The following is a 44,136-nucleotide window of genomic DNA, read 5'->3' on the forward strand; positions in this document are numbered from 1 at the left end:
CAATTACGCAAAATAATTCGGTACTATTAAACATCGGGACTAGAGTTTTAAGTTTTGTGTGGTAACTCAACTGATGGCTCTAGTCCTCTTATTTTTCAAGTCAATTTTTTATCCGCGATTCGGGTTAAATATAAAAAGATCAGTTAATTTCTGCAGTTATCTAAACAGCTCCTCATAAGCCAGATCAGGTCTAATTCCTGAAATTATGTATAAATTGAACCATATGGGATTTATTCATATCAGCGAATAAGCAAAGACAGCTGACAGCCGACACCCTCAAAATTCATGATCTATTTTTGCAATCTGACGCAATTTCCCTTAAAATATGCAACTTGCTGTAGTGATGCACGGCAGTCAATGTATTGAATTCTCATTACTTTGATTTTTATCAAGATATATAAGCATCTCGGAGAAATCGAATGGCTTTAACAAACGCAGATCGCGCAGAGATCATTGCTAAATTTGCTCGCGCTGAAAACGACACTGGTTCACCAGAAGTTCAAGTAGCTCTTTTAACTGCTCAAATCAATGACTTACAAGGTCACTTTAAAGAGCACAAACACGACCACCATAGCCGTCGCGGTCTGATCCGTATGGTTAACCAACGTCGTAAGCTTCTTGACTACCTAAATGGTAAAGACCACGGTCGTTATGTTGCATTGATCGGTGCTTTAGGTTTACGTCGTTAATTCGATTTAAACTTTATTTTCGGGTTTATTGCATGCCTTATGCTTTACAGCTGAAAACTAAAGTCGGTTTAGCCTTTGGCTAGATCAGGGGAAGGGGCGAATGTTCGCTCCTTCTTTGTGTTTAAAAATAGTGTTTATTTCTGGTGAGGTCGGCTTCTAAGCTTTGTCATTTACCCGTCCATTTGGACGTGAATGCCAAACCTTAGGGGTCTCCACTAGAATAAAATCAGGAAAAAATAAAACATGTCGATGTTTAATATTGTTCGTAAAGAATTCCAATTTGGCCAACATCAGGTTGTCCTAGAAACAGGTCGTGTTGCGCGTCAGGCCAATACCGTATTGATTACCATGGGCGGCGTAACTGTATTAGTTGCTGTTGTTGCTCAACCAACTGCTAAAGCAGGTCAAGACTTTTTCCCACTGACTGTTAACTATCAAGAAAAACAATATGCAGCTGGCCGTATTCCTGGTGGTTACGGTAAACGTGAAGGCCGTGCATCTGAAGCTGAAACGCTGATTTCACGTCTGATCGACCGTCCAATCCGTCCATTGTTCCCAGAAGGTTACTATAACGAAATCCAGGTGACTGCGACTGTTGTATCTTCTGACAAGACTATGGAAGCTGACATTGCAGCAATGCTGGGTACTTCTGCAGCACTTGCGATTGCAGGTACACCATTCCGTGGTCCAATCGGTGCGGCACGTGTGGGTCTGATCAACGGTGAATACGTTCTAAACCCAAGCTTTGAACAATTGAAAGAAAGTGATCTTGATCTTGTCGTTGCAGGTACGGAATCTGCAGTACTGATGGTTGAATCAGAAGCGAAAGAACTTTCAGAAGACCAAATGCTGGGTGCAGTATTGTTCGGTCATGATGAAATGCAAATCGCGATCCAAGCAATCAAAGAATTCGCGACCGCAGCTGGTGCGAAAGAATCAACTTGGATTGCTCCTGAGAAAAACGAAGACCTTCGTGCAAAACTGAAAGAAGCATTCGAAGCGAAAATCTCTGAAGCATATACCATTGCGGTGAAACAAGACCGTTATGCAGCACTTGATGCACTTCAAGCAGAAGCGCTAGCTCAGTTCGTTCCAGAAGGTGACGAAACTGGTCTTGCTGATGATGTAAACGAATTATTTGAAGATCTTAAATACCGCACCGTACGTGACAACATCCTGTCTGGTAAACCACGTATTGACGGTCGTGATACTAAAACTGTTCGTGCCCTTGACGTACAAGTTGGCGTATTAGACCGTGCTCACGGTTCTGCATTATTCACACGTGGTGAAACTCAGGCATTGGTCACTACTACTCTGGGTAATACTCGTGATGCGTTGATGGTAGATACCTTGGCTGGTACTAAAACTGACAACTTCATGCTTCACTACAACTTCCCTGCATATTCTGTAGGTGAAACAGGTCGTGAGTCTGGTCCTAAACGTCGTGAAATCGGTCATGGCCGTCTGGCTCGTCGTGGTGTTCAAGCCGTGCTTCCAGCAGCTGACCGCTTCCCGTACGTAATCCGTATCGTATCTGACATCACTGAATCTAATGGTTCATCTTCAATGGCATCTGTATGTGGTGCTTCTCTATCCTTGATGGATGCCGGTGTTCCACTTAAAGCACCAGTTGCGGGTATCGCAATGGGTCTAGTGAAAGAAGGCGAACGTTTCGCAGTACTTTCTGACATCCTGGGTGATGAAGACCATCTTGGTGATATGGACTTTAAAGTAGCGGGTTCTGCTAACGGTATTACTGCGCTGCAAATGGACATCAAGATCGAAGGTATTACTGAAGAGATCATGGAAGTTGCATTGAACCAGGCTTATGCAGGTCGTATGCACATCCTGAACGCGATGAATCAAGTAATTTCACGTGCTCGTCCAGAAATTTCTATGCACGCGCCGACTTTTCAAGTGATCAACATCAACCCTGACAAGATCCGTGACGTGATTGGTAAAGGTGGTGCGACTATCCGTCAAATCACTGAAGAAACTAAAGCTGCGATTGACATCGAAGATAACGGTACAGTACGCGTATTTGGTGAAACTAAAGCTGCTGCACAGGCTGCGATTGCAAAAATCCAGGCACTGACTGCTGAAGTTGAGCCAGGCACAATCTACACAGGTAAAGTGATTCGTATCGTTGAATTCGGTGCATTCGTGAACATCCTGCCAGGTACTGACGGTCTGCTTCATATTTCTCAAATCTCTAACGAACGTATTGCCAACGTGGCTGACGTATTGAAAGAAGGTCAGGAAGTGAAAGTACAAGTTGCTGACGTTGACAACCGTGGTCGTATTAAATTGACCATGAAAGACATCGAACAAGCATAATTCGATTACTTTTAAGTCTGAAAAAGCCTGCATCATGCGGGCTTTTTTATTTGGACAGATTCTTTATTTAAGAACCGAAATCATTTAATAATCACATTGTAGATAAAACGGATGATTAAACCTTATATTGAAACATTCTTGGTTGAGAAAGCTGTTCTCATTTAGGTAAGCGGATCGGCTTCAGAGTTTTTCAGCATGCGATAAATCTCGTCTTTCAGTTTTAGTTTTTTGCGTTTAATCGCATCGATATCATCATTGATATGATTGACTGGATCGAGTTCAAGCTGGCTAATCTGTTTGTCCAATTCACTATGTTCCTCAAACAGTCGGGCAAAGTACGGATTTTCCTCACGTAATTGCACAATTAAATCACGGTATTCTGGGAACATATATTTGATCTTTTTATTGCAGTCTTTGGTTTTCATAGGGATATTTATCACTCAAAAAATAAAAGAAAAAAAGCAAAATATGCCCTAGTCCGCATTGATCTAACTCAAGCAGACCGGACATTAAAACGCATTACTTGAAATGCAGATGTTTCACCTCACGACGTAATTCCTGCACTTCATCAATGAGATCCAGCATCATGGCAACGGCACTAAAGGAAGCATCAAAATCACGCTGCAAACGGTAAGCCCGTTGTGCTCGAGTAATATCTTCCCCGAGGAAGGTACCAGGATGCGTTTTAGAACGGTTCGGCAAAATTCCATGTTCAATGAGTTGCATCACCCATTCCGGACTTTGGCCACATGCTTCAGAAAAGTGGAACAAATCAAAGGTACGATCATCCATGATTTCAGAGGGGATATAACCGTTGGAAAAGTTTTCTCTATATTGAATTGTAGTCATAGCTCTACTCCTTAAACAGCCAGGCTTGAGACATTCAGAAAGGAAGGTCGTCCTGAAGTAGGGGAATGCCATAATATTTTATGGCCGCTGCGCTGTGCCCTAACGGTATGAGATGCTAGTTGAACCAGCATCCTGCCTAGAAGAGGAACTCCTATCCTATGGAAATCCTGCTTGAACCTGAACAGCTCAGTCTGAGCAGGGAAACAAAGATCTAGGCGGGCATCTGTTTTTATAGTTTTATCTGTCATTTGCAAACCATCCGCTGTTTGCAACACACATTTACCCATGCCTATGAATTGAGGAATACATGTCGCATGAATACTCCGTTTCAGAGTCCTTAGCAGATTGAATTGCAGCTGAAGATAGATCATTGTGTGAATAAAAAATAACCGTCTTCAATTCATTATTATGAGTTTGCGCTAAGGGAAACAGTTTTTATTTGTACTTAATTGTTTCAAATCATAACCATTAAAAAAGCCCCTGAAACAGGGGCATGGAAAACTGACAAAAATTAGTATTTTATCCAGGTCACACTGCGTCCGATAACCGAAACGCCTACATAACCACGCAGGGTCAGGCGTTTGCCATTGGCGCTTAAACGTGCTTTACCTTTGTAAACTTTACCGCTGATTGGATCAAGTATCTTGCCATCATGGAATTCGCGAGGTTTTTTGGGGTCTGCCTTAAAATCCCAGATAAATGGCAAGCCAATAAATGGTTTATTCTTAAGCTGTCCTGGACATTTGCTACAGATTCCCAGTCTTTCTGCACCTGGCAGGCTACGGGTTTCTACGATAATTCCCTCATAGCTGCCATCTGGTTTTTTACGGATTTCGACATCAGCACGAGAATAACCGGATTGATCATCGATAGTCTTCCATTTCCCCAGTAGTGGATCTTCAGAAGCAAAGCTTAAACCTGCTGCTGTTGCCAATGTGATCCCCATCATTAAGCGACTTAAAATTTTCTTCATAACATGCCTGTTGATCAATGATTATTCGTATTAGATTTATTACTCTAATTTATTCATAAAATGTAACGAAATCAATAGCACAAAATGTGATGAGATTGGCATAAAATTAATGAATTCATGTGAATTATCACATGACCTAAAATAAAAAAGCTCCTAAGGAGCTTTTATTAATACTCTGAATTCGAAACTAGTTTTTAATCCAGGTCATATTGCGTCCGACCGGTGCACCTTCAGCACGACTATGAATGGCAAGATGCCTGCCATTATTTTTCAGGCGGGCACGAGCCTGATAAAGCTGACCAGAAACTGGGTCGAGCAGAGTGCCGTTAATAAATTCATTGCTATGCTCGGGATGACTACTCAGTCCCTTAAGCATCGTCAGTCCAATGAGCGGCTGATCCTTCAATGCGCCTTTGCATAGGGTGCAAGTCTGCTGTCGAGCTGCCCCTGGAATCTCACGAACATGCACAATTTTGGCAATATAGTGATTCTGAGCATCCTTACTAATCACCACATCTGCCAGGGAATAACCAGTACGGTCATCAATGGTTTTCCAGTGGCCAAGTAATGGGTCACTGTTGGCGAAAGCAGATAGACTGATGGTGCTTGCTGCTGTAAGAATGATAGAACAAAGCAGTTTGAATCTCATTGCCACATTACCCCATGCTATTGAAAATATATTTAACTTCTTAAAGGCATAAAAAAATTATGGGATTAATATAGCGTGAAAAATACACTAAATACCAGTCAATAATCACATTAAATTAAGAAAAATGAATATGAGTTAAAAATTACGTTCATTCAGCATGATGAGAATGAGTAAGTATTTACGTGATAAGGAATGGGATAAAGATAATGATTTTAAGCTGTCCAAGCCTTTGATCTGGCCAGACAGCTTACAGATGAGAATTTATAAAAACATGAGATTTACTCGACTTTCACCCAAGACACTGTACGTCCGAGCATGGGTGTACCTACATAGCCACGAAGCGTTAGCACATTGCCTCGGGAATTCAGCGTTGCCTTACTTTTATAGATATTGCCGGTTAGTGGATCGAGAATTGAACCATTAACGAATTCATTTTTCTTTTCTGGATTTGGTTTTAGACCTGATAAGACAGATAGACCCAGAATAGGTACGTCTTTCAGTGCCCCCTTACATTTAGAGCAATGGGTATGTGCGAGACGATTTGGAATGGCATGGATACGAACGACTTTCCCCTGATAAGTACCATCATTGAGTTTACTGATTTCAACATCAGCACGCGCATAGCCCGTTTTGTCATCAATGGCTTTCCATGTCCCCATGATTTCGGCTGCATAGCTGAAGCTCTGCGCAGCACATAACATCACACCCATTAAATATCGAAATTTCATTTAAAATCTTCCACTTATTTTTTTTGATTTTTTACTTTGAAAATACCGTTGATCTTCTGATTCTATCGGTGTGCAAATTTTAATCATGAGGCAAGCTTGAAATTAAGTACATTTGTCTTTTTTTTATGAGGAATTTTGGTCAATATTTTATGAAAATATAAAATGAAAAAAGCACTCAATATTGAGTGCTTTTTTTGAGTCGAGCAGGGGCTGTTATTAACTGAGGTGTTCACCAAACAGGCTCAAAGCTTCTTCAGCCGTAAAAATATAACGGCTATTACAGAACTGACAGTCCATCTCAATTGGATTCTGGAATTCTAAAGTTTCACGAACCGATTCTACACCAATCTGCTGTAAGGCAATCGCACAACGTTCTTTAGAACAGGTACAGCCAAACTGCAAATGTTCTACTTCTGGTAAGCGCACTTCTTCTTCGTTATATAAACGATAGAGAATTTCATTGGCCTCCAGAGTGACCAGTTCTTCTGTTTTTAATGTTTCAGTCAGCATGGTCAGACGTGGCCATAAGTCTTCATCGACACGGCGTTGTTCTTCTTCACTGTTACGCGGTAGCAATTGAATCAGCAAACCACCTGCACGGTTGTTGTCACTGGCCAGCACGATACGTGTAGGAATCTGGGCAGACAGGTCATAATATTGCATCAGACAGCCAGCCAGATTTTCCTGATCAAGCGGAACAATACCCTGATAACGTTCACCAAATTCAGGCTCGATATTGATAAACAGCACTGGATTAGTCAGTGATTTTAAAACTGTGCTGCTATCTTCTGCTGCCTGAAAGTGTGGATCTTCTTCGTAATCCGCCAGTGCACGTACTTCACCGCGATGGTTACATTCAGCCATTGCCCATTTAAATGTGCCTGAAGCCTGAATTTGTAGGCTGATACGCCCTTTAATTTTCAGGGTGCTGGCCAATAGTGCAGTGGCGCTCAGCATTTCACCTAACAGGATTTTTACTGCAGGCGCATAGTCACGCTGGGCCAAAATTGTTTGTAAAGCTTCTTCAAGATGCACCACTTCACCACGAACAGGGCTATCTTCAATAAAAAAGCGTTGGCGTAAATCAGACATAAAATTCTCCATAACCCTGCTTTAATGGTGGCATTATTGTAAAACACAAGTTATGCCAGATCATCTCTTATGGCATCAATTCCTGAAGCGTTGTTGTCCTGTTGCGTGTCCGTATCCTGTTCTGGTGCTTTTTTTAGCTGATCCTGAGCAAGAAGATGCTCCAGTTCTGCCAGTGTATTCCTTGAGCCTGCGAAATTAAACGGACTCTCCGTATCCGGATGAAATTGACGATTGAGCAGTTTCTGATCATGAGTATGAAACTCATGGATCTTTTGTTGCGCCTGTTCTTCAGACAGTCCGCTCAGCTGAACTAGCAGACACTGACTTAGTTCTAGTGCAGAAGCATAGGTTTCTCGCCAGATTTGTTCCACGCCCAGCTCCTGAAGTAAATGGACATGATGCCGGTTACGTGCCCGTACCCATAAAGACATGTCAGGATAATTTAAGCGCAGATGTCGGACGGTCAGCAGTGAATCTTCAATATCATCAATGGCGACAATCACATGCTGAACCGTATCCAGATGTGCCTGAGCTAAAGCCTCTGGCTCAGTCGCATTGGCCTGATAGAAGGTAATACCGTAAGAGGTCAGCAATTCAGTTGCTTCGATATTGCTGTCCATTACACTGAATTTTTGCTGCTGTTGCAGCAAAATACGGGCAATGATCTGGCCAAAACGGCCAAAACCGATTAATAAAATTGGTGTGGTATTTGGTGGAAGGCTTTCAATGTCAAAGGTCGCTGCCAAATGATTTTGCCGATCCAGTCGTGGCAGAATCTGGTTATGCAATAACCAGTAAAATGCCGGTGTGAGTAGCATGGATAAACTTGCCATCCACATCAATGGGGAGAGCAGGGTTGGAGTAACGATCTGCTGCGAAAGCGCAATGATGAGTGCCAGAAAAGCGAACTCACCACTTTGTGCCACACTGGCGGCCAGTAGCGTACTGTTGCGCCAACTATGCTGATAATAACGTGCCAATCCTAAGGTAATCGCAAATTTAATCAGGATCAGCGAAAGTGTTCCGGCAATAATCAATACGGGTTGCGTCAGCACATCGGCAAACTGCAATGACATGCCCAGACTGATAAAAGCCAACCCAATCAATAAACCGCTAAAAGGCTGCAGACTCTTTTCAATCGAAATCCGGAAATCAGAATCTGCCAGTAACATACCGGAAAATAATGCTGCCAGGTACAGATTCAGTCCCAGCGTATCCATCAGGACTAGTAAGCCCAAGAAAATGACAATGGTAACAATGCTATGCAATTCATGACGACCACTTTTGGCAATCCAGCGATAGAGCGGCTGCATGAAATAGCGGTTACATAGAAATAAGCCAGTAAAGGTAGCCATCATGGCAGCAAAATAAGCTATGCCATGTTCTGTTGAACTGACCCCAGCAAAAAGCGGAATCGCTGCAATGATAGGAATTGCAATCAGTGCATGAATCAGGGTGTTGGCATAAGCGGATTGACCATAACTGGTCGCCAGTTGTTGCTGATTATTTAAAAACTGGGTCACCAACGTCATGGCAGAGAGGCTGCCGGCCAGTCCGATGACAATGCTGGAAACCAGATGCTGATCGAGAAAGAACCAGGCCAGCAGGCTCAAAATCAGGGCCGTGCTCAGTACCTGTAAAATGGCCATAAACCACAGGGGTTGCCCAAGCTGAAGAATTCGTTGTGGTCTGAGTTGCAGACCAATCCAGAACATTAGGGCCAACAGGCTGATTTGAATAAAAGTCTGCATCACCTCAGGAGCAGAGATCAGCGCTAAGGCACTCGACCCAATGATTAAACCTGTCAGTAAATAGCCCAGCACTGTTGGCAGTCTGAGTTTATGGCTCAGTGGCACCATGAACAGTGCAATCGCCAGAACCAGCGCTATTTGTAACAGTATCGACATTTTTCCGCCTTAAATTTTATTTTCATCCAGTCTTAAAGTTGAGCCTTTATCAAATGAAGATGGTCTCAATATTTTAGCTGAGTTCTTGTGGATCGATATCCAGTGTCAGCTTCATATTGGATGGCTTATCCTGTAACAGGTTTTGCCACCAGCTACGGACATAATAATGCAAACGGGCACGGTCTGCGGACAATAGCACCATATGGGATTGATAGCGTCCGGCTTTGCGTTCCATCGGGGCAGGAATGGGACCCCAGATGTCCAGCACCAGATCGGGATATTGCCTGAGCAGGGCAGCATGTTTCTGTAAGAATTCGGTATTTTGTGCCTGATCTTTGGATTCACAGCGAATCAGCACGGCATAACGAAAAGGAGGCATCTGGGCGATTTGCCGTTCGGTCAAAGTCTGCTTGGCAAAAGCGCGGTAATTTTCAGTGACTAAGGTATTCAGCAGCGCATGATCAGGTCTTAGGGTCTGTAAATATACATCCCCTTTATGTTCCCCACGTCCTGCACGACCTGCGACCTGTACGATCAATTGTGCTGTACGTTCTGTGGCCCGGAAATCAACGCTAAGAAGACCAGAATCGATATCCAAAATTGCAACCAGCGTGACATAAGGAAAATGATGGCCTTTGGCGAGCATCTGCGTGCCGAGCAGAATCGCAGGCTCACTTTTCTGAATCTTGTCATAGATCTTTTGCCAACTACCGACCCGGCTGGTTGAGTCGCGATCGACCCGGATCACTTCAAAATCTGGAAAAAGCTCATTCAGATGTTCTTCAACTTTTCCAGTCCCCATGCCTAAAGTGGCCAACTCCTGATGCTGGCATTGCGGACACTGTTCAGGCATACGATGAATGGTGCCGCAATGATGACAATGCAGATGTTGATAAGGTTGCCGGTGCACAGTGAAATTGGCATCACAGTTCGGACACTGCGCCTGCCAGCCACAACTGCCACAAATCAGTACGGGCGCATAACCACGACGATTCAGGAAAATGAGTACCTGTTCTTTTTTAGCCAGGCGCTTTTTGATTTCTTCAATCAGATGCAGGCTGATGCCATGCTGCTTTGGCGCTACTTTTAAATCCAGAATATGGATTTTCGGCATTAGCGCTGTACCCGCGCGTTGATTCAGTTCCAGTACCTGCATTTTACCTTGCTGCACCAGTGCATAACTGTCAATGCTGGGTGTTGCCGAACCCAAGAGGACTGGACATTGCTGTAAATGTCCCCGGTACAATGCCACATCACGGGCATGATAGCGAAAGCCTTCCTGCTGTTTAAAAGACAGGTCATGCTCTTCATCCAGAATGATCAAACCCAGATTCGGCATCGGTGTATAAATCGCAGAACGGGTGCCAAGCACAATGGAAGCTTTACCGGTTTCAGCGGCTTGCCAGGCTTGTAAGCGTTTACTGTCATTCAGGCCAGAGTGAAGCAGGGCAATATGACAATGGAAACGGGACTGAAAGCGGCTAATCGTTTGTGGCGTCAGTCCGATTTCAGGTACTAGTACCAGTACCTGCTTGCCCTGTTTAAGTACTTGTTCCATGATCTGAAGATAGACTTCAGTTTTGCCGCTGCCAGTCAGGCCATCAAGTAAAAAGGCCTGATATTGCTTGCGGTATTTCAGCACTTGCTGAATCGCATGCTTTTGTTCCGGATTGGCCGTTAATGGCATCTGGGCCAGTTGTACAGGTTGCGGGCTAAAATCCTGTGCTTCCAGTACACATTCGCAAATCCCTTTTTTTTCGAGCGCTTTTAAAGTCGCTGTTTCTATTCCGGCCAGATTTAAGAGATTCTCAGTTGTTCCCACCGGATGTAGTTTTAGAATCCGATAGGCTTCCTGTTGCCTCTCGGAACGGCGAACCTTGGCTTCAGCCTCATGATCCAGCAATTTCCAGTTTCGGGCCAGCAGGTTATAAGGTTTGCCCTGACGCAATAAGGTCGGCAAGGCAGTCTGGATCACTTCCCCGATAGGAAACTGGTAATACTGTGCTGACCAGGTCAATACACTTAAAACCTGGGAATTGATAATGGCACGGTCATCTAAAAGCTCGGTAATTGCTTTCAGTTTGAAACTGGGATCAATCGGAGCATCTAGCGGTAATTTTTCAGTAATCACGCCGACCAGATTTTGCCGGCCAAAAGAAACCGCGACTCGGGCACCCACTTCTGCCTGCTGATATTGTTCCTGACTCAAGCTATAGTCAAAACAGTCAAACAGATGCACCGGCACTGCAACACGAACACGATAAATAGGGGCAGTAACGGGAACAGAATTTGGCATAGTAACAGAGTGGGTCCTGATGAAATTTCGTCGTGCTCAAAGTTCAGTTATGTTAGAGTGAGCAGATAATTTATATTGAAGAATATGAATGATTTTGATGGTCTGACGCAACAGCGTTAAGCAAAATTTTGGAAAATTAGAGCATTACAATGCCTGCATATCAGTTTACTGCGCTTGACGCTTCAGGGAAGCAGCAAAAAGGCGTGCTTGAGGGGGATTCAGCACGACAAATCCGGCAACAGCTTCGGGATCAGGCGCTGATTCCGGTCTCTGTAGATCCGGTTGAGAAAAAAGACCAGCACTACCGTCGCAAATGGTTTGAAAAAAGCATTACTGCTTATGATTTGGCTCTTATGACCCGACAACTCTCGGTACTGGTCGCTGCCGCAATTCCGCTGGAAGAAGCCATTCGCGCCGTCGGCAAGCAGAGCGAAAAAGTTCATGTGCAAAATCTGCTGATGTCAGTACGTTCTAAAGTGCTGGAAGGACATAGCTTGGCTCAGGCGCTACAACAGTCTGGACGTTTTCCAGAGCTGTATATTGCCACCATTGCGGCTGGTGAACGTTCTGGTCACTTGGACCTGATTCTGGATCAGTTAGCTGACTATACCGAAAACCGTTTTGCTATGCAGAAAAAGATTCAAGGGGCGATGATCTATCCGATTATTTTGCTCTTGATGTCTTTTGCAATTGTGATGGGCCTGATGACCTATGTAGTACCGGATATCGTCAAGACCTTTGATCAAAGTAAAGATGCCTTGCCTTGGATTACAGTGACTTTAATGAAAGCCAGCGATTTTATCCGGATCGCGTGGCCATTTTTATTGATAGGGAGTGCGGTAGGTATTTTTCTTCTGGTACGGTTTTTAAGAACAACGGCTGGGCATTATGCTTTTGATCGTCTGACTCTGAAACTACCTTTATTCGGAAAATTATCACGTGGCATTAATGCTGCCCGTTTTGCCAGTACTCTATCGATTCTGACTCAGTCTGGTGTGCCATTGGTGGATGCCTTACGCATCGGGGCAGCGGTAAGTAATAACTGGGTGATCCGGGATTCGGTTAATTTGGCTGCTGAAAAAGTCACTGAAGGCGGGAACCTGGCTACCCAGCTGGAACGTAGTGGTTATTTCCCCCCGATGATGGTACAAATGATCAAAAGTGGTGAAGCCTCGGGGGAGCTGGATCGTATGCTGGAACGGGCATCGACCATGCAGGATCGGGAAGTGACCACACTGATTTCGACATTACTTGCGCTTCTGGAGCCGCTGATGCTGGTACTCATGGCCAGTATTGTGCTGGTAATTGTGATCGCGGTGATGCTGCCAATCGTCAATATGAATAATATGATTTAAATAACATGTGTAACGTCTACGAAGAATTGAAAGTGCCTGAAACTTTCTAAAGATGAATGAGAGATATTGAATGAAAAGGAATCCAAATCAAGCCAAAGCCCCTTCAACTACAGCTGTTAAACCTACCGTACGTGTGAGCCAGTTACGTGCCCATCGTGCCTCAGGTTTTACCCTGATTGAAGTAATGGTGGTTATTGTTATTCTCGGTGTGCTTGCGGCCCTAATTGTTCCAAATGTAATGGGACGCGGTGAAAAGGCTAAAGTGGATACCACAGTCATCAAATTGCAAAGTATTGCGGGTTCACTGGATCAATATAAGCTGGACAATGGCAAATATCCAAGCATGCAGGAAGGTGGTCTGGATGCGCTGGTAAATCAGCCGGCAACAGCGAAGAACTGGCTCCCAGGCGGCTATGTGAAAGGTGGTTATCCAAAAGACAGCTGGGATAATGACCTGCAATACGTGATTCCGGGAACTAACGGCCGTGCCTTCGACTTGTATTCTTTTGGTGCTGATGGACAGGCGGGTGGCGAAGGAACTGATGCTGATATTTATTACCAACCTTAACTGATAATTATTATAAATTAGTAGGTTATTGAATATATCACTTCACTTGATTGATTGTTTCAATATTGGGTGAAGTGATAATAACTCTCAATCATAAAATATAATATAAATAACTGAATTTAATGCTATTACTATAATATTGATGATTTGATAGTTATAATAAGAATTATTCCCATATTTATCTATTACAATTATCGTAAAATGTGAATAAATATAGACTTTCTATTTACAAAAAATAGCTCATAATATTCTTAATGGCCCTTTTTTAGCCAAAGGAGAATGGTATGAAAGCATTAATATTGTCGGATGAAATAAACCAGTTTCATTGGTCGATGCTGAAATCTGTTCTTTTGGTTTTAAGCATTCTTCCAGCCAGCCAAGGAATTTTGCATTTATGGCAGACCACTGAAGGCAGCAGCCAGATTATGGTGGGTTTCTTTGCCATTAGCATGATGAGTACCTTATTCGTACTATGCTTCTGGTCAGCATTAAAAGCATCTGTCGTGCAGTTTAAACAAGAACAGGCTTCTGCATTTGAAAACGGTATTGTACAGATCTATCGTTATATTCCAATGTTGTCACTGGCGAGCATGTTATCTTATCTGGTGATCCAGTTTTAATAACATTCTTAATAAATATATAGATAAAAAACGAGGCATGAACCTCGGTTTTTTATCGCCCCTCTCTTTTTAAAAGAGGGGCTTTTGAGAGAACTATCTTCTAGACTTAAAGCTGATATCCACTTTACGTGGGCGGAAGCGCCAACCTAGTAATAAGAGCAATACGGAGAAAATCAGCACTGGCCAGTCGCTGAGTTTCATGTAGAGCGTTTCACCCTGCATGGCGGGTAGCTCACCGCGGAGTATAGCTTCTTTATCCATAGGTGCACGTTTCACAATATGGCCATTGTGGTCGATGAACGCAGTTACCCCAGTATTGGTAGCACGAATAAACCAGCGACCATTTTCCTTGGCCCGCATTTGTACCATCTGTAAATGTTGCTGTGGACCGGCAGTGCCAGTAAACCAAGCATCATTAGATACGGTCACCAGAAAATCGCTTTGGCTGGCATTACGACGAGTCAGGTTTGGATAAGCCACTTCATAGCAAATCGCTGCACCTAAAGGATGGTTTTTCACATTTAATGGTTTCTGGATATCCGCACCACGCGAGAAACCACTCACCGAAGGGTCGTTTTGCAGAGCTGGCAGTACCCAGCTGAGTGCGCCAGAAAGTGGAATATATTCCCCAAAAGGCACCAGACGCTGCTTCTTATACAAACCACTCGACTCATTACCGGTCGCCATGATGCTATTGTAATATTTTGGCGTGCCTGCTTCCTGTGACTCAGCCAGATCCCAGAACGGAATACCTGTGACCCAAGCTGTTCCAGATTTTTCTGCCTGAACTTTCATGGCATCCAAGAAAGGTTCGATGTCGGTCTGGAACATCGGAATCGAAGATTCTGGCCAGACAATTAGGTCACGTCCCCATTCAGTCTTGCTCAGATTGGCATAGATCAGCAGAGTTTTTACCTGATATTCAGTTAACCATTTCAGGTCCTGAGGAATATTGCCCTGGATCAGAGAAACGGTGAGCGGCTTTTCATTTTTTTCTTGCACGAAAGTCAGTTGTGCAGCACCCCAGGCACCCAATAACAAGAGTGCAGAAGGCACGATCCAGAAGACCCGTTTACTTAAGATTTCAACCAGCGCACAGGCCAGAACAATCACTACAAAGGACACCCCAAATACACCAAATAAAGGCGCATAGGCATCCAGATAAAGCTCAGTAAAAGCGTAACCTGCAAATAACCATGGGAAACCGGTAAATACCCAGGTTTTGGCCCATTCAAAGATCACCCAAAGTGGTGCGAAGGTAAGAGGTGTTTCTGGGAAAAATCGACGATAAATGAAAGTCTGAAGCGCAGTAAACAGTCCCATGACAATCGCCATGATCAGGATCATGATTACGCTCAGGAAAGAACTGGTATCGCCATACACATGAATAGAGGTATAGAGCCAGAATGCACCCACAAACCACAATCCAATCCCATAAGCCCAGCCAATGCCAAAGGCCTGTTTCGCACTACGACCACGGACGCAAGCATACAATAAAGCAGGAGACAGAATCGCCAGCCACCAGTAATGATAAGGTGCCAGTGCCAGGCTAAAAATAGCGCCGGCAAATAAGGCAATCAATACAGGATAAATTAAGGCTAGCTGCTTTTGCTGCTGGGCTGGATTTAATAGCTTATCGAAATATGCTCTCATTGGCGCACAGCTCGAATTAAACGAATAGAACGTGAATCTGCCTCAAGAATGGTAAATTGCCAGTTTTCCAGTTCAATCGTCTGACCTTCCAAATCATTTACCAGACCAATTTCTTGTAATAACAAACCGCCCATGGTTTCAACTTCATCATCGGAGAAATTGGCATCTAGCATATTGTTAAAATGCTCGATTGGCGTCAGCGCTTGTACTACCCAGGTATTGGCTGTCTTCGGGTCTTGATCCGGAACAATATATTGTGCTTCTTCATCCGCAATATCATGTTCGTCTTCAATTTCACCCACAATTTCTTCGAGAATATCTTCTAGGGTCACCAGACCTGAAGTTGTACCGTACTCATCAATCACTACCGCAATATGAGTCTGGGTATTTTTCAGCATACGTAGAACCTGATCCGAACGTGCACTTTCCGGCACAAACAGCGGCTGACGCATCAAGGCACGAATATCGACTTTGGAAGAAGGCTCGGTCAGGAAAGGAAGCAGATCTTTGGCCAGTAAAATACCAACTACATTATCCGGTTGATCCGATGAGAACACAGGGAATCGCGAATGCGCAGATTCAACTAAAACATGCAGAATTTCCAGAAGTTGGTCATCTTCCTGCAAGCTAATCATGGACGTTCTTGGCGTCATGACTTCACGAATTTTGGTGGCTGGCAGATCCAATACGCCTTCCAGCATTGCAACAGTATCGGGTTCTAAAAATCGACGTGAATCTTGTACTAATTTTAGCAGTTCGTCGCGAGTTTCGGGTGCAGTTCCCAGCCATTTACGTAAGCCGCGCATACCCCACGACGGGCCTGATTCCTCGTGCATGATCTTTCCTAAAGACTCTTAATATCTAAAAAAACGTGATTTTATCATACCGCAGAAAATACGCTTGTCTATTGTAATTATGCTGCGCAGACTTGATCGCGCGGGTCAGTATGGTTTTGTGAATTGGTTCAAAGCGCGGGCTGCAATGCGATAGCCACTTTATGCTAAAATAAGGCTGATCTTGAATTCCTGAGTCTGTCGATGTCTGAAGCCGAAATTACGCCAAGCCTGCAATTGAATACCCGTGGATTACGCTGCCCTGAGCCAGTCATGATGTTGCATCAAGCCATCCGTAAGTCTAAAGCTGGTGATGTAGTTGAAGTTTTTGCTACGGATAATTCGACCTCTTGGGATATTCCAAAATTTTGCATGCACCTCGGCCATGAACTGCTACTCCAAGAGGAGCGTCTGGATGAAAATGGCAATAAAGAGTTCCATTATCTGGTGAAAAAAGGCGGTTAAGAGATTTTTTGGGCAGATGAGTGATTCATTTGCCCATATTGTTGAAAGATTAAAATGAAAAGAAAGCTATTTTTTTTGAATACTTGATCTGCTTGAAGTTCCTGACTTTCAGAAAATAAAAATTTGATATTCAAGCCTCTTCCAGAATTACAGTGATGAATCGGAACCATGGCCAGACCAATGAATCTAGGCTGGATATAAATAATTCACTATAATGCCGCAAAAATATTTATAACAATTAAAAATGATAAAAAATCATATCGCTCAAGTATTAGAGCAATTGGGTCTTAGTGCACAGAAGCGTGCTTTGCTTGTTCAGTTTTCCCATCAAAAACTTAATTCTGAAGTTTTTCTGCAACGTATTGATGGCCAACATGTCCTGAATCAGGGACTAAAAATTGAGCTGATTTGTGTGTCGACTAATGCCTTGATTCCCCTTAAAGAATTTATTGGAATTCAAGTAGCGATAGATCAGGTCACGGATCAAGGACAGTTATTTCGCAGTTCCGGAATTATTACTGCAGCAACTCAGGGACAGAGTGATGGTGCATTAGTGCTTTATAAACTCACCCTGGAAGATGCAACGTCGCTATGGCATAAACGCCGTAATAGTCGTGTGTTCATGGACAAGAGTGTCCGAGAGATTACTGAAATCTTATTCAAAGAATGGCAGGGTAAGAGTCCATTATTTGCGGCTGCACTTAAGCTGGATTTATCCGGTTTGCAGCAAACTTATGATGTGTGTCCTTTTACTATGCAGTTGAATGAAAGCGACTATGACTTTTTAACCCGTTTATGGCGTAGTGAAGGGATTAACTGGCTGATTGATGAGTCTGAGCTTATAGTTGTACATTCATCTGCACAGATTGCAGCGCAAAAGCTTAGATTAGTTGATGATAATAGCCACTACCAAGCTTTAAGCCGCAGAGCGATCCGTTTCCATCGTTCCAGTGCTACTGAACAAGAAGATAGCATGACCAGTTTTATTGCAGAACGACAGTTGCAGCCGACCGCTGTACATATCCAGCGCTGGCATGCCGGTCGCTTGAATCAGGAAGAAGGCATAGGTTCAGTACAAAGCAAGCACCAGCAGAGTCAGGTTCAGGATAATGCCAGCCTGGCATTGGAACAAGGCTGGAACATCAGTCCGGCATGGATCACTGATCTCAGGCATGCAGATCAGGCAACTCTAGCCTCGGATGCACAAATCGAGAAAATAAACCAAAATTTGCAGCATTTCTATGATGCACAGGCCAAACAATTTTTAGCAACATCCACGGTACGTGATGCCCAAGTGGGTTACTGGTTTCGGCTGGATCAGCATCCTGAAATTGACCAGCATCCAGCAGTAGATAAAGAATTTTTAATCATCTCTAGGAAATTTTATAACCAAAATAATTTGCCTAAAGACTTAAATGAGCAGGTTCATGCTTTAATTCAGCAAAGCTGTTGGCAGATGACAGAATCCAAGGACGCAGGTGAGCGTCAGGCCAACCAGCTAGTCTTGCAACGTCGCCATATTCACTTGGTTCCTGAGTATCAACCTTTATTGCAGCGGCCACAGGCCTATCCGCAATGCGCCAAGGTAGTCGGGCCAGAAGATGAAGAAATTTATGTGGATGAATGGGGGCGGATCAAAATCCGTTTTCTGTTCACTCGTCCGGATGACCATGCTCACGATGGTGGCGCAGGCAGCAATGACAGTGATACAGATTCAGCCTGGGTAGATGTTCTGACCCCGTGGGCAGGTATAGGTTATGGGGTCCGTTTCTTGCCACGCATTGGTGAAATTGTGGTCGTCGACTTTTTTGATGGCAATATTGATCGGCCTTTTGTGGTAGGTCGGATTCATGAAGGCCAACGTTCTCCGACGAAGTTTGATCAAAAAGGACAACTACCAGATACCAAAAAACTCAGTGGTATTCGCTCGCAAGAAGTACAGGGGCAAGGCTTTAACCAGTTACGTTTTGATGATACGACTGGCCAGATCAGTATACAGTTACATAGTAGTCAAGCTGCCAGTCAGCTCAATCTGGGTAACTTAAGTTATTCAAAAGAACAGGCTGAAAATGAAGGACGGGGTGAAGGCTTTGAACTTAGAACTGACCAATGGGGTGCAGTCCGTGCAGGTAAAGGGTTATTGATTTCGGCTCATAAACAGCAAGCCGCAGACGGTTCACATATGGATGCTGAACCAGCGAAAAGCCAGCTTGAATCAGGCTTGCAGATGAGCCAGGCGCTAAGTGATGTTGCTAAAAACCAGCAAACTGATCCGCTTGAAATCTTTGAAAATTTAAAAAGCTTTATTGAGAAAATTGAACAGCAAGATCAAGACAAGGCAGCTGCCTTTAAACAGGCAATTATGATTCTGACAGCACCAAAATCCATTGCGCTGAGTACCCAGCAGGATATTCATTTGTCTGCGGAGGGTCAAATTAGCCACCAGTCAGCGGACAGTATTAATTTAAGTTCGCAGAAAAATATTATTGGGCATGCCTCTTCTAAAGTCAGTCTGTTTGCAGCCCAACAAGGCTTAAGAGCTTATGCCGCAAAAGGCAAAGTTGAACTACAGGCGCAAAATGATGGGATGGATATTATTGCACGCAAAGGTATCAAAACTATCTCCACTGAAGATCAGATCGAAATTACAGCAGCGAAGGAAATTGTTTTAACTGCGGGCGGTTCTCAAGTTGAGATCAGTAGTGCCGGAATTTTGCCGATGACGGGTGGTCAGTTTGAGATGAAGGCAGGGCAGCATCAATTTTTATCAGGAGAAAAGGTAATGCATGATATTCCCTATCTTCCTGCCTCACATAATAGTTCCTATATTTTAGAGTTCGATATGCGACATAAAATAAACAATAAATTATTAGAAAGCTCTCCAATTTTTAGTCTTATTGATTCTAAGGGGAATGTACGAACAGGAGAGGTTCCCAAAGATGGAATTATTAGAATTACCTCAAAAAATAAGGAAGAAAAATATACGGTTATGGTGCATAAATATGATGCAGAGATATCGGAGTTAGAAGAATGACTTATACGGCTCGTTTAAAAGTATCCTGTGATAATAAAGACCTTTTATCAAAATTAAGCTATACCTTACTAAATACGACAACTCAAAAAAGTTATGGAGGAAAAATTGATCCGAATGGTTGTACCAAAATCTATAGTTGCAATAAATTAGATTTAATCTTTGTAGAGTTAATTTTAAATAATTCAAAAATTGCCAGAGTGCGTGTTCCCGCACTAGAAAATGGCGAATTTAATAAATCGATATATAAATTAAAATCAACTACAGGTACAACAAAACAAGCAGAATCAAATAAAGTACCTGTTAAAGTTAAAAATGAATTAGAAATAGCACTTGAAGCCTTACATGGTACAGCACTTTACTTTAGTAATAACTTTTTAGATCATGATAGCTCCTTAAGAATTGCTTATATGAAAGCAATTAAAAAAATGAGTCATGATTACTTAAAGGATGTTGAAAATGGAAGAATGACTGTAAAAGATGCTTCGAAAGAGGCTCATACATTAAGAAATGATATCTTAGAACAGACCAGGAAAAAGAATTCTCCAATCGCGTTAGCAGTATCACAAAAAGAAAAAATAGCGGCTAAAAGCTTAGATCAATTCTTAGAATATTATGCATTGAAATTAAAAGATCCTGATAAATGGAAAAGACTGAAAGATCAGTCAAGACAAACCTTAGATCATTATGTAAAAGCATCAACAGGTACAAGAAATTCATATTTTCAGGCGCTTTCAACAGCAGATAAAAATAAAGTTTTTTATAGTGTAGTTAAAGGATCAGGGGCATCCCATGGAACTTTTGATAAAGCAGCAAAGTATATGAAACCACTAGGCAGAGTAATTGTCGTTATTTCAATTTCCTATGCTTGGTATGAGATTTTTTCAGCTGAGAATAAAGAAAAGGAATTTTATAAAGAAGCCGCAACCATAGGCTCAGGAGTGGCAGCTGGCGCTGTGGGTGGTGCTATTGCAGGAGGAATTTGTGGCCCCGGGTCTCCCATATGTTCAACAGTAGGTGTAATAATTGGCGGTCTAGCGGGAGGGTATGGAGCATATAAATTAGTTGAAGCTTATGATGAAGAGTTGGAAGCTTTTACAGAATGGACTTTATTTTAATTCCAGTAGGTAGCCTGTATGTTTAAGTTTTTAAAAAGGTTAGTAAGAAAAGAAGCTAATAAAAATTTAGATACGAGTAATTATAAAACTAAAATTAAAAATTTTAGCTTAGAGCATGATCAGATTGTGGGCGTAAATATAGATGATGTAATAATAAAAATACCTTATATAGACATAGTAAGGATATCTATTATGGTTTATGGGGAAGATTTACTCCCTCAACCAATCTGGACTGTGCAAACAATAAAAGACATTATTGATATACCGAATGAATTAAATAATACTGATAAATTATTTTTTGAGGTTCTTAATAAAAAATTAGATGGTTACAACTCAATTCAAACCCAAGAAGAAATATTAAAAGCTATGAATTGTACCCATAACAGCCTATTCCATATTTGGCAGCGCCATGATGCAGATAAAATATTTAAATCTATTAAATACTAATTTTTTCTTGTACAAAAAAATTAAATGATGCGTATTTCATAATCTTATAAATATAAAAAAGCCTCTAAAATAATTAATTATTTTAGAGGCTTATGCAAGCTAATTAAGCATTACATATTAGGGTAGTTCGGACCACCGCCACCTTCCGGTGTTACCCAGGTGATATTCTGGGAAGGATCTTTGATGTCACAGGTCTTGCAGTGCACACAGTTCGCTGCATTGATCTGGAAGCGTTTTGAACCGTCATCATTTTCCATTATTTCATACACACCCGCCGGGCAGTAGCGCTGTGCAGGCTCATCCCATTTCGGCAGGTTCACATCTACTGGAATCGAAGCATCGGTCAGTTTTAAATGCGCTGGCTGGTTTTCTTCATGCACCGTATTCGATACAAACACAGAAGACAGGCGGTCAAAGGTTAGCTTGCCATCCGGTTTTGGATAGTTCGGCTTGAAGTTCACGGCATCGACTGTTTTCAGAGTTTTAAAGTCTGGCACTAGGTCATGCAGGGTGAATGGAACTTTAAACACGTTCTGGTCGATGAAGTTAAATGCTCCACCCATCCATTGACCAAACTTGTGCATTGCCGGGCCAAAGTTACGTGCGCTATATAGCTCTTCTTTCAGCCAGCTGTTGTTGAACTTGTCTGTATAAGATGTGAGTTCTTTCACGAAGAAGTCTTCGCCTTCGGTCACACGTGCAATCGCCAGATCACCGCCTTTTTCTACCCCGGCAGCAATCGCTTCAAAGACTGCTTCACCACACAACATGCCTGATTTCATGGCAGTGTGTGAGCCTTTGATCTTGGCAAAGTTCAGGAAGCCTGCATCATCACCGATTAAAGAACCACCCGGGAAGGTGAATTTCGGCAGGGAGTTAAAACCACCTTTGGTCACGGCACGCGCACCATAAGAAATACGTTTACCACCTTCCAGATACTGTTTGATCAGTGGATGGGTTTTCCAGCGCTGCATTTCCATGAATGGATACATGTGTGGATTTTCATAAGAAAGATCCACGATCATGCCTAATGTCACCTGGTTATTTTCAGCGTGGTATAACCACCAGCCACCTGAAGAACCGGTTTCAGATAAAGGCCAGCCTGCACCGTGCATTACCAGACCTGGTTTGTGTTTCGCTGGATCAATTTCCCAGAGTTCTTTAATCCCGATACCGTAGTGCTGCGGATCAGCATCTTTGTCCAGGTTGAATTTCTGGATCAGACGTTTACCTAAATGACCGCGACAGCCTTCTGCAAAGATGGTGTATTTGGCATGCAGCTCATAACCCGGCGCAAAGTTATGCGTCGGTTCGCCATCTTTACCAATACCCATGTCACCGGTTTGGATACCTTTCACCGTACCATCTTCATGATACAGAATTTCAGAAGCAGCAAAGCCCGGGAAGATCGATACTTCCAGCTCTTCGGCTTTCTGGCCTAACCAGCGCACCACGTTACCCAGTGAGATCACGTAGTTACCATCGTTATGCATAGTTTTAGGCACCATCCAGTGCGGTGCTTCTTGTGATTTTTCATCTGAAAGAAGGAAGAAAGTTTTGTCTTCTGTCACTGGCACATTTAAAGGTGCACCTTCTTCTTTCCAGTTCGGGAATAGTTCGTTCATGGCACGTGGTTCAAGCACAGCACCCGAAAGAATATGTGCACCGACTTCGGAGCCTTTTTCTACGACACAAACGGACAGATCATTTAAATTGTTTTCAATTGCAAGTTGACGGATCTTGATTGCAGCAGACAGGCCGGCAGGACCCGCACCTACGATCACAACGTCAAACTCCATCGATTCACGTTCGATGTGTTCCATGTAGGACTCCTCATATTTCTATTCGGTGGCAACCATAATCGGATGATTGGGTGCTGCCATGAGTGTTCTGAATTCCTAGACACAAAAATAGTAGTGTCTTTAAGCATCTGGGCTAGTATAGTTTTAAACCCAGGTTAAGCCAATTGGCTGAAACATATTATTTTTCCGTCATTAAGGTCTTCTTTATATGAATAAGTCAGCACCCGATAAAAATCCGACGAAAAAAGTAGCTTCTAGCGATGATAAAAATTTAATGGATATCGCACAATACTTAAAAGATGCACAGGGCAGTCACAAAAGGTCAATCCCGCCTTTGGATCAATGGCAGCCAAAGCATTGTGGCGCAATGGATCTCAAGGTTTTGGCCAATGGAGAATGGTGGCACGAAGGTCAATTGATCAAGCGTCAGCCGATGATAGACCTGTTTTCCACGGTACTCTGGAAAGAAGAAGGAAAATTCTATCTAAAGACGCCGGTTGAAATGATTGAAATCGAGGTCGAAGATGAACCTCTGTTTGTAAATCAGGTCGATCAGGTCAAGATTGAAGGCAGGACTTACCTGCAACTGACCACCACGACTCAGGACATCATTATTGTCGATAGCGAACATCCTATCTTTATGCGTCAGTATCAGGATGAATTGCGCCCTTATGTGCATGTGCGTTTTGGAATCAATGCGCTTATTCAGCGGGCTGCTTTTTTACATCTGGTGGAGATGGGCGAGCTTGGTGAAAATGCTGCTGGAGAGACGGTTTTAAGCTTGAAAAGTGGTGATTTAGACTTGCATTTAAGCACCTGAGGTTTAAGCTTTGTCGCAAGGTCATTTGAAACAAGCAACTAGCAACGTTATGAGCGCTATCCAACCGATTTATCCCTTAGTAGATCCCATGCCTAAAGCCAGTGCTGATGCACCTATCGGGATTTTTGATTCTGGTGTGGGAGGGTTGTCGGTTGCTTTGGAAATTGCCCGGTATTTGCCCAATGAACGCTTTGTTTATTATGCCGACACGGCTTACGTACCTTATGGGCCCCGTAAAGATCAGGAAATCCGTGACCTAACTGCGCGAGCGATTGAATGGCTGTATCGTGAAGGCTGTAAAGTTGCAGTCGTTGCCTGTAATACCGCTTCTGCATTTAGCCTGGATTATTTACGTGAGCATTATGGTGAAAACTTTCCTATCATTGGACTGGTGCCAGCGCTCAAACCTGCAGTCCTCAATACCCAATCCAAAACGGTGGCCGTTCTGGCCACACCTGCAACCTTTCGTGGCCAGCTGATTAAGGATGTCATGACCCGTTTTGCCGAGCCGGCACAGGTCAAAGTAATTCCGGTGACCTGTCTGGATCTGGTGCCTTTTGTAGAAGCCGGTCAGCAGATGAGTCCTGAGTGTCTGGCGACATTAACTCAGATTTTACAACCGGTTGTTGATCAGGGTGCTGATTATTTAGTGCTAGGATGTACACATTACCCCTTCCTAAAATCGTCAATTCAGTATATTTTTGGTCAAAAGCTGACATTAATTGACTCAGGATTCGCGGTTGCGAGACAAACGGCCCGAATTTTGATCAAAAATGGGTTATTATTTGAACATGAGTGCAAGGACAGTCTGAAAATCCGACTTGTGGTTAGTGGTCAAAATGCTGAACAGCTCCAGCCGATTTTAGGGCATCTGATTCCAGCCGATATTAAATGGCAGGTCAGCAATATGGAGACAGAAGTCAGCTAGGCGACCGTCACTCATCTTATAATTTTCAAAGATATATTTTTATACTGGGGTCGTCATATTGTGTCAGGGCAGGGTGTAGCTGGCCAGATCAATGTGCAGTAAAAGAGGATAATCAATGCTCGATAAACGTTATCAGGTGTTTATCTCCACCTCTGGTGCAGAAATGCAGCCAGAGCGGATCATCTTGTCACAAACTTTGGTCGGCATGGGTTTCTTTTCCTGGGGGCTGGAACAACGCACTCCTTTAAATACTGCATTTGCGCGTCGCCAGATTGATGACTGTGATTATGTGGTGATTCTGCTGGGTAGCCAGTATGGTGAGCAGTCGGTTTCCGGTGTGGGTTATATGCACCTGGAATATATTTATGCTGTGACCAAGCAGAAACCGATTATTGTATTTATGCATGAAGATCCGGCTTCACGTGATCCTTCATTGCACGATACGAAACCTGAATTACAAGAAAAATTTAAAGAATTTCGTCAGTTATTGCAGCAGGAAGCTGATCAGGTCTTTTGCTATCGCACCTTGCGTGATCTGGAAATGGCGGTACGTTTGAACATGCCGCAAATGCTGGAACGTTATCCGGTAAGTGGCTGGGTACGACCGCAGAATACTCAAGCCTTGCATGACGAGATTGACCAGCTCAAAGCCAAAGTAGCCCAACTGGAACGCGATGGGGGGACACGTGAAGTGGATCCTTTCCTGAGCCTGCCGAAAGTGTCTATGCATGAAGTTTTCTCTTTCGAATACCGTATGCATGCTTATCAGGATGGTAACTTTAAAGAGCTGAAAGTTCAGAAAAGACTGACCTGGGCACAATTGCTGGCTATTCTTGGTTCTACATTCATTAATCCAACGCCGGAGGAATTTTTCTCCAAGCGTATGAATGAGTATTTGAATGAAACCGGTCTGGCAGATGCACGAGCGGAAATGCCGCGCGCGCATGCTGTAGCCCGTGCCCAGATTAATATCCGTGCCCTGCATAGCCTGAAATTGCAAATGCGCCAGAATGACTGGATTATACCGTCGGGCCGTGATGACCGCCAACGTCTGCTTTGGCAGATTACGCCTAAGGCACAGAAGCTGCTAGACAGTAACTTGCTGGATAAAGATCGTACTTTTCAATATAAGTCAGTGTATTAATCCATATAGAGAATAAGTAAAAAGCTGTTAAAGTAAGCGGGTTGATACTACGACGGGCGTACTGCATGTTTTCTACAGCTAAACCGAAAGTTACGATTATATTGGCAAATTTAGGTACACCTGATGCACCGACTGTGTCAGCAGTACGCGATTTCCTGAAGCAATTTTTATCTGATCAGCGTGTCATTGAAATTCCCAAGCCAATCTGGCAACTCATCCTGCGTTTATTTATTTTACCGTTCCGTCCTAAGCGGGTTTCCCGTGCCTATGCACAGGTCTGGGACCAGGATTCACCGATGCGTGAGATTCTGCTGCAGCAGGTGAGTCAAGTAAAGGCTAAACTCATTGAACAATATCCGCAATTTGAACTGAATGTGGTGCCTGCCATGACCTATGGCAATCCCAATATTCAGGCTGTCCTTGATCAGATTTCGGTTCAACCGCAAGATCACATTATTCTGTTTCCGTTATTTCCCCAGTATTCAGCGACCTCTACCGCACCTCTGTATGATGCAGTCGCAAAATGGGTATTGAAACAGCGCAATTTACCTGGTTTGTCGATTATCCGCGATTATTTTCAGCATCCTTTATTTATTCATTCACTGGCGCAAAGTGTTCGGGATTATCAGGCGATTCATGGCCAGCCGGAAAAACTGTTGATGTCATTTCATGGTATCCCGCAACCCTATGCCGATAAAGGTGATCCCTATGCGGATCGTTGCCGGATCACAGGCAAACTGGTTGCAGAAGCCTTAGGTCTATCTGAAGATCAGTATGCAATTAGTTTCCAGTCCCGGTTTGGTAAACAGGAGTGGGTTAAGCCTTATACGGATGCCTTAATTGAAGAGTGGGGCAAACAGGGCGTGAAATCAATTCAGGTGATGAGTCCGGCTTTCTCGGCTGACTGTTTAGAAACACTGGAAGAGCTGGCTATGGAAAATGGGGAGACCTTCAAGGCCAATGGCGGGGAAAGCTACAGTTATATTCCGGCTTTGAACAACCGTGAAGATCATGTGCAATTGCTCAATACGCTGTTACAGGCTAATCTTGAAGCATTGAATCAGACGCTTGCCCATTAATCTTTTGAGGTTTCTTATCCTATGTTACAAGTCAAAATTGTTCCTGTGACTGCATTTCAGCAAAACTGCTCGATTCTTTGGGATAGCGACAGTAAAGAGGCTGTTTTGATTGATGCAGGGGGCGAACCTGAAAAATTAAAAGCGGAAGTAGAAGCACTGGGCTTAACGGTCAAGGCTTTATGGTTGACTCATGGTCATCTCGATCATGCTGGGGCAGTTGGTGCTTTAAAAAAAGTTTGGGATGTGCCGGTGATTGGTCCGCATAAGGACGATGCATTCTGGCTAGATATGATTCAGGAAGTGTCTGCCCGTTACGGTTTTCCGATTCCGGAAAAAGTAGAAGTCACGCAATGGCTGGAAGGTGGAGAAGTTCTCAAGCTAGGTGATGAAGAGTTTGAAGTACGTTTTGCCCCAGGCCATACTCCAGGTCATGTGATGTTCTATAACAAGAATCATGCTTTGTTATGGACAGGGGATGTACTGTTTAAAGGCTCAATTGGACGGACAGATTTCCCGCGTGGCGATCATCGGCAGTTACTCGATTCAATCCAGCGCGAATGTTTTAGCCTGCCGGATGAAACCCGGTTTATTTCAGGACATGGTCCGATCAGCAATATTGGTTTTGAAAAGCAGCATAACCCTTTCGTTGCAGGAAAAGCAGGTTAAAGTAGTTGAAAAGATCAGCCTAGCTGGTCTTTTTTATTTGCTAAAAGGATTATTTAAAGACTGACGGGTTTGTGCATAGATCAGCCAAGTCATAATAACAAGCAGAACACCGACAATAATAAATAAGCCATCCTGCTGGAAAATGCCTATTCCTAATGACAATATCGCAAGTATTCCTACCCCAATTAAAATGATCTTTAGAATAATGTAGCCCATGTTCTTGCTCTAAAATAATGTGATATTTCTGCGTAAGAACATAGTATTAAACTGGCATATGTGCTGTTAACTTGTGTTGGTTTTCTACAAGCCTTTTATAAAAATCATGTGATTATTTAGGATATGCTTAATGTGATAGGATATTTTAAAAGGTTCAGTCTTCTTCAGAAGATTCAGCTGCGGGAGCATCTTGGGTTGGCAGTTTGTATTCCTCACTGGCCCAAGCGCCTAGATCAATCATTTTGCAGCGTTCCGAGCAGAAAGGACGAAATTCATTATTTTCCCAAGTGGTCAGTTTGCCACAGCGTGGACATTTTAAAGTGGTTGACATCAGCGCACTCCCTAGAAAAATAAAGCTTCGATTAGGCAAATATAACTGCACTTGTTAGACTTATACAGTTTTTATTAGTTTGATCTGATTATGTCGATTCGTCAATTTCAAGCACAGCGTATGCATGCGCCTCGTGATTTCCAAAGTATCAGTTCTGAACCGGTTTGTGTGGAAATCGGTGCGGGCAAAGGTAAACACGCATTGCTCTTTACCCAGATCAATCCAGACAGCGAGCTGATTGCGATCGAGCGAACTCGAGAGAAATTTTTAGCCATGCAAAAACAGCATGCGCTGGAAGGACAACCGAATTTACAGACAGTTCATGCCGATGCCTTGCCTTGGATTGTGCATGCTCTCTATCCAGCGCAAGTCGAACAGTTTTTTATTTTATATCCGAACCCTGAGCCGCATAACCCGGCACAGCGCTGGTTGAATATGCCATTTTTTGAGTTTTTATTATCGCGTTTAAAAACTGGTGGCACGATCACTTTAGCGAGTAACATTCCTGAATATATTGAGGAGGCAGAGCAGCAGGTTCAAAACCTGTGGAAGCTGCCTTTCGTTAAAGAAGTCATTGGCCAAGACTCGGCAAGAACTCATTTTGAAATTAAATATCTAGAGCGTGGTGAGTTGTGCCAGCAATTGATTATTAGTAAACCGGAAGGCTATACAACACGTTTTGATGAGTTTCAGCCGCTACAAGGGCAGAATGCGAGTTCAGCGGAATAAGCCATGAGGAAGCACATTGCAATTGTGGGTGCTGGCCCGGCAGGCTTGATGGCTGCAGAAGTTCTGAGCCAGTCTGATTATGAAGTTCATGTGTTTGAACAGAAGCCTTCGGCTGCCCGTAAATTCCTGATGGCTGGGAAAACCGGCCTAAATATTTCTCATGCCGAACCCGTCGAGCAGTTTGTGCAGCGTTATGATCAGGTAGACTGGTTAGAACCTTGGATCAAACGCTGGGATGCGATATGGATTCAAAACTGGATGAAAGATCTTGGCATTGAACCTTATATTGGTTCTTCAGGTCGAGTTTTTCCTACAGAAATGAAAGCCGCTCCACTATTGCGTGTCTGGTTAAAACGTTTAACTGAGCAAGGGGTACAATTTCATTATCGTCATCAAATTCTAGATCTGAAAAATCATCAGCTACAGATCCATGATTTAAAAAATGATTGCGCATTCACAGAAAACTTTGATGCGATTGTTTTGGCTTGTGGTGCAGTGTCATGGTCAAAACTCGGCAGTGATGGGAAATGGCAAGCATGGCTTGATTGCAGTGAGATTGAACCTTTCCAAGCCAGTAATGCGGGTGTGGAATATCCATGGTCTAAGTTTATGCAGCCAATCTTCGGTCAGCCCCTAAAACGGGTCGAGGCTTGGGTTGATGGCGGTGACAAGACCATGGGAGATATCGTGATCAGTCACTATGGTCTGGAAAGTGGTCTAATCTATAAACAGGACCGGGGACTGCGTCAACAGCTGAAACAGGGTCAGCCAATGCAGCTGAATCTGGATCTTTTTCCGGATCAAACCTTAGAGCAGCTGGCTAAAAAATTACAGCCAAGTAAAAAGCAGTCTTTGAATAATATCTGGCGAAAAGCAGGTCTGGACGGTGCAAAAGCTGCTCTGGTGCGTGAACTGGTACCAAAATCGCTTTGGCAAATTGCTACTGAATTAGCACAACAGGTAAAACACCTGAAAGTACCATTAACAGGTTTCCGTCCTATACAGGAAGCGATTAGCTGTGCAGGTGGTGTTAAACGCGAGGTTCTGTCAGAGCAGCTTCAGCTTAAATCCAATCCACATGTGTTCTTATGTGGTGAGATGCTGGACTGGGATGCGCCTACAGGGGGTTACTTGCTGACAGCCTGTTTTGCCACTGGACGAGCAGCCGCAGAAGGGGTGCAGCAATATTTAGTTCAAGCTCAATAATACGCATTCTTCAGAAAGTGAAAGTTAAATCTTAGAACTGCATATAAAATTTCAGGAAGCGTCCGCTTCCTGAAATGTATTATTTATTGTGCTGGGGCTTTATTTGCGGTGGTCATCTCCGGATATTGCGAACGCCAGCGTTCCAGTTGCTCTTGGGCATGTAGATATTTGCCCAGACCTTTTACATTTTCACTGGCTTCATTTACGGTAGAGGCCTGAGATTTCGGACTATTCACCAGTTTTTCCTGATGTTCCCAGTATTGATACATCAAACCCTGAATATAACGGCCCTGTTCAGTTTTAAGCTCCAGATCTTTGAGCATATTTAGCGAAGACTGGACATGATCGCGTTGACGTTGCTGGACAAATTCCGGAGTCAGATTGTCATCATTGCGCATGCCATTGAGCTCAGCTTCCAGATCCGCGCTCATTTCCTGGAAACGTTCTTCATAGTCATTCAAGACAGCAATATCATGGGGATCATCTTCCGTTTTAGGGAAGTTTTTCACGGGTCCAGTTTTCAATTCCTGCATGATTTCCTCTGATGCAGAGTCTTCCGTTGCCTGCTGTTCTACAGATTGTGAACTTTTCTGGTCACAGGCCATCAAAAACATGGCGGCAGTGAAAAGTGCAGTTCGTGACATCAATTGAATCGTGTGCATGATTGAATCCTGTTCCTAATTATTTTTCTTGAATACATAAACATAGGTGACATAAGGGAAATTAATCATATCTTCTGCACCCTTGTCCGTATAGTTTTTGATAATTTGTTCGAATTGCTGCTTGAGCTGCTGTTGCTGTTCTTTTGGTAGTGCCGCAATAAAGCTGGTTGACAATAAGCGTTTGGAAACCACCTGCTCGACAGGGCCATGCTGTAGCTGTTGCATTTGCGTTTCAGCATAAGGCTGAAAGAGATTCTGTTCTTCAAATACTTTACGCCAGGCACCACTATGATAGCGTGGTGTATCGCCTTCCAGTGGTGCAATGCAATCTGCCAGAGCTTTGACCCAGTCGACTGTGATATCACGCTGGTTCCAGACCAATACCAGAAAGCCTTGAGGTTTAAGTACCCGATCCAGCTCCTTTAAGGTCTCTAGATTGGCAAACCAGTGAAATGACTGTGCACAAAACACGGCATTCACGCTATGATCGGGCAGGGGAAGCTGGTGGCTCATCCCTTCAAGGGTATGAATATCCGGATGTGCCAGTTTTAACTGGGCCAGCATTTCAGGGACAGGATCAATGGCGGTGATGTGGCTGCTGAGTGGAAGCAAATAGGCAATAAATTTACCTGTTCCTGTTCCCAAATCAACAAGATCTGCATCTACAGGCAATGACAGTGTCTCGGCAAGCCATGGGCTAAGATCTGCCGGATAGTCAGGGCGTACCTGCTGATAAAGCTCAGCCGCTGTACTAAACCCTTGTTGAGCTGCAGGATGCAGTGATTGTGTCATATTTTGCGCTTTTTAATCTTTTTCATCGATATAAAATAGCATATTCACTTTTTCGGCCCTATTCATTGAGTGAATTGTTGCCGAAAAGTTAGATTCACCAGCACGGGAAAGTTATGGATAAGCAGATTGTTTTTGAAGATGAGCATATACGCGCAATTTTTATGCCGGGGTCATCTTCAGAATTGATTTTTTCATTTGGAGATTTGATTACCCGTGCCAAGGGCTTGAGCATCAATGCCGAAAAATCATTAGCGAAATTTGAATTTAATGTTTTGGGAATCATGCCCAAACATAAATCCTGGTTTCCAAAAAGTTCCATGTGGAACATGTTGCAAGCCATTGCCGAGCTGATTGCACCGTTTCAGCAGCGCATTGCCTATGGTGGCTCCATGGGTGGCTATGCTGCGATTAAATATTCCAATCTGCTGAATGTTCAGCGAGTGGTCGCGATGGTGCCGCAATATTCGATTGATCCGGAAGATGTCGAAGATGCCCGCTACAACATGTTTTACCAGCCCGAGCTGAATGAAGGCATGCGGATTGAGGCAGAAGATGTCAGTCCGGAACGGGAATATATTCTGGTATATGACCCGTATTGCACCGAAGACCGGGTACATTACCTGAAACTAGAAGCCGTACTTCCGCAGCATCATGTACTGCATCTGCCATTTACCGGCCATGACGCCATCGCTGTTCTGGCCAGCTCCGAGCTGCTGTATGACTTTTTATTGCATGAATATGATGAAAGTTATTTCTACCAGAAAATGCGTCGGGTCAAGAAAAACAGCAAGTTCTATTATCGTAAGGTGATTGAGAATATCTTGCCGAGGCATCGTTTTGCTTTAGGGCGTATCCTGAAAAATAATGATCTGTTGCTGGATACCCAATTTTTTGATGCAGCGCAAAAACAGGTGATTTTGCGTGAATTGCTGAGTAATAAACAGGTCGATCAGCAGGATCTGCTTAAGCTCGGAATTCACGTCAATCTGCCGCAGGAAAAGCGCCAGTTATTGCTGGATGCCTATGGACATGCACTGGTCTTTAATGTGATCAGCAACAAGATCGAAAGCTATACCGGTGATGCGATTGCACTGAACCATAAATTCCTGATTCCAATCTATGCCAAAGGTAATGGCTTGCTGACCATCAATCTGAATGATGAACGTTATCTGGTAGTGATGAATGATCGGCATATTATGAAACTGGTCAAGGAGCAGGATGAATTAAATGTAGGCATGCATCCGATTATCATGAAACGCTATGCTGATTTTTATATGTTCAGCTATAAACATCTGAATTTGCATACAGATGAATACGGCGCTTCCGGTTTCGTTGACGCAAGTGACAAAAATACACAGTTTGTGACACGAAGTGAAATGAACTAACCAAAAAATTTATCTAAAAAACAAATACTTGACTTATGTTTGCTAAGGCCTAATATGGTCTTAGGCGGTATGAAAAATAGTCACACCGCTCCCGGTTGTTTATATGACAAGGGAGTAAATATATGCAATCCAAACAAGTTACAAGTATTTGTTTTATTCTTGGACTGATGCTGCCTAATTTTGCACACGCGGAAAGTGTGCATCCTGCAGTGATCTTGCTCAGTTCTTCTCTTATTTTTCTGATCTTTCTCAGTGTATATGTGATTTATAAGGTGCGCCGTTCTCTGCGTAACCATATTGATAAGTCTGTAGATTAACCACTTCTGACAGTAAGTTGCTTGAAAACCCTGCAGGACTTGTTTTAAATGGCAATCAAAATAAATTGTCAAACAAGGTTGAGGGTAGCGCCATGAAAGCCGCTTATTTAGATTATGCTTCTTTAGACCAACAGGATTTGGACTTTCAGGCACTACATGCAGTATTTGATCAGCTGGTCTTATACCCGGCCACATCGGCTGCAGAGATTCAGTCTCGTGTGGCCGATGTCGATGTCATCATTACCAACAAAGTCATGATTGACGCGGCAACCATCCAGCAATGCCCTCAACTGAAACTGATCCTGATTTCTGCTACGGGCACCAATAATGTCGATCTGGCTGCGGCCAAGGCATGTGGCATTGTGGTGTGTAACTGTCAGGCTTATGGCACCTCTGCCGTCGCTCAGCATACCCTTATGCTGATGCTCAATCTGGCCACTTCATTTTTAACCTATCAACGTGCAGTACAGCAGGGCGAATGGCAAAAGGCCAGCCAGTTCTGTCTATTGGGTGCGCCAATTGTAGAATTGGCAGGCAAGACCTTAGGTATTGTTGGTTATGGTGAGCTGGGCCATGCAGTTGCCAGACTGGCAGAAGCCTTTGGCATGAAAGTACTGATTGCAGCTTTGCCCAACCGTCCAGCAGATGATTCCCGTATTCCATTTGCAGAGTTATTGCCACAAGTGGATTTTTTAAGCCTGCATTGCCCTTTAACGGAAGATACCCGTCATTTAATCAGTCATGCCGAATTGGACGCGATGAAACCAAGTGCATTTTTAATTAACTGTGCGCGTGGTGGAATCGTCGATGAACAGGCTTTGGCTCAGGCCTTACGCGAAGGCAAAATTGCCGGTGCTGCGACGGATGTGCTTACCGTGGAGCCTCCGAAAGAGGGAAATGTATTGCTCGATGCCTCAATTCCTAACCTGATCGTTACACCGCACAATGCTTGGGGCAGCGTTGATGCGCGTCAACGCATTGTGGATCAGATGGTGGAAAATGTAGAAGCCTTTAAGCAAGGCCGGCCTATCCGTCAGGTAAATTAAAAACTGCCAAATAAAAACTAAATGCTGATTAAATTCGATCAGCATTTTTTTCGGTTTTCTGGCGTAATATATTTATCTAATAGCTTTAAAAATTCACTCTGAACCAGTGCAGACCGGGGGTTAAATATAATTTCCTGATAGACGCGCTTAAATTCGGGTACCCGTTCATCGGGACGCTTGTCATAAGATGTTCGATAATGGGTTTCAAACATATAAATCAGATGATTCTGCGAAAAATAAGCAGTTCGATAGCTATAAATGTCATCTCCTTGAGTCCCGATTCTTAATTTACACATATCCTTGATCCGATACAGGTCGGCATTATTGCCAGAGGCGGGCCTAAATTCAGCTTCCTCCAAGTGTTCTATATGCTGGATTTTTTCGCCTTCGGTTTTATGGTTATAAGGATTCGCACTAGACAGGCTCGGGATGGAGGATAATTCATCATCAATCGCAGCAATTGAGGTCACGGTTTCACCTGAAACCAGTAAAGTGATGTACAGGATGGCTACACCACACAGAATGCCGGCGATAAAGCTGAGGAGAATTTTTTTCATTTTTATTATCTTCTCATGATTTTATTTGAGTTCAGTCTAAAGAAAGACTCAACTATCTTCAATGCTTAAAAGAAAAAGCCCGTAATGGGCTTTTTTCAATGCGATGATTTAAAGATCATCTACTGCATAACTGGTCGCTGTACCGGAACTTGACTGGGGCTGTGATACCGATGAATTTTGAGTTGCGGTAGATGGCTGACTCAAAGGCTGCTGCACGATCGGTGCCTGTTGTGAATTGCCGCGCCAGACTTCTCGGGTTTGCTGAATTTTCTGACCCGTTTGCTGTGCTGCCTGAGTCGCACCCTCATCTACTTTCTGGATGGTATCTGATGCTGCAGACTTGGTATTGCCCCAGGCACGGTCTACACCCGGTTTGATTTTGGCAATGCCTTTTTCAGTGACTTCACCTACTTTTTCAGCAGTATTGATAACACCTTCCTGTGCTTTATAGGCAAACACATGCAGCAGGTTCGGATTCTCACCATAAGGCGCAATCGGTTTGGTGGTCTGAGTGGTTTCGGTCTGTGCAAATACAGGTGCGCAGAACATTAAAGCTGTCGTTAAAATAATTGGGGTTTTGATATTCATTATGGATCGACCTCGAATTCGTCAAAGAGCGGTCTGAGTTTGGTTTTCAGTGTAACGGATAATCAGCCAAAAACAATGAATAAGCTGTGAAGAGAGTATAGGTCCAGCGTAGTTCCATACGAGGATTTTATAATTTTTAAGAGAAAGAAAGAGCAGGTCAAATCAGAGGAAAGATTAAATTTCTGTTCATTCAAATAAATAGCCCTATTTTCATTATAAAAACAGGGCGATCTATTTAATCACATTGAGTTAGGGCATCTTTAGCAAAATGATTGCGCAGAATTACAAAGTTCTTTTGTACTGCCGTATCGTGCAGGTCAAATTTTTGTGCCGTGCTGGTACCGTCACGCTGGAAAGTTGCTGAACCGGCATCAATCAGGGTCAGGCCTTTAAATGACCATTGTTCAACTGAACGGTTGTTGCCGATGTCGCCAGTAAATTCAATCACGCATTTGTCGAGGAATTTGGTCAGTTTCGCCTTATTGTTGGTTGTTTCTGGAATAACTTCGAGATTTTGTACTTCCTGTAATACACCCAGTTCCAGCTGTGGAATGGTCGGTTGAGATGTACATGCTGTAAGTGCGATACCCGCAAGAGTCGTCATAATGAGTGTTTGAAATTTCATGCGCTTCTTTCTTGTTGAGTGTTGTTAGGGTGAGTATATGAAATATATAGGGATATGCCTATAGTATTATAGGCTAATTAGTAAGTATGAATTTTTCTTAGATTTAACTTTATAATGATAGAAGTTAACAGAATATTTAATATAAAAAGGTTTTGAAAATGAAGATTGATGCAGCTGATAAGGATATTGGGGACATACTCAATTTAGGTTATTTCAAAATACCACGTTTTCAAAGACCATACTCATGGGAGTTAGATGAAGTACAAACCTTTTGGGATGATGTAGTTAACGGCTCTACTGATGATTATTTTATTGGCTCAATGGTTGCATACCAAATAAATAAGCCTTATTACGGAATCGTTGATGGTCAGCAACGTTTAACCACAATTACTCTAATGTTAGCCGCTTTAAGGAATGCTTTTTTTAGATTAGGTAATGATAATCTAGCAAAAGGTATTCATCAGTTTATTGAAAGAGAAAATGTAGACTATGAAAATGAATATATTCTTAATGCTGAAACTTCTTTCCCATATTTTCATTCTCAGATTCAAGCTTACCCTGATGAAATTATAGTTTCTGACAATGATATAGGGGTAGAAGAGCAAAACTTAAAAAATGCCTTTGATCGTATTGAAAGTAATTTAATAAAAGAGCTGACTAACTTACCGTTAAAAAGGAAGTATGAATTCGATAAGTTAAAAGATAAAAAATATACTTTTTCGTTAGAGGAAGATGATCAGAAGAAAGTGACAGAGTATTTACGTAATATACGTGACAAAATTCGTTCACTTAAATTAGTTTTTATTAATCTAGATAATGAAGAAGATGCCTATCTTATTTTCGAGACTCTTAATGCAAGAGGTAAAGACCTTCGGGTTTCTGATTTAATTAAAAATTTATTACTTCAGAAAATAAAGTCGAGTAGTAAAAGTGTTGATAAACCTAAAGAAGCTTGGAATTCAATTGTTAATAAATTATCTAAATCAGGTACAGATGTAGTTGATAACTATGTCGTACATTATTGGTTAGCCAATAGAGAATATACAACTGAAAAAGAACTCTTTGCTAAAGTTAAAAAGTATATAAATGCTGATCAAAATAATGCTCAAAAAATTTTGAATGAACTGGGACAATATTCAGAATACTATTTACAAATGCTAATGCCAAACTCAACAATTACTACTAAAGAAATGTCAGGTGTTAGAAACAGTTTGAATGGTTTAAGAATTTTTAATGTTAGACAACAATCATCTCTAGTATTAGCACTATTGGCTGCTTATAAAAGTGAAAATATAACACTTAAAAATCTTAAGAAATCTTTAAAGTTAATCGAATATTTTCACTTTCAATATAATGCTATAGCATCAAAGCGCTCATCTGGTTCTATTGCAACAGGTTATTCAAAACTTGCATTAGAGCTTAAATCAGTAGTGGATAATGATTCCTTTCAAAAATTTTATAATAATTTACATAAACATGTATCTGAAAAGATGCCGAAATTTGATGAGTTTGATGTCAAGTTTAAGCAACTAATTTATCTTTCAGATCAGACAAGAAATCGTAATATTATTAAATATGTATTTACTCTATTAATGGAAGAGAATAATCCGGCTTTAAATCTAGATTATGAATCTCTGACAATAGAGCATTTAGTTTCTCAATCTACTCTTAAAGATATTAATCTTGGAAAAGAACAGATAGTTGGTGGATTTGGGAATTTAATCTTGGTTTCTACAACTATAAATAGTAACGAATTAGCGAATAAATCTATTAAAGACAAAATGGTTATTCTAAGAGATAAGCAATATCCATTTTTACAAAATTTACTTGAATACAATTTTAAAGGAACAGATCAAGAAATTGAGGCTAGATTAGATAGGCTTTCTAAGAAAGTTTATGAAATAACAAAAATTTAAAAAAAACCCGCTCTAAAGCGGGTTTTTTGATGAATCAGAACTTAGTGTTGAAGCACCGAAATATCCGCAACTTTAGTGAACAGGTCACGAAGCTGAGCAAGTAGGCGTAAACGGTTTGCTTTTAGTTTAGCATCATCTGCCATCACCATTACACCGTCAAAGAACGCATCCACTGGCGCACGTAGGGCAGCCAATGCAGACAACGCAGCAGTGTAATCTTTAGAAGCAAATAGCGGCTCAACCACTGGTGTGATTTTCGCAAGTTCAGCGAATAATGCTTTTTCAGCATCTTCAACCAGATTTGCTTCAACCACAGCACCTTCAGGTGCAGCTTCTTTGGCAAGAATGTTGGCAACACGCTTGTTCGCAGCAGCAAGAGCAGCCGCTTCAGGCAATGCACGGAAGTGATTAACGGCATTTACACGCTTGTCAAAATCAAGCGGAGATTTTGGTGACAGCGCTTGAACAGCCTGAATCACGTCAACATCAACGCCTTGGTCTTCATATTTCGCACGGTAACGACCTTCAAGGAATGCAACTGCATCCGCCAAAGTCTTGTCATGATCTTTCAAAACATCGCCATAAGCAGCTAGAGCCAGCTTAATCAGGTCTTCGATTGAAACATCCAGTTCATTTTCAGTCACCAGACGCAGGATACCAATCGCAGAACGACGTAGCGCAAATGGGTCTTTAGAACCTGTTGGTGCCTGACCGATACCGAAAATACCAGTCAAGGTATCTAAACGATCCGCAAGAGCAATCGTTGTACCAGTTTTAGTCTTAGGCAGAACGTCACCCGCGAATTTAGGTAAATACTGCTCACCTAAAGATTCAGCCACTTCATCATTTTCGCCTTCAAGACGTGCGTAGTAAGTACCCGCGATCCCTTGAAGTTCCGGGAATTCACCGACCAGCTCAGAAGTTAAGTCGCATTTTGCAAGTAAAGCTGCTTTTTCAGCATCTTCAGCTTTGGCACCGGTAATCGGAGCAAGCGCGACAGCCAGTTTGGCAATACGTTCAGACTTGTTCCACAAAGTACCCAGTTGTGCCTGGAATACCATGTTGGCCAGTTTCTCTTTACGAGACGCAAGCGGTTGTTTCTGATCTTGCAGGAAGAAGAATTCTGCATCTGACAGACGCGGACGAACTACTTTTTCGTTACCTTCAATGATTTGAGTCGGATCTTTAGACTCAATATTTGAAACGGTAATGAAGTAAGGCTGTAATTTGTTTTCAGCATTCACCAGACAGAAATACTTCTGGTTGTCCTGCATCGTGGTGATCAGTGCTTCTTGAGGAACTGCAAGGAAGCGTTCTTCAAAGCTGGCACGAAGAGCAACTGGCCATTCAACCAGAGCAGTGACTTCGTCACGCAGATCCGCAGGAACAATGGCAATCGCATTCACTTCATCAGCCAGCGCTTTGACTTGCTGATCGATGATTGCTTGACGCTCTTCAAAAGACGCAATCACTTTCGCAGCGCGCAGGGCATCCAGATAAGCATCTGCATTGGCCAGAATAATCGCTTCAGGCGCATGGAAACGATGACCATAAGTCACGTTGCCTGCTTTATGATCCTGAATGGTTGCATCAATCACATTGCTGTCTTTTAACAAGACCACCCATTTCACCGGACGAACGAATTCAGTACGGCTAGCTGCAGAACGCATACGTTTTGCGATTGGCAATTGATCCAGAGCATGTTGCAGGATTTGTGGCAGTAAAACGTCCAGACTTTGGCCTTTCACATCTTTCAGGTAGCAGACTTTTTCAACTTTACCGGCCTGGAAAGTAGACACCTGATCAACCGTAATGCCTTGACCGCGCATAAAGCCTTCAAGTGCTTTGGTTGGTTTGCCTTCAGCATCATAAGCCGCTTGCACAGCAGGACCGTCAAAACGTTTTTGCGTATCCGCTTGAGCAGCATCAACATTTACGATTTTAAGTGCCAGACGACGTGGCGCTGCATAAGCTTCGATCGCATCGAAAGCCAGACCCGCATCTTTTAAGCCTTTTTCAGTTTCAGCTTTTAAAGCATCACGTAATTTTTTCAGGCTTTTTGGAGGAAGTTCTTCACAGCCAAGTTCAAATAAAACTGTATGTTTAGACATTATTTGTTCTCCGCTGATTTTTCTGCTTGAGCCGCTTCTGCTTCTACTTGAGCTTTAAGCTGAGCCAGGACTTCGTCACGTAGGTGAGGTTCTGCCATTGGGAAACCAAGTTTCGCACGTGCTGCTACATAACTGGTCGCAATTGAACGTGCCAAAGTACGCACACGCAGAATATAACGCTGACGTTCAGTCACAGAGATCGCGCCACGCGCATCTAACAGGTTAAAGCTGTGTGATGCTTTAATCACTTGCTCATAAGCAGGTAATGGCAGTTCAGCTTCGATTAAACGGGTCGCCTCAGCTTCGTAGAAATCGAACAGTTCGAACATTTTTTCTACTGGTGCATATTCGAAGTTATAAGTCGATTGTTCTACTTCATTTTGATGGAACACATCGCCATACGTCACAGTACCGAACTGACCTTTGGTCCAAACCAGATCGTAAACTGAGGCTACACCTTGCAGATACATCGCCAGACGTTCCAGACCATAAGTGATTTCACCGGTTACTGGGTAGCATTCAACACCACCGACTTGCTGGAAGTAAGTGAACTGAGTCACTTCCATGCCGTTCAGCCAAACTTCCCAGCCTAGACCCCATGCGCCCAGTGTTGGAGATTCCCAGTTATCTTCCACGAAACGGATGTCGTGAACTAAAGGATCAATACCGATTGCCTTTAAAGAATCTAGGTAAAGCTGCTGGATGTTGTCCGGGTTTGGCTTAAGCACAACCTGGAACTGGTAATAATGTTGCAGACGGTTCGGGTTCTCACCATAACGACCATCTTTCGGACGGCGTGATGGCTGAACATAAGCAGCATTCCAGGTTTCGGGACCTAACGCACGAAGGAAAGTTGCAGTGTGGAATGTCCCTGCACCCATTTCCATGTCGTAAGGCTGTAACACGACGCAGCCTTGCTCCGCCCAGTAGTTTTGTAAGGCAAGAATTAAGCCTTGGAAGGTATCAATATGCGATATGGCGCGACTCATGGTCATCCACTTAAAATTAGAGAAAAATTGTGCTTGATTATAAGGATTTTACAGGGGAGTGGCAAAGGGTTAATACGCTGAAAATATTTTGGAAAAAATTAAAATGGTCTTCATTCATGCCAGATTTTGCGCGGCTTTGCTGCAATTTTATGCTGGAATAGCAATAGGATGAGATCCAAAAATCAGGAATAAATCAGATGTATAGCATCCTGTTCACTGAAGCACGATAAAGTTAAACTGATCTCATACGATTGCGGTCTTAGAATTAGTTTAATCTTCACACAATATAATAATGCCTAATAATAAGGAACTTCATGACCACTTACCAAATTCAGTGCCATTTAAAATACAAGATTGTGCAACCTACCGAATTTATTTTTATGGTTCAGGTCGCCCATCATCCCGATCAGAATATTCTCGGAGAACAGCTCACTATGAATATGCCGGTCAAGTGGCATGAATTTCAGGATGCTCAGCATCAAAACCGTCATATCCGGTTGCAACTCGAACCCTGTGAGGCATTTGAACTGAACTATAGCGCGACAGTTACCCGTCAGCCGAGCATTCCGAATGATCTGAGGCAAAACTTGAGTGAAGTCAAAATTCCAGACCTGCCGGATGAAGTACTACCTTATTTGCTGGCCAGCCGCTATTGCAATTCAGATTTATTACTTGAAATGGCGAAACGCTCATTTGGCTGGGTGACACCCGGCTATACGCGTGTAAAAGCCATTGAACAGTGGATTTATAACAATATTTTTTATGTCTCTGGCTGCTCTGATCAGTTTACGACTGCGACAGATGTACTGATCCACCGGGCAGGGGTATGCCGTGACTTTGCCCATTTAGGCATTGCGCTGTGCCGTGCTTTAGGAATTCCGGCACGCATGGTGGTCGGTTATGTGAAAATTGAAAAATTTTTACCCGATTTTCATGCCATTTTTGAAGCCTATCTGGAAGGCGGGTGGGTACAGTTTGATCCGACCCGTTTGGCTCCGGTCGACGAGCTGATTCGCATTGGCACCGGGGTAGATGCCGGAGATGTAGCATTTTCAACCTATTATGGTCAGGTCGAGCTGCTCAAAATCGAACCTCTGATTAAATCTGGTTCTCATAGCGAAGCTGAGACTAAAATCACCTGACATGAATGATCTTATTGAAAATCCTATGAGAGATTGAATAGTAAAATAGGACTAGATGGATGGTTTTTCTCTGGTGTGTGACTTAGCTTTTTAAACAGCATCCATTTAAGTGTAATTAAAAGATATAAAATAAATACATCTTTAAAGCGACTAGTTTTATAATGCGCAAAATCTGTAAACATTAAAATCAGGCGCGCCGTGTTCCATTCCAATCTCGACTGGCTCAATACCTTAAAACCGAATTTTAAAGTTCTTCCACTCAAAGACCGTTTACTCTGCGGTATTGGGGCACTACTGGGTCTCACGGTATCATCATTACTGAGTTTATGGATTCTGGGTGATTTTGAAGCCTGGTATATTGCGCCGATGGGGGCCTCATCTGTGCTGCTGTTTGCAGTTCCGGCCAGTCCCTTGGCACAGCCCTGGAATATTCTGGTAGGTAATACTATTGCTGCGGTAGTGGGTGTGACCTGTGCCTTGTTTATTGCCAGTCCGACGGAAGCTTTTAGTCTAGCGGTAGCTTTGGCTATTATCCTGATGATGACCACCGATTCCCTGCATCCACCGAGTGGTGCTGTGGCTATTACGGCGGTACTCGGCGGCAATGCGGTGCATGAACTCGGCTATGCTTTCGTTTTCTATCCGGTGCTGCTGAATTCGATCTTATTGATGGTAATTGCGATCGTCTTTAATCGAATGATTGGCAAGCGTTATCCGCAGCAGGCGCAATTGAATACCCGTTCCAAAGATCCGACCCCGACCCAGAAAGTCACTATTCAGCCGCAAGATATTCAGGAAGTACTAGATCAGCAAACCGAGCTGCTGGACATTAGTGAATATGACCTGCAAAAGATTATTCTGGAAGCTCAGGACCGAGCCAATGCCCGTGCGGTCAACCAGTTTACCTGTCAGGACATTATGACTAAAGACGTGGTGACCCTGCATGCCAATGATAATATTCAGCATGCACTGGATAAATTTAAAGAAATGAACCTGATGAGCCTGCCGGTGGTTAATGCGGAAGGCAAGCTGGTGGGAACGCTGGCCATGTATCAGGTGGTAGAATGGTTTAAACGTGCTGCAGATGTGCGCAGCAGCTGGGAACATCAGGTCAAACATATTATGACCCGCAAGGTAGTCACAGTGCAGCCATTGCAGCCGATTCAGGATCTGGTGCCCTATTTTGTGGAGCGTTCCTTTAACTATATTCCGGTAGTGAGTGAGCAGCGTCTGGTCGGAATTATCAGCCGCGCAGATATTATCGCTGCCCTGAATCAGGAACTGAACCATTTTAAAATGAGAGCTTAAAGCTGTTTTGAATAGTTCTGAAAAAAAAGCACCCTCGGGTCACTGCTGTCCCACAATTTTTCACAAGAGGAAGCTCATTTGAGCTTCCTCTTGTTTTATGGGTATTTTATCGGGTGAAAATAAAGCTTTTAAAGTTCTTCTTTCAAACAAATTCACTTGAATTATTC

General features: G+C 43.0%; 42 protein-coding genes. 22 read left to right on the forward strand and 20 right to left on the reverse strand.

Features of this window, described 5'->3' with window-relative positions:
* Positions 1-419 precede the first annotated feature (419 nt).
* Both rpsO and pnp read left to right on the forward strand, forming a co-directional pair.
* Positions 420-689, forward strand: a complete 270-nt coding sequence (gene rpsO, locus FTV18_RS12045; RefSeq protein WP_004637724.1) for a 30S ribosomal protein S15 — start codon at positions 420-422, stop codon at positions 687-689.
* 249 nt (positions 690-938) lie between these two features.
* Positions 939-3,026, forward strand: a complete 2,088-nt coding sequence (gene pnp / locus FTV18_RS12050; protein WP_180018250.1) for a polyribonucleotide nucleotidyltransferase — start codon at positions 939-941, stop codon at positions 3,024-3,026.
* 161 nt (positions 3,027-3,187) lie between these two features.
* Here pnp and FTV18_RS12055 read toward each other — a convergent pair whose 3' ends face one another.
* From FTV18_RS12055 to FTV18_RS12090, 8 genes are all read right to left on the reverse strand, one after another.
* Positions 3,188-3,451, reverse strand: coding sequence for a YdcH family protein (locus FTV18_RS12055; protein WP_004781728.1), 264 nt, complete (start codon positions 3,449-3,451; stop codon positions 3,188-3,190).
* A 94-nt stretch (positions 3,452-3,545) separates the two neighbouring features.
* Positions 3,546-3,875, reverse strand: coding sequence for a chaperone modulator CbpM (locus tag FTV18_RS12060; protein WP_004781729.1), 330 nt, complete (start codon positions 3,873-3,875; stop codon positions 3,546-3,548).
* Between the two features lie 511 nt (positions 3,876-4,386).
* Positions 4,387-4,848 (reverse strand): DUF2147 domain-containing protein, encoded by a 462-nt coding sequence (locus FTV18_RS12065; RefSeq protein WP_180002540.1) that lies wholly within the window; start codon positions 4,846-4,848, stop codon positions 4,387-4,389.
* 187 nt (positions 4,849-5,035) lie between these two features.
* A complete protein-coding gene (locus FTV18_RS12070; RefSeq protein ID WP_159123421.1) occupies positions 5,036-5,497 on the reverse strand; it encodes a DUF2147 domain-containing protein in 462 nt (153 codons plus the stop codon).
* A gap of 278 nt (positions 5,498-5,775) precedes the next feature.
* Positions 5,776-6,225: a DUF2147 domain-containing protein gene (locus tag FTV18_RS12075; RefSeq protein ID WP_180018219.1), complete on the reverse strand. Its 450-nt coding sequence runs from the start codon at positions 6,223-6,225 to the stop codon at positions 5,776-5,778.
* Positions 6,226-6,441: 216 nt separating this feature from the next.
* Entirely contained in the window at positions 6,442-7,317 is an 876-nt protein-coding gene (gene hslO / locus FTV18_RS12080; protein WP_004781734.1) for an Hsp33 family molecular chaperone HslO, read from the reverse strand.
* Between the two features lie 50 nt (positions 7,318-7,367).
* The gene (locus FTV18_RS12085) at positions 7,368-9,224 is read right to left on the reverse strand and encodes a cation:proton antiporter (RefSeq protein WP_180018221.1); all 1,857 of its coding nucleotides are present in this window, start codon (positions 9,222-9,224) and stop codon (positions 7,368-7,370) included.
* Positions 9,225-9,297: 73 nt separating this feature from the next.
* Complete coding sequence (locus FTV18_RS12090) at positions 9,298-11,520, reverse strand: primosomal protein N' (RefSeq protein ID WP_180018224.1); 2,223 nt, start codon at positions 11,518-11,520, stop codon at positions 9,298-9,300.
* Between the two features lie 149 nt (positions 11,521-11,669).
* Here FTV18_RS12090 and gspF point away from each other — a divergent pair, with 149 nt between their 5' ends.
* The 3 genes from gspF to FTV18_RS12105 all read left to right on the forward strand — a co-directional run bounded on the left by gspF (position 11,670) and on the right by FTV18_RS12105 (position 14,063).
* The gene (gene gspF, locus FTV18_RS12095) at positions 11,670-12,875 is read left to right on the forward strand and encodes a type II secretion system inner membrane protein GspF (protein ID WP_034705070.1); all 1,206 of its coding nucleotides are present in this window, start codon (positions 11,670-11,672) and stop codon (positions 12,873-12,875) included.
* 70 nt (positions 12,876-12,945) lie between these two features.
* On the forward strand, positions 12,946-13,443 hold the full coding sequence (gene gspG, locus FTV18_RS12100) for a type II secretion system major pseudopilin GspG (RefSeq protein WP_218945565.1): 498 nt from the start codon (positions 12,946-12,948) through the stop codon (positions 13,441-13,443).
* A gap of 284 nt (positions 13,444-13,727) precedes the next feature.
* Entirely contained in the window at positions 13,728-14,063 is a 336-nt protein-coding gene (locus FTV18_RS12105; RefSeq protein WP_034705833.1) for a hypothetical protein, read from the forward strand.
* Positions 14,064-14,156: 93 nt separating this feature from the next.
* Here FTV18_RS12105 and lnt read toward each other — a convergent pair whose 3' ends face one another.
* Both lnt and FTV18_RS12115 read right to left on the reverse strand, forming a co-directional pair.
* On the reverse strand, positions 14,157-15,716 hold the full coding sequence (lnt, locus tag FTV18_RS12110) for an apolipoprotein N-acyltransferase (protein ID WP_159123415.1): 1,560 nt from the start codon (positions 15,714-15,716) through the stop codon (positions 14,157-14,159).
* Positions 15,713-16,552, reverse strand: a complete 840-nt coding sequence (locus tag FTV18_RS12115; RefSeq protein WP_004781742.1) for an HlyC/CorC family transporter — start codon at positions 16,550-16,552, stop codon at positions 15,713-15,715. The genes lnt and FTV18_RS12115 overlap by 4 nt, the downstream gene beginning before the upstream one ends.
* 201 nt (positions 16,553-16,753) lie before the next feature.
* Here FTV18_RS12115 and tusA point away from each other — a divergent pair, with 201 nt between their 5' ends.
* The 4 genes from tusA to FTV18_RS12135 all read left to right on the forward strand — a co-directional run bounded on the left by tusA (position 16,754) and on the right by FTV18_RS12135 (position 21,610).
* Complete coding sequence (tusA, locus tag FTV18_RS12120; RefSeq protein ID WP_004781744.1) at positions 16,754-17,014, forward strand: sulfurtransferase TusA; 261 nt, start codon at positions 16,754-16,756, stop codon at positions 17,012-17,014.
* 244 nt (positions 17,015-17,258) lie between these two features.
* Positions 17,259-20,048 (forward strand): type VI secretion system Vgr family protein, encoded by a 2,790-nt coding sequence (locus tag FTV18_RS12125; RefSeq protein WP_180018227.1) that lies wholly within the window; start codon positions 17,259-17,261, stop codon positions 20,046-20,048.
* Positions 20,045-21,163, forward strand: coding sequence for a hypothetical protein (locus FTV18_RS12130; RefSeq protein WP_179991989.1), 1,119 nt, complete (start codon positions 20,045-20,047; stop codon positions 21,161-21,163). Before FTV18_RS12125 ends, FTV18_RS12130 begins: the two co-directional genes overlap by 4 nt.
* An 18-nt stretch (positions 21,164-21,181) precedes the next feature.
* A complete protein-coding gene (locus tag FTV18_RS12135; protein WP_166134832.1) occupies positions 21,182-21,610 on the forward strand; it encodes a hypothetical protein in 429 nt (142 codons plus the stop codon).
* Positions 21,611-21,720: 110 nt separating this feature from the next.
* Here the strand turns inward: FTV18_RS12135 and FTV18_RS12140 are convergent, their stop codons facing one another.
* The gene (locus tag FTV18_RS12140; protein WP_005232462.1) at positions 21,721-23,433 is read right to left on the reverse strand and encodes an electron transfer flavoprotein-ubiquinone oxidoreductase; all 1,713 of its coding nucleotides are present in this window, start codon (positions 23,431-23,433) and stop codon (positions 21,721-21,723) included.
* Between the two features lie 187 nt (positions 23,434-23,620).
* Here FTV18_RS12140 and FTV18_RS12145 point away from each other — a divergent pair, with 187 nt between their 5' ends.
* The 5 genes from FTV18_RS12145 to FTV18_RS12165 all read left to right on the forward strand — a co-directional run bounded on the left by FTV18_RS12145 (position 23,621) and on the right by FTV18_RS12165 (position 28,049).
* Entirely contained in the window at positions 23,621-24,232 is a 612-nt protein-coding gene (locus FTV18_RS12145; RefSeq protein WP_159123934.1) for a DUF1285 domain-containing protein, read from the forward strand.
* Between the two features lie 49 nt (positions 24,233-24,281).
* Positions 24,282-25,160, forward strand: coding sequence for a glutamate racemase (gene murI / locus FTV18_RS12150; protein ID WP_166138033.1), 879 nt, complete (start codon positions 24,282-24,284; stop codon positions 25,158-25,160).
* A gap of 115 nt (positions 25,161-25,275) precedes the next feature.
* A complete protein-coding gene (locus tag FTV18_RS12155; protein WP_180018228.1) occupies positions 25,276-26,304 on the forward strand; it encodes a DUF4062 domain-containing protein in 1,029 nt (342 codons plus the stop codon).
* Between the two features lie 65 nt (positions 26,305-26,369).
* Positions 26,370-27,383, forward strand: a complete 1,014-nt coding sequence (hemH, locus tag FTV18_RS12160; RefSeq protein ID WP_180018230.1) for a ferrochelatase — start codon at positions 26,370-26,372, stop codon at positions 27,381-27,383.
* A 21-nt stretch (positions 27,384-27,404) separates the two neighbouring features.
* Entirely contained in the window at positions 27,405-28,049 is a 645-nt protein-coding gene (locus tag FTV18_RS12165) for an MBL fold metallo-hydrolase (RefSeq protein ID WP_180018232.1), read from the forward strand.
* Positions 28,050-28,082: 33 nt separating this feature from the next.
* Here the strand turns inward: FTV18_RS12165 and FTV18_RS12170 are convergent, their stop codons facing one another.
* Together FTV18_RS12170 and FTV18_RS12175 are read right to left on the reverse strand one after the other, a co-directional pair.
* On the reverse strand, positions 28,083-28,265 hold the full coding sequence (locus FTV18_RS12170) for a hypothetical protein (RefSeq protein ID WP_159123930.1): 183 nt from the start codon (positions 28,263-28,265) through the stop codon (positions 28,083-28,085).
* Positions 28,266-28,419: 154 nt separating this feature from the next.
* A complete protein-coding gene (locus tag FTV18_RS12175) occupies positions 28,420-28,596 on the reverse strand; it encodes a DNA gyrase inhibitor YacG (protein WP_166138045.1) in 177 nt (58 codons plus the stop codon).
* 84 nt (positions 28,597-28,680) lie between these two features.
* On the opposite strand from FTV18_RS12175, the gene FTV18_RS12180 reads away from it, so the two are divergent.
* Positions 28,681-29,325 (forward strand): SAM-dependent methyltransferase, encoded by a 645-nt coding sequence (locus FTV18_RS12180; RefSeq protein WP_180018252.1) that lies wholly within the window; start codon positions 28,681-28,683, stop codon positions 29,323-29,325.
* A gap of 3 nt (positions 29,326-29,328) precedes the next feature.
* Positions 29,329-30,531: a TIGR03862 family flavoprotein gene (locus tag FTV18_RS12185; RefSeq protein WP_180018234.1), complete on the forward strand. Its 1,203-nt coding sequence runs from the start codon at positions 29,329-29,331 to the stop codon at positions 30,529-30,531.
* Positions 30,532-30,614: 83 nt separating this feature from the next.
* Here the strand turns inward: FTV18_RS12185 and FTV18_RS12190 are convergent, their stop codons facing one another.
* Positions 30,615-31,193: a hypothetical protein gene (locus tag FTV18_RS12190; protein WP_005232438.1), complete on the reverse strand. Its 579-nt coding sequence runs from the start codon at positions 31,191-31,193 to the stop codon at positions 30,615-30,617.
* Between the two features lie 15 nt (positions 31,194-31,208).
* Positions 31,209-31,985 (reverse strand): class I SAM-dependent methyltransferase, encoded by a 777-nt coding sequence (locus FTV18_RS12195; protein ID WP_180018236.1) that lies wholly within the window; start codon positions 31,983-31,985, stop codon positions 31,209-31,211.
* 113 nt (positions 31,986-32,098) lie between these two features.
* On the opposite strand from FTV18_RS12195, the gene FTV18_RS12200 reads away from it, so the two are divergent.
* The 3 genes from FTV18_RS12200 (at position 32,099) to FTV18_RS12210 (ending at position 34,733) form a co-directional block, all read left to right on the forward strand.
* Complete coding sequence (locus tag FTV18_RS12200; RefSeq protein ID WP_180018238.1) at positions 32,099-33,370, forward strand: hypothetical protein; 1,272 nt, start codon at positions 32,099-32,101, stop codon at positions 33,368-33,370.
* 122 nt (positions 33,371-33,492) lie between these two features.
* On the forward strand, positions 33,493-33,687 hold the full coding sequence (locus FTV18_RS12205; RefSeq protein ID WP_005232434.1) for a hypothetical protein: 195 nt from the start codon (positions 33,493-33,495) through the stop codon (positions 33,685-33,687).
* 92 nt (positions 33,688-33,779) lie between these two features.
* Positions 33,780-34,733: a 2-hydroxyacid dehydrogenase gene (locus tag FTV18_RS12210; RefSeq protein WP_004781778.1), complete on the forward strand. Its 954-nt coding sequence runs from the start codon at positions 33,780-33,782 to the stop codon at positions 34,731-34,733.
* Positions 34,734-34,771: 38 nt separating this feature from the next.
* Here FTV18_RS12210 and FTV18_RS12215 read toward each other — a convergent pair whose 3' ends face one another.
* From FTV18_RS12215 to FTV18_RS12225, 3 genes are all read right to left on the reverse strand, one after another.
* Complete coding sequence (locus tag FTV18_RS12215) at positions 34,772-35,290, reverse strand: hypothetical protein (protein ID WP_179992852.1); 519 nt, start codon at positions 35,288-35,290, stop codon at positions 34,772-34,774.
* 108 nt (positions 35,291-35,398) lie between these two features.
* Positions 35,399-35,878 (reverse strand): hypothetical protein, encoded by a 480-nt coding sequence (locus FTV18_RS12220; protein ID WP_180018241.1) that lies wholly within the window; start codon positions 35,876-35,878, stop codon positions 35,399-35,401.
* A gap of 235 nt (positions 35,879-36,113) precedes the next feature.
* Positions 36,114-36,503 carry a hypothetical protein gene (locus tag FTV18_RS12225; protein ID WP_180011895.1) on the reverse strand — a complete coding sequence of 130 codons (390 nt, stop codon included), beginning with the start codon at positions 36,501-36,503 and terminating at the stop codon, positions 36,114-36,116.
* Between the two features lie 158 nt (positions 36,504-36,661).
* On the opposite strand from FTV18_RS12225, the gene FTV18_RS12230 reads away from it, so the two are divergent.
* Positions 36,662-38,419, forward strand: a complete 1,758-nt coding sequence (locus tag FTV18_RS12230) for a DUF262 domain-containing protein (protein ID WP_180018244.1) — start codon at positions 36,662-36,664, stop codon at positions 38,417-38,419.
* A gap of 41 nt (positions 38,420-38,460) precedes the next feature.
* Here the strand turns inward: FTV18_RS12230 and glyS are convergent, their stop codons facing one another.
* The gene (gene glyS, locus FTV18_RS12235) at positions 38,461-40,530 is read right to left on the reverse strand and encodes a glycine--tRNA ligase subunit beta (protein ID WP_180018246.1); all 2,070 of its coding nucleotides are present in this window, start codon (positions 40,528-40,530) and stop codon (positions 38,461-38,463) included.
* Positions 40,530-41,519: a glycine--tRNA ligase subunit alpha gene (glyQ, locus tag FTV18_RS12240; RefSeq protein ID WP_180018248.1), complete on the reverse strand. Its 990-nt coding sequence runs from the start codon at positions 41,517-41,519 to the stop codon at positions 40,530-40,532. The genes glyS and glyQ overlap by 1 nt, the downstream gene beginning before the upstream one ends.
* 314 nt (positions 41,520-41,833) lie before the next feature.
* On the opposite strand from glyQ, the gene FTV18_RS12245 reads away from it, so the two are divergent.
* Together FTV18_RS12245 and FTV18_RS12250 are read left to right on the forward strand one after the other, a co-directional pair.
* Positions 41,834-42,661 (forward strand): transglutaminase family protein, encoded by an 828-nt coding sequence (locus FTV18_RS12245; RefSeq protein ID WP_180011900.1) that lies wholly within the window; start codon positions 41,834-41,836, stop codon positions 42,659-42,661.
* Positions 42,662-42,859: 198 nt separating this feature from the next.
* Positions 42,860-43,969: an HPP family protein gene (locus FTV18_RS12250; RefSeq protein ID WP_034704289.1), complete on the forward strand. Its 1,110-nt coding sequence runs from the start codon at positions 42,860-42,862 to the stop codon at positions 43,967-43,969.
* The last annotated feature ends 167 nt before the right edge of the window (positions 43,970-44,136 follow it).

Origin of the sequence: Acinetobacter sp. YH12241 (assembly GCF_013417535.1) — a bacterium.
Lineage (GTDB): Bacteria > Pseudomonadota > Gammaproteobacteria > Pseudomonadales > Moraxellaceae > Acinetobacter.

Excerpts from the sequence above, each read along its gene's own strand:
- rpsO (WP_004637724.1), top strand. The coding sequence starts at position 420 with ATGGCTTTAACAAACGCAGATCGCGCAGAGATCATTGCTAAATTTGCT.
- pnp (WP_180018250.1), top strand. The coding sequence starts at position 939 with ATGTTTAATATTGTTCGTAAAGAATTCCAATTTGGCCAACATCAGGTT.
- FTV18_RS12055 (WP_004781728.1), bottom strand. The coding sequence starts at position 3,451 with ATGAAAACCAAAGACTGCAATAAAAAGATCAAATATATGTTCCCAGAA.
- FTV18_RS12060 (WP_004781729.1), bottom strand. The coding sequence starts at position 3,875 with ATGACTACAATTCAATATAGAGAAAACTTTTCCAACGGTTATATCCCC.
- FTV18_RS12065 (WP_180002540.1), bottom strand. The coding sequence starts at position 4,848 with ATGAAGAAAATTTTAAGTCGCTTAATGATGGGGATCACATTGGCAACA.
- FTV18_RS12070 (WP_159123421.1), bottom strand. The coding sequence starts at position 5,497 with ATGAGATTCAAACTGCTTTGTTCTATCATTCTTACAGCAGCAAGCACC.
- FTV18_RS12075 (WP_180018219.1), bottom strand. The coding sequence starts at position 6,225 with ATGAAATTTCGATATTTAATGGGTGTGATGTTATGTGCTGCGCAGAGC.
- hslO (WP_004781734.1), bottom strand. The coding sequence starts at position 7,317 with ATGTCTGATTTACGCCAACGCTTTTTTATTGAAGATAGCCCTGTTCGT.
- FTV18_RS12085 (WP_180018221.1), bottom strand. The coding sequence starts at position 9,224 with ATGTCGATACTGTTACAAATAGCGCTGGTTCTGGCGATTGCACTGTTC.
- FTV18_RS12090 (WP_180018224.1), bottom strand. The coding sequence starts at position 11,520 with ATGCCAAATTCTGTTCCCGTTACTGCCCCTATTTATCGTGTTCGTGTT.
- gspF (WP_034705070.1), top strand. The coding sequence starts at position 11,670 with ATGCCTGCATATCAGTTTACTGCGCTTGACGCTTCAGGGAAGCAGCAA.
- gspG (WP_218945565.1), top strand. The coding sequence starts at position 12,946 with ATGAAAAGGAATCCAAATCAAGCCAAAGCCCCTTCAACTACAGCTGTT.
- FTV18_RS12105 (WP_034705833.1), top strand. The coding sequence starts at position 13,728 with ATGAAAGCATTAATATTGTCGGATGAAATAAACCAGTTTCATTGGTCG.
- lnt (WP_159123415.1), bottom strand. The coding sequence starts at position 15,716 with ATGAGAGCATATTTCGATAAGCTATTAAATCCAGCCCAGCAGCAAAAG.
- FTV18_RS12115 (WP_004781742.1), bottom strand. The coding sequence starts at position 16,552 with ATGCACGAGGAATCAGGCCCGTCGTGGGGTATGCGCGGCTTACGTAAA.
- tusA (WP_004781744.1), top strand. The coding sequence starts at position 16,754 with ATGTCTGAAGCCGAAATTACGCCAAGCCTGCAATTGAATACCCGTGGA.
- FTV18_RS12125 (WP_180018227.1), top strand. The coding sequence starts at position 17,259 with ATGATAAAAAATCATATCGCTCAAGTATTAGAGCAATTGGGTCTTAGT.
- FTV18_RS12130 (WP_179991989.1), top strand. The coding sequence starts at position 20,045 with ATGACTTATACGGCTCGTTTAAAAGTATCCTGTGATAATAAAGACCTT.
- FTV18_RS12135 (WP_166134832.1), top strand. The coding sequence starts at position 21,182 with ATGTTTAAGTTTTTAAAAAGGTTAGTAAGAAAAGAAGCTAATAAAAAT.
- FTV18_RS12140 (WP_005232462.1), bottom strand. The coding sequence starts at position 23,433 with ATGGAACACATCGAACGTGAATCGATGGAGTTTGACGTTGTGATCGTA.
- FTV18_RS12145 (WP_159123934.1), top strand. The coding sequence starts at position 23,621 with ATGAATAAGTCAGCACCCGATAAAAATCCGACGAAAAAAGTAGCTTCT.
- murI (WP_166138033.1), top strand. The coding sequence starts at position 24,282 with ATGAGCGCTATCCAACCGATTTATCCCTTAGTAGATCCCATGCCTAAA.
- FTV18_RS12155 (WP_180018228.1), top strand. The coding sequence starts at position 25,276 with ATGCTCGATAAACGTTATCAGGTGTTTATCTCCACCTCTGGTGCAGAA.
- hemH (WP_180018230.1), top strand. The coding sequence starts at position 26,370 with ATGTTTTCTACAGCTAAACCGAAAGTTACGATTATATTGGCAAATTTA.
- FTV18_RS12165 (WP_180018232.1), top strand. The coding sequence starts at position 27,405 with ATGTTACAAGTCAAAATTGTTCCTGTGACTGCATTTCAGCAAAACTGC.
- FTV18_RS12170 (WP_159123930.1), bottom strand. The coding sequence starts at position 28,265 with ATGGGCTACATTATTCTAAAGATCATTTTAATTGGGGTAGGAATACTT.
- FTV18_RS12175 (WP_166138045.1), bottom strand. The coding sequence starts at position 28,596 with ATGTCAACCACTTTAAAATGTCCACGCTGTGGCAAACTGACCACTTGG.
- FTV18_RS12185 (WP_180018234.1), top strand. The coding sequence starts at position 29,329 with ATGAGGAAGCACATTGCAATTGTGGGTGCTGGCCCGGCAGGCTTGATG.
- FTV18_RS12190 (WP_005232438.1), bottom strand. The coding sequence starts at position 31,193 with ATGCACACGATTCAATTGATGTCACGAACTGCACTTTTCACTGCCGCC.
- FTV18_RS12195 (WP_180018236.1), bottom strand. The coding sequence starts at position 31,985 with ATGACACAATCACTGCATCCTGCAGCTCAACAAGGGTTTAGTACAGCG.
- FTV18_RS12200 (WP_180018238.1), top strand. The coding sequence starts at position 32,099 with ATGGATAAGCAGATTGTTTTTGAAGATGAGCATATACGCGCAATTTTT.
- FTV18_RS12205 (WP_005232434.1), top strand. The coding sequence starts at position 33,493 with ATGCAATCCAAACAAGTTACAAGTATTTGTTTTATTCTTGGACTGATG.
- FTV18_RS12210 (WP_004781778.1), top strand. The coding sequence starts at position 33,780 with ATGAAAGCCGCTTATTTAGATTATGCTTCTTTAGACCAACAGGATTTG.
- FTV18_RS12215 (WP_179992852.1), bottom strand. The coding sequence starts at position 35,290 with ATGAAAAAAATTCTCCTCAGCTTTATCGCCGGCATTCTGTGTGGTGTA.
- FTV18_RS12220 (WP_180018241.1), bottom strand. The coding sequence starts at position 35,878 with ATGAATATCAAAACCCCAATTATTTTAACGACAGCTTTAATGTTCTGC.
- FTV18_RS12225 (WP_180011895.1), bottom strand. The coding sequence starts at position 36,503 with ATGAAATTTCAAACACTCATTATGACGACTCTTGCGGGTATCGCACTT.
- FTV18_RS12230 (WP_180018244.1), top strand. The coding sequence starts at position 36,662 with ATGAAGATTGATGCAGCTGATAAGGATATTGGGGACATACTCAATTTA.
- glyS (WP_180018246.1), bottom strand. The coding sequence starts at position 40,530 with ATGTCTAAACATACAGTTTTATTTGAACTTGGCTGTGAAGAACTTCCT.
- glyQ (WP_180018248.1), bottom strand. The coding sequence starts at position 41,519 with ATGAGTCGCGCCATATCGCATATTGATACCTTCCAAGGCTTAATTCTT.
- FTV18_RS12245 (WP_180011900.1), top strand. The coding sequence starts at position 41,834 with ATGACCACTTACCAAATTCAGTGCCATTTAAAATACAAGATTGTGCAA.